This is a genomic window from Niallia yueguangensis (genome assembly GCF_052663115.1).
Genome location: NZ_JBQTCX010000003.1, coordinates 173015 through 230685, shown reverse-complemented (window position 1 = coordinate 230685; position 57671 = coordinate 173015). Strand labels below are relative to the sequence as shown.

At 35.2% G+C, this 57671-nt stretch carries 54 protein-coding genes, 1 pseudogene and 1 riboswitch (1 of these 56 cut by a window edge); of the genes and pseudogenes, 33 read left to right on the top strand and 22 right to left on the bottom strand.

The features are described 5' to 3' along the window. Window positions 1-1069, top strand: partial view of an MGDG synthase family glycosyltransferase gene (locus ACTYA4_RS04350; protein ID WP_445505528.1) — the 3' portion only. The gene continues 89 nt to the left of window position 1, outside the view; 1069 of the gene's 1158 nt are visible here — the last part of the coding sequence; its start codon lies beyond the left edge, outside the window; the stop codon is at window positions 1067-1069. A gap of 637 nt (window positions 1070-1706) precedes the next feature. Here the strand turns inward: ACTYA4_RS04350 and tatC are convergent. The 3 genes from tatC to ACTYA4_RS04335 all read right to left on the bottom strand — a co-directional run bounded on the left by tatC (window position 1707) and on the right by ACTYA4_RS04335 (window position 4351). Next, window positions 1707-2453 (bottom strand): twin-arginine translocase subunit TatC, encoded by a 747-nt coding sequence (gene tatC, locus ACTYA4_RS04345; RefSeq protein WP_443480378.1) that lies wholly within the window; start codon window positions 2451-2453, stop codon window positions 1707-1709. Window positions 2454-2518: 65 nt separating this feature from the next. Then, a complete protein-coding gene (locus tag ACTYA4_RS04340) occupies window positions 2519-2701 on the bottom strand; it encodes a twin-arginine translocase TatA/TatE family subunit (protein ID WP_443480377.1) in 183 nt (60 codons plus the stop codon). Window positions 2702-2713: 12 nt separating this feature from the next. Beyond that, window positions 2714-4351 carry a PhoX family protein gene (locus ACTYA4_RS04335; RefSeq protein ID WP_443480376.1) on the bottom strand — a complete coding sequence of 546 codons (1638 nt, stop codon included), beginning with the start codon at window positions 4349-4351 and terminating at the stop codon, window positions 2714-2716. A gap of 542 nt (window positions 4352-4893) precedes the next feature. On the opposite strand from ACTYA4_RS04335, the gene ACTYA4_RS04330 reads away from it, so the two are divergent. The 7 genes from ACTYA4_RS04330 (at window position 4894) to tenA (ending at window position 13373) form a co-directional block, all read left to right on the top strand. Further along, window positions 4894-5577 (top strand): response regulator transcription factor, encoded by a 684-nt coding sequence (locus ACTYA4_RS04330; protein ID WP_443480375.1) that lies wholly within the window; start codon window positions 4894-4896, stop codon window positions 5575-5577. Next, window positions 5574-6593: an ATP-binding protein gene (locus ACTYA4_RS04325; protein ID WP_445505527.1), complete on the top strand. Its 1020-nt coding sequence runs from the start codon at window positions 5574-5576 to the stop codon at window positions 6591-6593. The genes ACTYA4_RS04330 and ACTYA4_RS04325 overlap by 4 nt, the downstream gene beginning before the upstream one ends. 304 nt (window positions 6594-6897) lie before the next feature. Further along, on the top strand, window positions 6898-7662 hold the full coding sequence (locus ACTYA4_RS04320; RefSeq protein WP_443480373.1) for an ABC transporter ATP-binding protein: 765 nt from the start codon (window positions 6898-6900) through the stop codon (window positions 7660-7662). Further along, complete coding sequence (locus ACTYA4_RS04315; RefSeq protein WP_443480372.1) at window positions 7649-9574, top strand: FtsX-like permease family protein; 1926 nt, start codon at window positions 7649-7651, stop codon at window positions 9572-9574. The genes ACTYA4_RS04320 and ACTYA4_RS04315 overlap by 14 nt, the downstream gene beginning before the upstream one ends. 107 nt (window positions 9575-9681) lie before the next feature. Continuing rightward, window positions 9682-10869, top strand: a complete 1188-nt coding sequence (locus ACTYA4_RS04310) for an aminotransferase-like domain-containing protein (RefSeq protein ID WP_443480371.1) — start codon at window positions 9682-9684, stop codon at window positions 10867-10869. Between the two features lie 189 nt (window positions 10870-11058). Further along, a riboswitch (TPP riboswitch) is annotated at window positions 11059-11159 on the top strand. Between the two features lie 260 nt (window positions 11160-11419). Continuing rightward, window positions 11420-12709, top strand: a complete 1290-nt coding sequence (locus ACTYA4_RS04305) for an acetylornithine deacetylase (RefSeq protein ID WP_443480370.1) — start codon at window positions 11420-11422, stop codon at window positions 12707-12709. Continuing rightward, on the top strand, window positions 12699-13373 hold the full coding sequence (gene tenA / locus ACTYA4_RS04300) for a thiaminase II (RefSeq protein ID WP_443480369.1): 675 nt from the start codon (window positions 12699-12701) through the stop codon (window positions 13371-13373). The genes ACTYA4_RS04305 and tenA overlap by 11 nt, the downstream gene beginning before the upstream one ends. 200 nt (window positions 13374-13573) lie before the next feature. Here the strand turns inward: tenA and glnA are convergent, their stop codons facing one another. Then, complete coding sequence (gene glnA / locus ACTYA4_RS04295; protein ID WP_443480368.1) at window positions 13574-14908, bottom strand: type I glutamate--ammonia ligase; 1335 nt, start codon at window positions 14906-14908, stop codon at window positions 13574-13576. 159 nt (window positions 14909-15067) lie between these two features. Next, entirely contained in the window at window positions 15068-15250 is a 183-nt protein-coding gene (locus ACTYA4_RS04290) for a hypothetical protein (RefSeq protein ID WP_445505526.1), read from the bottom strand. Window positions 15251-15464: 214 nt separating this feature from the next. Here ACTYA4_RS04290 and ACTYA4_RS04285 point away from each other — a divergent pair, with 214 nt between their 5' ends. Then, window positions 15465-16325: a cation diffusion facilitator family transporter gene (locus tag ACTYA4_RS04285; protein ID WP_445505525.1), complete on the top strand. Its 861-nt coding sequence runs from the start codon at window positions 15465-15467 to the stop codon at window positions 16323-16325. Window positions 16326-16544: 219 nt separating this feature from the next. On the opposite strand, the gene ACTYA4_RS04280 is transcribed toward ACTYA4_RS04285, so the two are convergent. The 3 genes from ACTYA4_RS04280 to ACTYA4_RS04270 are packed head-to-tail and all read right to left on the bottom strand — an operon-like array spanning window position 16545 to window position 19049. Beyond that, a complete protein-coding gene (locus ACTYA4_RS04280; protein ID WP_443480365.1) occupies window positions 16545-17330 on the bottom strand; it encodes an ABC transporter permease in 786 nt (261 codons plus the stop codon). Then, complete coding sequence (locus tag ACTYA4_RS04275) at window positions 17330-18085, bottom strand: ABC transporter permease (protein WP_445505524.1); 756 nt, start codon at window positions 18083-18085, stop codon at window positions 17330-17332. The genes ACTYA4_RS04280 and ACTYA4_RS04275 overlap by 1 nt, the downstream gene beginning before the upstream one ends. Before the next feature lie 13 nt (window positions 18086-18098). Next, window positions 18099-19049 (bottom strand): ABC transporter ATP-binding protein, encoded by a 951-nt coding sequence (locus ACTYA4_RS04270; protein ID WP_443480363.1) that lies wholly within the window; start codon window positions 19047-19049, stop codon window positions 18099-18101. Window positions 19050-19404: 355 nt separating this feature from the next. Here ACTYA4_RS04270 and ACTYA4_RS04265 point away from each other — a divergent pair, with 355 nt between their 5' ends. The 14 genes and pseudogenes from ACTYA4_RS04265 to ACTYA4_RS04200 all read left to right on the top strand — a co-directional run bounded on the left by ACTYA4_RS04265 (window position 19405) and on the right by ACTYA4_RS04200 (window position 36237). Further along, window positions 19405-20220 (top strand): basic amino acid ABC transporter substrate-binding protein, encoded by an 816-nt coding sequence (locus tag ACTYA4_RS04265; RefSeq protein ID WP_443480362.1) that lies wholly within the window; start codon window positions 19405-19407, stop codon window positions 20218-20220. Between the two features lie 220 nt (window positions 20221-20440). Further along, window positions 20441-21265 (top strand): basic amino acid ABC transporter substrate-binding protein, encoded by an 825-nt coding sequence (locus ACTYA4_RS04260; protein WP_443480361.1) that lies wholly within the window; start codon window positions 20441-20443, stop codon window positions 21263-21265. A gap of 156 nt (window positions 21266-21421) precedes the next feature. Continuing rightward, entirely contained in the window at window positions 21422-22078 is a 657-nt protein-coding gene (locus ACTYA4_RS04255) for an amino acid ABC transporter permease (protein WP_443480360.1), read from the top strand. Then, a complete protein-coding gene (locus ACTYA4_RS04250; protein WP_443480359.1) occupies window positions 22075-22797 on the top strand; it encodes an amino acid ABC transporter ATP-binding protein in 723 nt (240 codons plus the stop codon). The genes ACTYA4_RS04255 and ACTYA4_RS04250 overlap by 4 nt, the downstream gene beginning before the upstream one ends. A 541-nt stretch (window positions 22798-23338) precedes the next feature. Continuing rightward, window positions 23339-24769 (top strand): NAD-dependent succinate-semialdehyde dehydrogenase, encoded by a 1431-nt coding sequence (locus ACTYA4_RS04245; RefSeq protein ID WP_443480358.1) that lies wholly within the window; start codon window positions 23339-23341, stop codon window positions 24767-24769. Window positions 24770-24774: 5 nt separating this feature from the next. Continuing rightward, entirely contained in the window at window positions 24775-26211 is a 1437-nt protein-coding gene (locus ACTYA4_RS04240; RefSeq protein ID WP_443480357.1) for an FAD-binding oxidoreductase, read from the top strand. Window positions 26212-26216: 5 nt separating this feature from the next. After that, on the top strand, window positions 26217-27500 hold the full coding sequence (locus ACTYA4_RS04235; RefSeq protein ID WP_443480356.1) for a (Fe-S)-binding protein: 1284 nt from the start codon (window positions 26217-26219) through the stop codon (window positions 27498-27500). Between the two features lie 289 nt (window positions 27501-27789). Further along, window positions 27790-28428, top strand: a complete 639-nt coding sequence (locus ACTYA4_RS04230; protein WP_445505523.1) for a GntR family transcriptional regulator — start codon at window positions 27790-27792, stop codon at window positions 28426-28428. 29 nt (window positions 28429-28457) lie between these two features. Next, window positions 28458-29414, top strand: a complete 957-nt coding sequence (locus ACTYA4_RS04225; RefSeq protein ID WP_443480354.1) for a D-2-hydroxyacid dehydrogenase — start codon at window positions 28458-28460, stop codon at window positions 29412-29414. Continuing rightward, window positions 29386-31098 (top strand): M20/M25/M40 family metallo-hydrolase, encoded by a 1713-nt coding sequence (locus ACTYA4_RS04220; RefSeq protein ID WP_443480353.1) that lies wholly within the window; start codon window positions 29386-29388, stop codon window positions 31096-31098. The genes ACTYA4_RS04225 and ACTYA4_RS04220 overlap by 29 nt, the downstream gene beginning before the upstream one ends. Before the next feature lie 21 nt (window positions 31099-31119). Further along, entirely contained in the window at window positions 31120-32400 is a 1281-nt protein-coding gene (locus tag ACTYA4_RS04215) for an aspartate aminotransferase family protein (RefSeq protein WP_443480352.1), read from the top strand. A gap of 232 nt (window positions 32401-32632) precedes the next feature. Further along, window positions 32633-33805, top strand: a complete 1173-nt coding sequence (locus tag ACTYA4_RS04210) for an aminotransferase A (protein ID WP_443480351.1) — start codon at window positions 32633-32635, stop codon at window positions 33803-33805. An 86-nt stretch (window positions 33806-33891) separates the two neighbouring features. Then, window positions 33892-34858: pseudogene (locus ACTYA4_RS04205) on the top strand (bile acid:sodium symporter family protein). A gap of 188 nt (window positions 34859-35046) precedes the next feature. Continuing rightward, complete coding sequence (locus ACTYA4_RS04200) at window positions 35047-36237, top strand: aminotransferase-like domain-containing protein (RefSeq protein ID WP_443480350.1); 1191 nt, start codon at window positions 35047-35049, stop codon at window positions 36235-36237. Between the two features lie 73 nt (window positions 36238-36310). Here the strand turns inward: ACTYA4_RS04200 and ACTYA4_RS04195 are convergent, their stop codons facing one another. Next, window positions 36311-37333 carry a dimethylarginine dimethylaminohydrolase family protein gene (locus ACTYA4_RS04195; protein WP_443480349.1) on the bottom strand — a complete coding sequence of 341 codons (1023 nt, stop codon included), beginning with the start codon at window positions 37331-37333 and terminating at the stop codon, window positions 36311-36313. Window positions 37334-37519: 186 nt separating this feature from the next. Between ACTYA4_RS04195 and ACTYA4_RS04190 the strand changes: the two genes are divergently transcribed. Then, the gene (locus ACTYA4_RS04190) at window positions 37520-38419 is read left to right on the top strand and encodes a LysR family transcriptional regulator (RefSeq protein ID WP_443480348.1); all 900 of its coding nucleotides are present in this window, start codon (window positions 37520-37522) and stop codon (window positions 38417-38419) included. Window positions 38420-38579: 160 nt separating this feature from the next. Further along, window positions 38580-40232, top strand: coding sequence for an alkaline phosphatase (locus ACTYA4_RS04185; protein ID WP_443480347.1), 1653 nt, complete (start codon window positions 38580-38582; stop codon window positions 40230-40232). A 68-nt stretch (window positions 40233-40300) separates the two neighbouring features. Here ACTYA4_RS04185 and ACTYA4_RS04180 read toward each other — a convergent pair whose 3' ends face one another. From ACTYA4_RS04180 to ACTYA4_RS04170, 3 genes are all read right to left on the bottom strand, one after another. Beyond that, the gene (locus ACTYA4_RS04180; RefSeq protein ID WP_443480346.1) at window positions 40301-41143 is read right to left on the bottom strand and encodes a TIGR03943 family putative permease subunit; all 843 of its coding nucleotides are present in this window, start codon (window positions 41141-41143) and stop codon (window positions 40301-40303) included. A gap of 13 nt (window positions 41144-41156) precedes the next feature. Beyond that, window positions 41157-42023, bottom strand: a complete 867-nt coding sequence (locus tag ACTYA4_RS04175) for a permease (RefSeq protein ID WP_443480345.1) — start codon at window positions 42021-42023, stop codon at window positions 41157-41159. 190 nt (window positions 42024-42213) lie between these two features. Continuing rightward, window positions 42214-42924: a DUF542 domain-containing protein gene (locus tag ACTYA4_RS04170; protein ID WP_443480344.1), complete on the bottom strand. Its 711-nt coding sequence runs from the start codon at window positions 42922-42924 to the stop codon at window positions 42214-42216. Window positions 42925-43181: 257 nt separating this feature from the next. Between ACTYA4_RS04170 and ACTYA4_RS04165 the strand changes: the two genes are divergently transcribed. Both ACTYA4_RS04165 and ACTYA4_RS04160 read left to right on the top strand, forming a co-directional pair. Beyond that, window positions 43182-43388: a TOBE domain-containing protein gene (locus ACTYA4_RS04165; protein WP_443480343.1), complete on the top strand. Its 207-nt coding sequence runs from the start codon at window positions 43182-43184 to the stop codon at window positions 43386-43388. A gap of 360 nt (window positions 43389-43748) precedes the next feature. Then, on the top strand, window positions 43749-44648 hold the full coding sequence (locus ACTYA4_RS04160; RefSeq protein ID WP_443480342.1) for an SDR family oxidoreductase: 900 nt from the start codon (window positions 43749-43751) through the stop codon (window positions 44646-44648). Between the two features lie 197 nt (window positions 44649-44845). Here ACTYA4_RS04160 and ACTYA4_RS04155 read toward each other — a convergent pair whose 3' ends face one another. From ACTYA4_RS04155 to ACTYA4_RS04130, 6 genes are all read right to left on the bottom strand, one after another. Next, window positions 44846-44983 carry a hypothetical protein gene (locus tag ACTYA4_RS04155; protein ID WP_443480341.1) on the bottom strand — a complete coding sequence of 46 codons (138 nt, stop codon included), beginning with the start codon at window positions 44981-44983 and terminating at the stop codon, window positions 44846-44848. Window positions 44984-45385: 402 nt separating this feature from the next. Then, window positions 45386-45610, bottom strand: coding sequence for a hypothetical protein (locus ACTYA4_RS04150; protein ID WP_443480340.1), 225 nt, complete (start codon window positions 45608-45610; stop codon window positions 45386-45388). A 342-nt stretch (window positions 45611-45952) separates the two neighbouring features. Further along, on the bottom strand, window positions 45953-46630 hold the full coding sequence (locus ACTYA4_RS04145; protein ID WP_443480339.1) for a hypothetical protein: 678 nt from the start codon (window positions 46628-46630) through the stop codon (window positions 45953-45955). Then, window positions 46630-47370 carry a hypothetical protein gene (locus ACTYA4_RS04140; RefSeq protein WP_443480338.1) on the bottom strand — a complete coding sequence of 247 codons (741 nt, stop codon included), beginning with the start codon at window positions 47368-47370 and terminating at the stop codon, window positions 46630-46632. The genes ACTYA4_RS04145 and ACTYA4_RS04140 overlap by 1 nt, the downstream gene beginning before the upstream one ends. After that, on the bottom strand, window positions 47351-48253 hold the full coding sequence (locus tag ACTYA4_RS04135; RefSeq protein ID WP_445505522.1) for an ABC transporter ATP-binding protein: 903 nt from the start codon (window positions 48251-48253) through the stop codon (window positions 47351-47353). Before ACTYA4_RS04135 ends, ACTYA4_RS04140 begins: the two co-directional genes overlap by 20 nt. Next, the gene (locus tag ACTYA4_RS04130; protein WP_443480335.1) at window positions 48250-48636 is read right to left on the bottom strand and encodes a GntR family transcriptional regulator; all 387 of its coding nucleotides are present in this window, start codon (window positions 48634-48636) and stop codon (window positions 48250-48252) included. The genes ACTYA4_RS04135 and ACTYA4_RS04130 overlap by 4 nt, the downstream gene beginning before the upstream one ends. A gap of 192 nt (window positions 48637-48828) precedes the next feature. Between ACTYA4_RS04130 and ACTYA4_RS04125 the strand changes: the two genes are divergently transcribed. Continuing rightward, window positions 48829-49593: a MerR family transcriptional regulator gene (locus ACTYA4_RS04125; protein WP_443480334.1), complete on the top strand. Its 765-nt coding sequence runs from the start codon at window positions 48829-48831 to the stop codon at window positions 49591-49593. A gap of 221 nt (window positions 49594-49814) precedes the next feature. Here the strand turns inward: ACTYA4_RS04125 and ACTYA4_RS04120 are convergent, their stop codons facing one another. From ACTYA4_RS04120 to ACTYA4_RS04110, 3 genes are all read right to left on the bottom strand, one after another. Beyond that, window positions 49815-50585 carry a TSUP family transporter gene (locus ACTYA4_RS04120; protein ID WP_443480333.1) on the bottom strand — a complete coding sequence of 257 codons (771 nt, stop codon included), beginning with the start codon at window positions 50583-50585 and terminating at the stop codon, window positions 49815-49817. A 181-nt stretch (window positions 50586-50766) separates the two neighbouring features. Then, the gene (locus tag ACTYA4_RS04115; RefSeq protein WP_443480332.1) at window positions 50767-51057 is read right to left on the bottom strand and encodes a TauD/TfdA family dioxygenase; all 291 of its coding nucleotides are present in this window, start codon (window positions 51055-51057) and stop codon (window positions 50767-50769) included. Next, entirely contained in the window at window positions 51045-51416 is a 372-nt protein-coding gene (locus ACTYA4_RS04110) for a hypothetical protein (RefSeq protein WP_443480331.1), read from the bottom strand. The genes ACTYA4_RS04115 and ACTYA4_RS04110 overlap by 13 nt, the downstream gene beginning before the upstream one ends. 175 nt (window positions 51417-51591) lie before the next feature. Here ACTYA4_RS04110 and ACTYA4_RS04105 point away from each other — a divergent pair, with 175 nt between their 5' ends. The 5 genes from ACTYA4_RS04105 to ACTYA4_RS04085 all read left to right on the top strand — a co-directional run bounded on the left by ACTYA4_RS04105 (window position 51592) and on the right by ACTYA4_RS04085 (window position 56086). After that, window positions 51592-52374: a TrmB family transcriptional regulator gene (locus ACTYA4_RS04105; protein ID WP_445505521.1), complete on the top strand. Its 783-nt coding sequence runs from the start codon at window positions 51592-51594 to the stop codon at window positions 52372-52374. Between the two features lie 344 nt (window positions 52375-52718). Next, window positions 52719-53057 carry a metal-sensitive transcriptional regulator gene (locus ACTYA4_RS04100; RefSeq protein ID WP_443480329.1) on the top strand — a complete coding sequence of 113 codons (339 nt, stop codon included), beginning with the start codon at window positions 52719-52721 and terminating at the stop codon, window positions 53055-53057. Between the two features lie 13 nt (window positions 53058-53070). After that, entirely contained in the window at window positions 53071-53277 is a 207-nt protein-coding gene (gene copZ / locus ACTYA4_RS04095) for a copper chaperone CopZ (RefSeq protein ID WP_443480328.1), read from the top strand. 126 nt (window positions 53278-53403) lie between these two features. Continuing rightward, complete coding sequence (locus ACTYA4_RS04090; protein ID WP_443480327.1) at window positions 53404-55848, top strand: heavy metal translocating P-type ATPase; 2445 nt, start codon at window positions 53404-53406, stop codon at window positions 55846-55848. 100 nt (window positions 55849-55948) lie between these two features. Next, window positions 55949-56086 (top strand): hypothetical protein, encoded by a 138-nt coding sequence (locus ACTYA4_RS04085; protein WP_443480326.1) that lies wholly within the window; start codon window positions 55949-55951, stop codon window positions 56084-56086. A gap of 102 nt (window positions 56087-56188) precedes the next feature. Here the strand turns inward: ACTYA4_RS04085 and katA are convergent, their stop codons facing one another. Then, window positions 56189-57643 (bottom strand): catalase KatA, encoded by a 1455-nt coding sequence (gene katA / locus ACTYA4_RS04080; protein WP_443480325.1) that lies wholly within the window; start codon window positions 57641-57643, stop codon window positions 56189-56191. Between the last annotated feature and the right edge of the window lie 28 nt (window positions 57644-57671).

The window sequence follows — 57671 nt, the reverse complement described above, 5'->3', positions numbered from 1 at the left end:
TGTCGATTATACACTTCCTGATGCAGAGCCGATTATTTTAGATATGAAGGATTGGGTTCACCCGTATCTTTACCCTGTCAGCAACTATGTTTACAAAAGCAGCATTAAAAAATTCCCTCAAGTTTATAGCTACTTATATAGAAAGACCCGTGTAAAGACTGTGTTTTCGACCAAGTTGAATTCACTCTTTTCTATTGGAATGCAATCTATGCTCGAAATAATACAAAGGGTTAAACCTATGGTTGTTGTCAGCACCTACCCATTTGCCGCTGGAATCATTTCAAAATTAAAAGAGCAGGGCTTAATCGATATTCCTGCAGTGACAATCATTACCGACTATACAGATCATTCTTCCTGGATTCACCCATTTACCGACCAATATTTAGTCGGCTCTAGCCAGGTGAAAGATAGATTAATTTCAGTAGGAGTAGAGGAGTTTAAAATTAAACATACAGGAATCCCAATTCGTCAAAGATTCATTGAGAAACAGTCGCGAGAATTTTTATTTAAAAAATACCGGATGAATGCTAATAAATTCACTATTCTAGTGATGGGAGGAGGAGATGGTTTTATCGGCAAAGGTTTATCGACCTTCCAAGCATTAGAATCTATATCATCTAATTTACAACTGATTATTGTTTGTGGACGAAATAAGAAATTGAAAGAACAGTTGAAGCACGAACTAAAGAATTCTAAACATGATATTTTATTGATGGGTTTCTCCGAGAATATACATGAATTAATGGCAATTTCAGATGTTATGATAACAAAGCCGGGTGGGGTAACTACTGCAGAAGCTTTAGCGATGGAATTACCGCTATTAATCTACAATCCTCTTCCTGGTCAAGAAGAAGACAACGCTAGTTTTTTAATACAATCAGGATTAGCATTGTTGGCTAAAACTAAAAATGACTTGATTTTCAACATTCAAAGTGTAGTACATGATTCAAAACCATTAATGTTGATGAAACAAAGGACTAAGCAGCATCAAAAGAAAACGTCATCCTTAGATGCTCTTGATGTTATTGTTCGGATGAGCAACCGGGAACAGAAGCAAGAGATATGTTAATTGTTAAATCTTATTAGAAGGACCCAAGTAAAAAAAGCTTATCTACTCAGGGGATAAGCTTTTTTAAATTTTAATCCAAACATTATTTCAAGTGGTGATAATTCACTTTCTGTTACTCATTGATGATTTTTCACTGTTTCTTCGCCGGTTGTTTGAGTGTAATCAACTATGTACATAGTTACACGGTTGCACCCTTTATACTTTTCATATGATCTGCCTCTTAAATAACTTCCTATCCAGGTTTTAAAGATTCATCGCCTGCATTTTTTAATAGCTTCTAAAAAAGAGAGCACGTTTTGAAAAAAGATTGCTCAAAACATGCTCTTATATTTTTTAAAATTAATTAACACAAAGCTCTTTTTGATCAAACTTTTTAATCAAGCTGCATCTATCTTCTCTATAAAAAGGCATGGAGTAAAAGATTTTTATGATAGCTTCTTGATGACAAAATGAACAGGTATATTTATAATGTTTGATTTTTTTTACATGAGGAACATTTGTATTTTTAAGACCATCTTTCACATGGTTGCTGCACACCATCAACATATTTGAACCTCACTTTCTTCATCATAATATAAATAGAATTTTCGACGCTAAGCAAATTTTTAACAAAAACGAACTTCTTATGAGTTTTTGCTTACGAAGTTTTCTTTATTTCAATGACGTTATCCTGTTCGTGTTTAAGTTTTTTTCGATAGACGATTTTTGATAATGTTACACTAAATTCGTATAAAATTAAAAGAGGCACGGTAACTAATATGTCTGAAATAAAATCAGGCGGTGTAATTAATATAGATACAACGATAAGCAAAAAGTAAGATATCTTTCTTGCTTTTGAAAGAATCATAGGATTAACAACACCAAGAGAGGTAAGAAACATGACAACAAGCGGAATTTCGAATAAAAATCCAAATGGCAGTGTCAAGTTAACCATAAATTTAAAATATTTTTCAGACGTAAACATCGTTTCAAACTGGCCTTCAGATAAAGACAATAAAAAGCTAAGGACAGTTGGATATACGACAAAATAACCGAATGATAAGCCAGCGATAAAAAGGATAAACAGTCCAGGAATATACGACAAGGTTGTTTTTTGTTCTTTTTTAGAAAGCGCTGGTTTTACAAATAGCCATGTTTGATAGGCGGCAATTGGTATGGTAAGAGCAATCGCGATCACGCCGGAAATCATAAAATATACCCAGAGGATTTCACTTGGCCCCAATACAGCTAATTGATGGTCAAGATCACGAATAAGCCATGTGTAAATGTCCTGCACATAAATGAAAGATCCAACTAAAAAAATCATAAAGGCAATCAACGTATAGATAATCCGCTTCCTGAGTTCCTCGAGGTGCTCCACAAAAAGCATTTCTTGTTTAGCCATATAACTGCTCCTTTCTTAAAAATAAGAGGAAGATGTAAGCTTACCCGCTTACATCTTCTTCTACATTACTTAGATTGTGACTTATCTTCTTTCTCGTCTGAAGAAATTAAATCTTTCGCAGAGTTTTTAAATTCTCTTAAAGTATTTCCAAAAGCACGTCCAATTTCAGGCAGTTTAGACGGACCAAAGATTATAAGGGCAATAACTAAAATCAATATTAGTCCAGGTACACCAATGTTTTGTAGCATCGTATTTCCTCCTTAAAATTTAAATCCCGTAATAGCAACAACTGCCGGGCGAGGCATTTTTTCGCCTTTTCGGTGCGGCCATGTACTTGTAGGATTTTTAATATCTTCTGTTTCTTCACCAGGATGTTGAACAGATAAGAACAAGGTCTGTTCATCCGGAGCAAAACAGGGACCAGTAAGTTCTGCTTCTACAGGAGCAGAGGCAAACTGCTTAGCAATTCCTTTATCCGGGCCAACAGTAGGAATGACAAACATTCCATTGTTTTTGAATTTTGTCCATGCACCAGTATTTAATTTACTTGATGAAATATCTGTTACAGTCCATAAATTCGCATTGCTGTCAAAAGTCAAATTGTCCGGTGCACTAAATCCGCTTTGACGTCCGCCTGCTGCAAAAATTTCGTATTCAAATTCAGTTGCACCGTGGTCACCATTTTTTTCAAAGATACGAGTAATGTGCCCGTGTAAGTTTCCGTGCTTGTCATTATTTGTATGTGCAATAAAAATCGTGTGATCAAATGGTGAAATTTCTACATCCTCTGGTCGATCGGTAGGTGTTCCCCCGAGAAGGATAGCCGCTTCTTGACAGTAGGTTAAAACATCAGCTTGCGTTTGGAATTTTTCCAGTAAATCTGGTTTGCCAGCAGCTGCTTTTTTTACGGCATCAATTGTCAGAGCGATCCATTTGCCATTTTGTAAGTCTGCTACATATAACGTTCCTTCTTCAAGAAGACGAGAATTCTTTTTCCCTAATGAAGGTACATATTTATGTTTACTTACGAATTTATAGACACAAGCATCTTTTTTATCGTCTCCCATGTAAACAACGACACGATGATCTTTAGAAAGTCCCATTGAAGCATTTTCATGGTTGAAACGTCCAAGAGCAGTATGTTTTCGGACAGTAAACTTTGGATTGAATGGATCAACCTCGATTACCCAACCGTAATGTGTTTGATTTAATCCTGCCTTCATAGCAGGTTCTTCAAAGTTTTCTTCACAAGATAAAACTGTATTCCATAATGTTTTTCCACCAGAACAGTTAGCGAATGTTCCTTGAACGCTTGTTGCACCATTTACTGCCTTGCTTCCTTTTGCCGGTCCAGTAAGTGTAAAAGTTGTTAATCCTGATACTCGACGAGCATAAGTAGAAGAAGGATCCATTTTCCATTTGTTTGCTTTTTTGTCATAATACACTTCAATAATGGAACCACCTAGGTTGTACAGCATTTTTTCAATTTGGGCAGGAGTATATTTATCGTCTGCATTTGCTCCTTCCACGTACAGAGGGTTTGAATATTCGTGATTTACCCACAATAATCCTCGTTTACTGGAATTATTAATAGGAAAGTAAAGGGTGAAGTCATTGTTAAAACCAAATGTGTCCCCCTTACGATTGATTACATCGCCATAAGCGGCTACAACGTCATATTTAAATCCTTTTGGAAGAACGAGCTCGTCTTTTGCAGTAGCTTTGATTGGCGTAAACTTAAAGCCGTTTTTCTTTGGTTTTACATTTAATAGGCTGTTGGATTTTGCATTGGCTGTCTCGCTTAAAATACCTAAACCAGAAGTGGCAACTGCAAGGGCAGCAGCTCCTGTTCCAATTTTTGTTAAAAAGGTGCGTCGATCTAATGATTTTTCTTCCATCAAAATATCCTCCTCTATTTTCAAGAATCTTTACTCATCGTCAGGTTTATTCGAAACCAAGTTCCTTCCACTTTTGTAGCTGCAGTCTTTTTCTTTGCAAAAAGAACTAGACTTTGTGCGTTTAATCTCTATTAATCTATTAATAAGATGTCCAATCTGCATTTTTAGTGTAGGAAACTAATGTAAAGAGGGTGTTAATATTATTTAAATGATTGGTTAAGATTAGTTATGATTATCGATCCATTTTAAAAAGGGAAGTGAAACGAAACGGCCAAGTCATTTCGTTAACCCGCCAGTGCCTATTGTTTATCATACTTCAGGACTTTTCCCTACGGTTAGTCAAAGTCCCTTCAGTCTATACTTTTTAAAAAGTAAATAGAATATTTATGTAATTACCACAGAAATATTAGATTAAAATCTGGAAGAAATTGAATAGATTTTATACTAAAACGAATCATTTGACGATACTATTATAAAAGGTTAATATTCCCTTTGGTATTTCTGTAATTTGGATAAAAATTTCACGAAAGAAGATGAGGAAATTGAATCATATTTATAAATTATTGATTATTGAAGATGATAAGGATTTGGCAAATGTTATAAAAAATATTCTGGTAAAATGGAGATTCGATACAATTATTTGTGAGGACTTTGACAATATTTTAAAAACATTTGAGGAAGAAAAGCCGCATATTATTCTCATGGATATTAATATTCCAGGCTTGGATGGTTTTTATTGGTGTAAGAAAATAAGAGAATATTCAAATGTCCCTATTATTTTTTGTTCCTCTAGAGACAGCAATTTAGATATTGTAATGGCTATTAGCAACGGGGGTGATGACTACATACAAAAACCTTTTGATAGTCATGTGCTCGTAGCTAAATTACAGGCTATTATGAGGCGAACTTATGAATATAAAACATTAGAAAACCAGCTTATTGAATGCCATGATGTTATTCTAAATTTACATGATACAACCATACATTATCAAAATGAACGTTTAGAGCTTACAAAGAATGAATTTAAAATCCTAAAAACGCTGATGGAAAATAAGGGGAAAGTGGTAACTAGAGATAGTCTAATGAAACAACTTTGGAATGATGATGTTTATGTGAATGAAAATACGCTGACAGTTAACTTGAATAGATTAAGAAACAGACTTGGAGAAATAGGGGTTCAGAATATTATTCAGACGAAAAAAGGAATGGGATATATTATTCAATGAAGATAGCAGATTATTTAAAGATTAATAAACTATGGATGATGAGTAATATAACCATTCTTATCATTATTAATGGGATATTATTTAGCAGTATATCGCTTGAAAAAAGCATGGCAGATATTTTATATATGGACTTGCTGATAGTGATTATACAGCTATTAATTATGTATTATGGATACATTAAACAGAAAAGAAAATATGAAAATGTTTTTACTAGTTCAATAGATGCTTTAGAAAAAAAAGCCTCTAATGACGGAGACTTTTATATAAATTTGTTATTAAAAGAATCTAGAAAACAGCATAATAAGTTTCTTGAAATGGAAGATGATTATAAGAAAAGAATTAATGAAATACAGGATTATATGACTCAATGGGTGCATGATATTAAAGTTAATATAGCTGTATGTGATTTGCTGCTTGAAGAATTAGAAGATGAGAGCAGTAAAGAATTTCAAAACCAAATAGAACAAATGAAATTTAGGATAAATCACATTCTTCATGTAACAAGAGCTAATCATTATGATCAGGATATTGCAGCAGAAGATGTCGACGTTTGTCATTTATTAAGGAGCGCCATTAAAGAAAATGCTCTTTTCTTTATTAATAAAAATATTGAGATAGAAACAAAGCTGAAACCATTTAGTGTTATTAATGATAAAAGGTGGATTTATTATATTTTTTGTCAAATCCTTAATAACAGCAGTAAATATACTCCTGAGGGAGGATTATTACACATATATACAAAAGAAGATGAACAAGCTTATTATGTGAACATTAAAGATAACGGAATTGGTATTCCAATAGAAGAAATGACGAGAATTTTCGATAAAGGCTTTACGGGGAAAAATGGAAAAGTAGGAACGAAATCCACCGGTATGGGACTTTACTATGCAAAAAAAATGGCAGGAACGCTTAGTATAGGAATAGACGTTAAAAGTGAAGAAGGAATATATACAGAATTTACGATCATTTTTTATAAACTATCAGATTATTATCATGTTTCATCTATGTCACATTAGCAAGGGGGCAATTATGCTCCCTGCAGATGCAGTAATTAATAATACTTCAAAAATCTTCATTAAATAAAATTCCCTCCCATGGACTAGTAATAAGTAAAAAGGATTTTTTTCACCACAATCCTCAGTTAAAGCTAAGCATCTGAACTCCGGACCTCCCCCACTTTGAACTTACACTATAAACAAATAAAACTCCAACCTAACAACAATGTCACTTTAGATTTTTAAAATGTAACCTAAGTCGATAGTAGCTGGCTTTTTTAATCCATTATAATTTAGATACAAACAAATATGGAGGTTGTATTAATTGAAAAAAATGGTGGAAGTTTCGAATGTAATTAAAGAGTATGGCGAGATTGGTAGTACGTTTAGAGCCTTAAAAGAGGTAAGCTTACATATTTATAAAGGTGAATTTGTTGGTATTATGGGGCCTTCCGGATCTGGCAAGACAACTTTACTGCATATTATGTCTACTATAGATAAAGCTACTTATGGAAAGGTTTTAATAGATGGGAAAAAAATTAACACTTTTAAAGACGATGAACTAGCTAGATTCAGAAGAGATTCGATTGGCTTTGTTTTTCAAGCTTTTAATCTACTAGATAATATGACAATAAGAGATAATATTGCTTTGCCTCTTACTTTAAATAATGTAAAGCTCCCTATCATTATAAAAAAGATAGATGAACTTACTAAATTATTAGGAATTTCTAACCAGTTAGATAAGTATCCTTATGAATTGTCAGGTGGGCAAAAGCAAAGAGCTGCTATATCCAGGGCGCTTATTACATCACCAAAGGTAATCTTTGCAGACGAGCCAACAGGTGCGCTCGATTCCAAAGCTTCTTCTGAAGTTCTCGAGTGTTTTAAAAATATTAATAAAAAATTAGGAACAACTATTATTATGGTAACTCATGATGCAAATGCTGCAAGCTATTGTGACCGAATTATGTTCTTAAAGGATGGAAAAATTCATGGAAGGCTCGATAGTGATGGCGACAAAAAAGAACTATTCAAGAAAGTCTTAAATATGCTTGCTGTAATGGGAGGATCGGAAAATGAACTCCTTTAAAATTGCATATAAGCTTCTAAAGAACAATTTGAAGATATACGGATTATATTTCGTAGTTCTAGTCGTAACAGTAGCTACTTATTACAATTTCATAGCAATAAAATACAATGAAATGTTTGTTCAATTGGCAGAACGAATTCAGTCAGCCGTAGTAGCAAGTGGGACTTCTGGGTTTGTTTTAATCTGTACAGTCGTGTTTTTTATGTGGCACGCAAATGGATTCTTTTTGAAACAAAGACAAAAAGAAACCGGGTTATATATGTTGATGGGAATAAGCACTGCTAAGATTGGAAGAGTGTTTGCAATAGAGAGCATGCTTATAGGCGGATTATCTTTATCAATAGGTTTAATTATTGGCATATTATTCTCAAAGCTTTTCTTCATGTTATTAAGCAAAGCAATGTTTTTAGAAGTTGAATTCCCATTTAGTGTTTCAATAGAAGCTATTTTGCATCTCGTTATCGTTTTCGGAATTATATTTGTAGTATTGGGAGTAAGAAATTACAAAATGATAAAAAAATCCCAGTTGATAAATATGTTAAATGCCGCAAAAGAGAAGCAAGCTGCACCAAAATTTAGTTATAAAAAAGGATTTCTTGGAGTTCTTCTAATTGCATCTGGATATGTATTGGCATTAAATTTTAAGCCTTGGAATTTGGATCTATTGATTGCCTCTATGGCAATACTGGTTTTGGTTAGTTTAGGAACGTATTTCTTCTTTGGGAGTTCCATGACAATCATATTCAGTAAACTAACAAAATCGAAAAAGATTATTTATAAAGGTGTAAGACTGGTAAGTATAAGCAATATTTTCTTCAGACTAAAGGCCAATTATAGAAGTCTAGCAATGACAGCGATATTGGCAGCAGCAACCGTTACTGCTTTTAGTGTAAGTATTTCCTTTAAGCAGTTTGCAGAGAATCATAAGATGACAGAATCCCCATATAGCTTGAGTTTTGAAAGTAATTCTAATGAAATTAAGGCTAAAGTAGAAGCAGCCATTCAACAATCAGACAACAAACTATTAGGGATAAATGAAACGAGGTTCTTTATTGGTAAGGTTGAATATGTAGGGATGGACAAAGAGGTTGATTCTAATAATGAAGCGATAATTACTAGTTATTCTGAGATAAAGAAAACACTTGATTTTTTAGCTTATAAAAGTAAAAAGAGCTTATTAAAGCAAATAAAGCCTAAACGCAATGAAGTCACTTTTATTCTAAATGCTAATACAATAGCTTCTCCTATTTATGTTAAAGGAGAAAAGATAAGCTTATATGGAAAAGATTTTAATATCGCTGAATATACGCAAGTTCCTTTTACAGGCAACACTGCAAAATACGGCAAAAAAAATGTGTATGTTCTAAATGATCGTGATTATAAAAATTTAAGCAGAAACTCACCAGAAGTTATATTGAATGGAATCAAAATCTCAAATGAAGAAAAGAGTACAGAGATTATAAAGAAAATCAGAGAAATTGTTCCAGGCGGGGCAGCTAATGTAAACGGCTTGCTCAATCAGTATATTTGGGAATATTACGCTTTAGGCATCTTTTTCTTTTTAGGGTTGATTGTGTCTATTGTATTTATGCTTGCTACATTCGGTACGATATATTTTAAAATTTTGAGCGATGCATTTACGGATAAAGAACAGTATTCTATACTGAAAAAGGTTGGAATGAATAAAAAAGAAGTTCAAAAATCAGTTTATTTACAAGTAGGGATAACATTTCTTTTACCCGTTATTATTGGAATCATTCATAGTATCGTGGCCATGAACATGTTAGAACAGATAATGAATGTCAAATTTACATTACCAACTTTATTTAGTATAGGAGTATTTGTAATTATAATGATCTTTTTTTATGCAGGTATAAGCAAAAATTATACGAAAATGGTGTATGAAGACTAGAATGCTTATCGATTTTTTACAATTCAATGTTTACTTCTCCCCCTCAAAATAATAACATGAGAGAATAGCAAACAACTAGGATGCAATAGGTCGAGGGGGAAAAGAACATGGGGTATCAATATGCAAAAAGAATGGACAAGGTACAACCTTCAGCAATTCGTGAGTTATTAAAATTAGGGGCAGACCCGGATGTTATTTCATTTGGCGGCGGCTATCCTGACCCAACTTTGTTTCCGATTGATAAATTACGCAATGTATTTGATATGGTGCTGCTGGAAGAAGGACAGCAAGCTTTGCAATATACTACTTCAGAGGGGCATTTGGAGCTTCGACGCAAGTTAGTGAAACGAATGGAGAAAGTTGGGGTATCATGCGATTTAGATAATTTGTTTATGATTAATGGAGGGCAGCAAGGATTGGATCTTGTTGCGAAAATGTTTATTGATAGAGGAGATATTATTATAACAGAAGAGCCAACGTTCTTAGGAGCATTGGTTGCTTTTAATCCATATGAACCAGAATACTTAGGTGTATCGATGGATGAAGAAGGAATGGATATGGATCACCTGGAACAATTATTAAAAGCAAATCCTTCTGCGAAAATGATATATACGGTACCAGAATTTCAAAATCCGACAGGCGTAACGATGAGTTTAAATCGGAGAAAACGATTAGTAGAGTTGGCAAACGAATACGATGTCATTATTATTGAAGACAGTCCTTACAGAGAAATTCGATTTGAAGGGGAAGATTTGCCTGCTATTAAGAGCCTCGATACGGAAGGACGTGTTATTCATCTCGGAAGCTTCTCTAAAATTCTTTGTCCAGGCATGCGTCTTGGCTGGGTTGTAGCAGAGAAAGAACTCGCGGAAAAGCTTTGCTTATTGAAAATGGCAGCAGACACACAAAGTTCTACTTTAAATATGCATGCAGTAAATCGTTTTATGGATCTGTATGATTTAGATGAACATATTGTTCAACTGAAAAAGATGTATAAACATAAAAAAGATATCATGTTAGAAATAATAGAAAATACTTTTCCAAAGAATGTTCACTATACGAAGCCTGAAGGTGGATTATTTACATGGTTGACCCTTCCAAAGCATATTGATACGGTTTGGCTGATGAAAGAGCATGTATTGCCAGAAGCAAAAGTAGCTTATGTACCTGGCAGTAGCTTTTTCCCAGGAGAACCCGAACATAACCATTGCCGCATCAGTTATTCATATATGTCGGAAGAAAAAATTATCGACGGAATGACACAATTAGGAAAAATATTAAAAGAACATTGTTAAAGCCGAAAGCTTCATAGACTTCATATATATTTATTGAACAAACTGCTTTAGTGTGATAAAAATAATAATATGTGTTCAAAAAGGTAACAAATTAGAAGCAAGCCAACGAAGAGATTCGCAGCTTATCATTTGGTGCCTTTTTGAACTTCCTCTGATAAAGATAATCAGTAAATTCATAATTAAATAGATAGATGCCACTAGGGGTGCTTTTAAGCTGAGAGAGACTGTTGTCTCAACCCTTATAACCTGAACTAGGTAATACTAGCGTAGGAAAGAGGTTTTGTAATGGATGATTATCAGCGTGCATACGCTGATGATTCGTAATTATTTGTTTATTCCAAACACTTCTTTTCGAAAAAAGAAGTGTTTTTTTTACGTAAAAATATTAGAATTTTTATCTGAAGTTAGATGAATGTCTAGCTCCGGCGCCTAGCCCCTATGAAAAATAACCCTTTGCCTCTAAAAGTAAAAAGCACTTTTCGAGTCAAATGAACATTTTTCTTCGGGGCTGAGCAAGGCGCCTGCGCTTTTCTTATAAGGAGAGGATTCGATGGCAGAGATAATACAGTCGCTTGTTCAGCAAGTGGATGAACGGAAAGAAGAATTAGTCGAGTTGTTGAAAACGCTTGTGTCTTATAAAACACCGGCGCCGCCTGCAAGAAATACAAAGGATGCACAGGACTATGTTGCTAGTTTACTAGAGAAATTCGGTTTTTCGATTGATATGTGGGATGTGTATCCGAATGACCCGAACGTTGTTGGCGTTTTAAAAGGAACGAATTCTTCCAGTTATAAGAGTTTAATTCTTAACGGCCATATTGATGTGGCAGAAGTAAACGAAGGAGAACAGTGGCAGGGTGATCCATTTACCCCGATTGTAAAAGATGATGTCATTATCGGGCGCGGAGTTGCTGACATGAAGGGCGGTTTAGCAGGGGCGCTGTTTGCGATGCAGCTTTTTACGGAAGCAGGTGTAAACTTTCCTGGGGACTTAATTTTTCAATCGGTTGTTGGGGAAGAAGTAGGAGAAGCGGGAACACTTCAATGCTGCATGCGCGGCTATTCAGCAGATTTTGCAGTAGTGATGGATACGAGTGACTTGCATATTAAAGGTCAAGGCGGCGTTATTACTGGCTGGATTACGATTAAAAGCAAAAACACGCACCATGATGGAAGACGCCGCAATATGATTCATGCTGGCGGGGGATTGTTCGCAGCGAGTGCGATTGAAAAAATGGCAAAGGTTATTCAAGGGCTGCAAGACTTAGAGCGTCATTGGGCTGTTACAAAAAGCTACCCAGGCTTTTTGCCAGGCACAAATACAATTAACCCAGCTGTTATTGAAGGCGGAAGACATGCTGCGTTTATCGCAGACGAGTGCCGTTTATGGATTACCGTTCATTATTATCCAAATGAATCGTATGAACAAGTGGCAAAGGAAATTGAAGAACATATTTTACACGTTGCCAAAGCGGATCCGTGGTTAAAAGAAAATCCGCCAACATTTGAATGGGGCGGCACGTCGATGATTGTAGATCGCGGTGAGATTTTTCCTTCATTAGAGGTGGATGAAAATCATGCAGCCGTGCAGCTGCTAGCACAGTCCCATGAACAAATTTTACAAAAACAAGCAATAATGGATGTATCAACGAGTGTGACAGACGGCGGCTGGTTGGCGGATGCCAACATTCCAGCTGCGATTTATGGACCAGGGGATTTGCAAAATGCTCATACAGTCAACGAACAATTATCGATTGAACAGCTCGTTAAATATACAAAAGTGATGATCCAATTTATTTATAATTGGCTACATACAAGGAGTGAGACGAATGAAGTTTAGTGAACGATTATATGAAAACATTCAGCCAGTTTGGCGCAAAAACCATGCCCATCCATTCGTGCAAGGAATGGGCGGTGGCTCATTAGATAAAGAAAAATTTCGTTTTTATATGATTCAAGATTATTTATATTTAATTGATTACGCAAAGTTATTCGCATTAGGTGCAGTAAAGGCAACAGATTTGGAAACGATGGGGAAATTTGCGGCGCTGCTTCATTCGACGTTAAATGAAGAAATGTCCCTTCACCGTCAGTATGCGAAAAAGTTCGGGATTAGTGAACAAGAATTGGAAAACGCCGAGCCGTCGCCAACGACATTAGCCTATACACATTACATGCTGCACGTTGCGCAAAATGGTACGCTAGCAGAGCTAGTTGCAGCCCTTTTACCGTGTATGTGGAGCTATTGGGAAATTGGCAAAGAGTTAAGTCAAAAGCCAGGAGCAATTGATGATGAATTTTACGGAGAATGGATTTCGATGTACAGCTCTGCTGAATTTGGCGAGCTTGCAACGTGGTGCATCAACTTATTCGATGACTTAACAGCTGGAAAACCAGAGTCGGAATTAGCGAAACTAGAAGAAATTTTCTTAAACACGACCCGCTTTGAGTATATGTTTTGGGATATGGCCTATAACCATTCGATGTGGCCTACTGACGAGTAAATTCGTTTAACTTTAAATATCGCTTTAATCAGAAGGCGTAATCAAAACCCTATAAAAATACAAAATATAGGAAACAGAGGTACAACGTAAAAATAATGTACCTCTGTTTATTATACATATATTTAAAAGGGGTTTGTCACAGTCTGATAGAAAGGGATTATCCCTTTCTATTCAAGTTGCTTTCTCTCATTATTTGCAAATTAGAACTTAAATTTGTAATTTTTAATTTCCCAAGCATGGATAGTTGTACGGTAGTTGTCCCACTCTTCTTTTTTCGCCGCTACATATTCATTAAATACATGATTTCCAAGTATTTTACGGCCGAATTCACCAGTCTCTAATTCAGCTATAGCTGCATCCAAGCCACCTGGTAAGCTGTCGATACCAAGCTCTTCACGACGTTCATCTGTCATATGGAAAATATCTTCGTTTATTGGTGCTGGCGCTTTTAATTCTCTTTCTATCCCATCTAAACCAGCAGATGCGATTACGGCAAAAGCTAAATATGGGTTAGCAGATGGATCTGGACAACGAAGTTCTACACGTGTACCCATTCCACGACTTGCAGGGATACGGATTAGTGCTGAACGGTTTGATGTAGACCAAGCAAGGTAAACAGGAGCTTCATAACCAGGAACTAAACGTTTATATGAGTTTACAAGTGGGTTTGTTACCGCAACAAAACTCTTTACGTTTTCTAATACTCCAGCAATAAATGAATATGCTGCCGTTGAAAGTTGTAAATCATTAGACGCATCATAGAATAGATTTTCTCCGTCTTTGAAGAAAGACATATTTACATGCATACCTGAACCATTGATTCCGAAAACTGGTTTTGGCATAAATGTAGCATGTAATCCATATTGTGCTGCAATGGTTTTTACTACCCATTTGTAGGTAGTAGCTAAATCTGCAACACCTAAAGCATCTGCATATTTAAAGCTAATTTCATGTTGACCTTCCGCAACTTCATGGTGTAGTGCTTCAATTGTAAAGCCCATTGCTTTTAATGTTTTATAAATTTCAACACGAACTTTTTCTCCTAAATCTTTCGGAGATGGCTCGAAGTATCCGCCTAAATCGCCTAGTTCATCTGTTGGATATCCTTTTCCATCTGTTTCGAATAAGAAAAATTCTAGTTCTGGACCAACTGAGATTGAATAACCTTTTTCAGCAGCACGTGCAACAGTTTTCTTAAGAACGTTACGAGTATCTCCTTCAAATAATGTTCCATCTGGATTTGCAACAGAACAAAGGAAACGTGCTTCTGCATAACCTTCTGTTTCAGTCCAGGGCATTACAACAAATGTATTTAAATCTGGTTGTAGGTAAGAATCTGATTTATTGATAGGTGAAAAACCTTTAATAGATGAACCATCAATCATGATTTTACCTTCTACAGCATCTTCTAATTGTGCTGCAGTAATAGTGATATTTTTTAAGATTCCTTCAATATCAACAAATTGTAGATGTAATAGTTCTACACTTTTCTCTTTAATTGTATTCTGTATTTGTTCTAATGTAATTTGCGTCAAGTTATGTTACCTCCCGATGGGTGTTCTGTTTTCTAACAAGGTTTATTATAACTATTTTTAATTTTTATTCAATATAATTTTAGTTTTTGGTATTTTTTAATATTTTTCTTTTTAGGGAGTTATCGGACAGCCCTTTGACAAAAATATTAGGAAGAGCGGTCAATAAATAAATAATAAATGTTCTACTTTTTGCATTTCAGGTTCCTTATCGTCTTCAAGTTTAGCTAGTGTGTTCATATGTTGAGCCTCTTTATAATATTCTTCTGTTACTATGGCGCTATTCACTTCCCAGTAATAAAATAATAGTGATCCTGTTTGTAAGAAGGACCATGTCCCATCCAAAAGGTAAAAATCCATGCCCGCCAAAACTTTCATTTCTACTTTATGACAGAATTATCAGATAAGCCCAATAAACATTTATTTAGCTTAGTGCAACTTTTTTTGTCCGTCGTCACTTATTAAGAAATAGGAAAAAACGTTGCTATAGACCCACACGATATGTGCTTGGTAAGATAATCAAGTATTATTTGCAATGTGGGGAAGGAGTCTGCTAGATGTGGAACAACAAAAATATGATAATTTAAAATTAGGCGAAAGAGGCGCCATTATCAGCATTATTGCATATATATGTTTATCTGCCCTTAAATTATTTATTGGTTATACAGCGAACTCCGAAGCCTTAAGGGCAGACGGATTAAATAATGCTACCGATATCGTAGCATCCATCGCTGTTTTGATTGGATTGCGATTATCGCGAAAGCCTGCAGATGAAGATCATCCTTATGGACACTGGAAGGCAGAAACGGTGTCTTCCTTAATTGCTTCCTTCATTATGATGGCGGTAGGTTTACAAGTGTTATATGAAGCTATATCTTCTGTTCTAGAAGGGAAACATGAATCGCCTGATTTAATTTCAGCATGGACTGGTATCTTTTGTGCGGTAGTTATGTACTTTGTTTACCGATATAACAAGAGGCTTGCGAATAAAATAAATAGCCAAGCCGTTATGGCAGCAGCAAAGGACAACATTTCAGATGCATGGGTAAGTATCGGTACAGTAGTAGGGATCGTTGGCGCCCAATTTAATCTGCCATGGCTGGATTCTCTTACAGCTGTAGTGGTAGGATTCTTAATTTGTAAAACAGCTTGGGATATCTTTCGTGAAGCATCTCACCATTTAACGGATGGATACGATGAAAATAAAATACAATCTTATAAAGAAACCGTCTTAACTGTTTATGGAGTGAAAGGTGTGAAAGATATACGTGCAAGGAGCTACGGAAATAATGCTGTAGTGGATATTGTTCTTCTTGTCAAATCTAATTTGGATATTCGAGATGCTCATGAAATTTCGACAAAAGTTGAAAATGAATTAAAGCAAGTACATGATGTACATGTTCATGTTGAACCTAATTAAAACCTTTTAAGTGATTTGAAACAGTATCTTCAAATGAATAATATCTATTTTACATAAAAAAGCTGATTCCTTTAGCGTAAGGCAATCAGCTTTTTTAAGCTGCTTTTTAATCGTGAACCACTACTTTCCGAAACTTGTTCTTTCGTAGTACAACAAACAGACTTATTCTACACCTTCCCTTTTTTGTGCTTAAAAGTAACATAGAAATAGTCATTTTCTTTATAGATTAAGAAACAAAGATCCATATTTTCTCGCTTGTTTTTCCATTACGTTGACAACCAATAAGGCAAGACAGAAATATAGAATTCCAATCATAAATTCTTTTCCTATTAGCGGATAGATAGAAAATGATTCCAGTTCATAAATGGATCGTATTGCTTCAATGCTATGGGTTAATGGTAAGAAGCTTGTACATGCTCGAATCCAATCTGGAAAAAGATGTACAGAAAAGTTTACACCACAAAATACTTGCAAGAGTGCCATTGAAATATTGGAAAATAAATTAACATTCGAAAATAGTAAGCTTGTACATGCAATCACTAAGGAAAAACTAATCATTGAGAATAGTGTGACTATTATTAATAGGAAAAGAGAAAATATTTGTTCAATAGGGAAGGGCAGCTGAAAAAGGATTATTCCGATCATAATGCCGTAAATAAAGACAAAGAAACCATCTAATAAGGGAACTAATGATTTAATAAAAAAATTTTTAAAGGTGGATAGAGGAGAAACGATATTTAATTCTAACGTGCCAAACCTTCTCTCCATTTGAAACATAGACATCAGCTGGAACATCATCGTTCTTCCTGCATAGTACACAATATTTCCAAGCACGGCATATTTAATATAGTCCGTTCCAGCGATAGCACTGACAATTACCGCAAAAAAGAGGTAGTGCATAAGTGAATCAAATAACCGAAATAAAATAAATGATTTAATAGATTGAAACGAATACAATGCTTTATACGATAAGTAAGGAAATAAAAACTTGTTCATAGCATTCATTAAATTTCTCCTATTCTTCCATTCTTTCTAAGAACTTTTTCTATTTTTTTTATCACGAAAAAAGAAATAACGAGGTAAGTGAAACTTATTATTAATGAAATATATATTGAATGGAATAGCGTTTTGGATACGTTTATTGAGTCATATACAGCATGTATTCCCCAAGTCATTGGCATCGCATAAGCAATCCATTGTAGGATAGTAGGCATGCTGTCGACTGGTACATATACTCCACAAATTAAAAGCATTGGAAGAACAATTAAGTTTTGATAATCAAATACATTTTTAAAAGCAACAAATACGAGGGCTAACAAAATGCCTACAACACTTAGCGAAAATAACAAAACAATAACAGCGATAAAAAACAGCGTATAATTTTGTATCCCAATGTTAAAATGAAAAATCAATGCTGCATAAATAAAGCTAATAATCATGGAGATGAAAGCGATAAATGAATTGCTGATTGTTTTCGTAAACAGAATCCGAAACAGGGATGTTGGAGAAGCTAATAAAAGCTGTAATGTATCACTCCATTTCTGCCCAATTAAAGCGGAACCAGAGGAATACAGAACATAGCTCCACATGCTAATTAAAGAAGATGCAACCACAAAATGGTCTGAAGCTGCAGTTTCTCTTACTTCTAATAAAAAGAAAGTGATCGATAAAAATAATAACGGCTGGAAAAAAAGGATAAATTGGTACATGCGATTATGTAAATTGGTAAAAAACTTGAGTTCTTTCCATAACAAAGACATAAAGTACATTTTTTTAACTTGCATCTTTCATATAATATATATACGCGTCTTCTAGTGAAATTTCTCTACGCTTTACATTCAGTATTTCCCCATACTTACTTAAATAAGACTTTAATTGATCGATCGTGAGATTGCTATTTTCGATTTCGAATTTTATGACATAATAAGAAGAATTGATTTCTTCCACCTCTATAGATTGAAAATAATCATCTTGTTGAAGAACTTGGACGTTTTGCGTTTGAATCGTGGCATCGTAAAGGTTTAAATGGTTGCATGTTTCTTTGATTTGCTCTGGTTTCCCTGCTAAATGAATTTTTCCTTCTTTAATAAAGGCAATTCGATCACATAGCTCGTCTGCTTCTTGCATATAATGAGTCGTTAAGAGGATCGTGATTCCTTTTGCTGCAAGCTCTTTTACAATTTTTCGCAGCAGTTTGGCACCGACAGGATCTAATCCAATTGTTGGTTCATCAAGGAAGATTAACTTTGGATTATTAATTAAGCTTCGGGCAAAATGCAATCTTTGGATCATCCCTTTCGAAAACGTAAAAATTTGTTGATCCGCTACATCGTTTAATCCGACTAATGTAAGTAGAGAATCTATTAATTCCTTTTGCTTTTTTTGTGGAATTTGATAGAGTGTACAGAAATAAGAGATGTATTCTTTTGCAGTCAACCTTCCATAAACGCCCCTTTCTCCCCCGAAAACAAAATTAATTTGATTTCGAATCAGTTTACTTTCCTTTACCACGTCATAACCTAGTACAGTAGCTTTTCCTAATGTAGGTAATAGCATAGTAGTTAATATTTTTATCATCGTCGTTTTACCTGCTCCATTTGGACCTAATAATCCAAAAACCTCTCCTTCATAAACATCAAAGGAAACTTGATCTAATGCTGTTTTTTTTCCTTTTTTCAGCTTATATGTCCTAGTCAGCTGTTCTACTTCAATAATTTTGTTCATCACACCACACCTTTCAGAAAATTTTGATAATAATGATTTTATTATAATATTTTCCAATTGTAAATGATTTGTAGATAGAATTCTTGTTAGGAAAAACACCTATTGTAGATTGTTAACTTAAAACTAGTTCAGAAAAATCTTTTTTATTTTTCTATGAAAAACATTGTCAGAAAATATGACAATATTCTAGACAATTTTCAAAGTATTCTTTACTATTAAAAACACGGTATCCTGTATACAGTATTTTGAAAAAGGGGGAACTAATGCTAAAACTGATCTCTCAATTGAAAATGGCTTTATGTTAGACATAAATGAATGAAAAACTATGAAAAGAATTTAGGAGTGTGTAATAAAAATGAAGAAATTTTCTATTTTAACACTAGTGCTTGTTTTTGCATTGATCCTTTCTGCATGCGGAACAAGCAAGAATGGTAGTGAAGACGCTAACGGCGGAACAGATTCAAAAAAGACATTAAGAGTGGTAACAGAAGCAACTTATGCACCATTTGAATACATGGACAAAGGGGAAATTGTTGGATTTGATGCTGACCTTATTAAAGCCGCAGCGAAAGAGGCAGGCTACAAATATGAGTTTGTACATGTTGGATTTGAACCAATGTTTGTAGAGGTAAAAGATAATACGGCTGATATCGGTGCTGCAGCGATTACCATGACTAATGAGAGAAAGCAAACGTATGATTTCTCCGTTCCATACTTTTTATCAACGCTGAAAATTTTAGTTCCAGAAGGAAGTAATATTAAAAGTGCGAAAGATTTAACAAATAAAGTCGTCGCTGTTCAAAATGGAACGACTGGACAAGCAGCAGTTGAAAAACTATTAGGCAAAAATAATAAAAAGATTAAAAAGTATGAAAACAACAACCTAGCAATCATGGATTTACTTAACGGCGGAGCAAATGCTGTTGTGGCTGATAATACGGTTGTGGATGAATATGTAAAAAATAATTCAGATAAAAAACTAACTGTAATTGAAGATAAAGGAAACTTTGTTTCAGAATATTATGGATTAATGTTTCCAAAAGGAAGCAAATTAAAAGCAGATTTTGATAAAGCCATCAACACACTTTATGAAAATGGGACATATGCAAAAATTTACACAAAATGGTTTAAAGCAGATGCTGATATAGAAAACCTTAAAGCGCAGCAATAAAAATACTTTTTGGATAAGGTTGAATTTTTTCTTCTAAATTGCCCTTAAAAAGAAAGGGAATTCCAATTTCACATTAAAAAGGCTTAAAAAGTATGTCAAAAAATATGACAATATTCGAGACATTTTTTAAACAGCGCTTTACTATTAAAGAGTGCTGTATCCTGTATACAGTATTTTAGAAATGAAATAATACTATTAACTATATAATTAGGAGGATATTATGAAAACAACAAAATTTTCTATCTTATCTCTAGTACTTATGCTGGCATTGATCCTTTCTGCTTGTGGAGCAAGCAAGGACAGTAATACAGGAGGAGCTAACAGCGGTACAGATTCCAAAAAGACGTTAAGAGTGGTAACCGATGCAGCGTATGCACCATTTGAATACATGGATAAAGGAGAAATTGTTGGATTTGATGCTGATTTATTTAAAGCTGTAGCGAAAGAAGCAGGCTACAAATATGAGCTTGTACATGTTGGATGGGACCCATTGTTTGTAGAGGTAAAAGATAAAACTGCTGATGCGGCTGTTGCATCGATTGTCATTACAGATGAGAGAAAAGAGACTTATGACTTTTCTACTCCGTACTTTACTTCAGCAAATAAAATTTTAGTTCGCGAAGGAAGCGATATTAAGAGTGCTAAAGATTTGAAAAATAAAGTTGTTGCTGTTCTAAATGGAACGACTGGACAAGTAGCAGCTGAAGGAATATTAGGGAAAAATAGTAAAAATGTAAAAAAGTTTGAGAACAATAATCTAGCAATCATGGAATTGCTTAACGGTGGAGCAGATGCAGTTGTTGCAGAAGATTTGGTTGTAGAAGAATATGCAAAAAATAATCCAGATAAAAAATTAACCGTTATTGAAGATAGCAGCTATTTTAAAACAAACTTTTTAGGATTAATGTTTCCAAAAAATAGTGAAATAAAGGAAGACTTTGATAAAGCCATCAAAACTATTTTGGAAAATGGGACATATGAAAAAATTTACACAAAATGGTTTAAAGAAAAACCTGAGGTAGAGCAGCTAAAAGCAGCGCAATAATCGTCAAACGATTGAATGAAACGCAGGAAGAAAAAGTTGTTTTCTTCCTGTGTTTCATAAAACGATTCAAAATGTAAGAGCAATAGAATGATAAAACAAGTTTTAATGAAGTAACAGTAATTTTGATAAAAAGGTATTGTTCTGAGGAGGAAATAAATGGATTTTCAAATAAGTATTATTGTTGAGTATGCTCAGTTTTTTTTAAAAGGAACCATGCTTACAATTGGTTTATCGTTGGCTGGGGTATTAATAGGAACAGGATTAGGACTGTTAATTGGCTTAGGGAAAATATCGAGTAATAAAATACTTGCTTTTCCTTTTATTTGTTATATTACTTTCTTTCGTGGAACCCCATTACTGGTGCAAATATTAATAGTACATTTTGGAGTGGTTCCATTCTTCACTGGTGAAACGAATGGAATTGCCGCTGGAATTATTGCTTTATCCCTAAATGCCGCAGCTTATATAGCAGAGATCTTTAGAGCCGGAATTCAATCCATCGATAGAGGACAAATGGAGGCAGCTCGTTCTCTTGGGATGAACCATATACAGGCAATGAGATATGTAATCTTGCCTCAAGCTTTCAAACGAATGATTCCTCCTCTTGGAAATGAATTTATTGTGTTATTAAAAGATTCTTCCCTTATCTCTATTGTAGCAGCTCCAGAGATTATGTATTGGGCAAGAGCAATGGGTGCACAATACTTCCGTGTATGGGAACCGTATCTTACTGCCGCGGTTATTTATCTAATTTTAACGCTTGTTATAAGCTTCCTGTTAAATCGACTTGAAAGAAGGTTGGCAACAGTATGATCAAAGTTGAAAATTTAAAGAAGTCCTTTGGAGAAAATCAAGTATTAAAAGATATTAATACAGAAATACAGGCGAAAGAGGTAGTCGTAGTACTAGGCCCTTCTGGTTCTGGAAAATCAACTTTTCTCAGGTGTATCAATCGATTAGAGGAAATTACAGCTGGGCGAATCCTTATTGAAGGGGTAGATATAACTGATAAAAAAACAGACATCAATCAAATTAGAACAGATGTCGGAATGGTTTTTCAGTCATTTAATCTTTTTCCCCATATGAAGGTGATTGATAATATTATACTGTCTCCTACAAAAATTAAAAAAATAGATAAAGAAGAAGCTAAGAAAAAGGGATTGGAGCTCCTTCGCAAGGTTGGATTAGAGGATAAGGCTAATGTATATCCTGATTCTTTATCTGGAGGACAAAAGCAAAGGGTGGCGATTGCAAGAGCCCTTGCGATGGAACCAAAAATCATGTTATTTGATGAGCCAACCTCAGCGTTGGATCCGGAAATGGTTGGAGAAGTGCTTGAGGTAATGAAACAGCTGGCTAAAGAAGGAATGACGATGGTCGTAGTAACCCATGAAATGGGGTTTGCACGAGAAGTAGGCGACCGTGTTATTTTTATGGACGGTGGATATATAGTAGAGGAGAATATTCCAAATGAATTATTTGGAAACCCGCGTGAATTTAGAACAAAATCTTTTTTAAGTAAAGTGCTTTAGAAAAGGTTGTTTTCTCAAAATTTGTTGTTTTTCACATGAAAAATGGGAGAAGCAGTACTCAGCAGACTGAATACACGTAGACTCCTGTGGGAATGCGAGAAAGACGAGACCCCACAGGAGCGTATGCGACGAGGAGGCTCGGCGCTCGCCCACGGAAAGCGAAGTGTATTCAGTCTGCGAGTTTATAAAAACTGTAAGTGTAGATAAGTCTCGTCTCGTTTAAGAGAGGGGATTTTTTCATTAAATAAAAAAAGAGATGAAATCGATTTACCTTTTTATTTTGTTTACCGCCACTGATTATAAAAAGGAAATATTAACAGTAAAAATGAATAGATAGAAAGGGGAATAATAGAAAAATATTTCTGAAAAAACATGTAAGAAATTCTCACAAAACTCTTTACAAAACTACAAGTTGTTCGTAATATTGAAATATAATGAATACTGTATACAGGATACAGAAGATAACCCGTTATACTTCTAAATATATATAATGAAAGTTTTATATTAAATAATTCATAGAAAAGAAAAGGTGGGAGTAATCATGCTTTATATTGATGGAATATGGCAAGAATCAGAAAGCAAGGAAACCTTTGATGTTTTAAATCCGGCGAATGAAGAAATAGTTGATCGTGTTGCAAAAGGTGGAAAAAAAGAAGCGTTACTAGCAATTGATGCAGCGCAAAAAGCGTTTTTATCTTGGTCGAAATTAACTGCAAAGGAAAGATATGCGTATTTAAAAAAAGCAGCAGATATTTTAAGAGGCAGAGTGGATAGTTTAGCGGAATTAATTACAAAAGAAATGGGAAAACCCGTGTCTGAAGCAAAAGGTGAAATTGGCTTAGCTATTGATTATTTAGACTGGTATGCAGAAGAAGGAAAACGCATTTATGGGGATACTATCCCTGCATCTTCCCCGACTAAACGTTTAATGGTAGTACGCCAACCAGTAGGCGTTGTTGGAGCTATTACTCCTTGGAATTTTCCAGTAGCCATGATCACTAGAAAAGTAGCGCCAGCTCTCGCTGCAGGATGTACAGTCGTTTTAAAACCTTCTGAGGAAAGCCCATTATCAGCAATCGAAGTAATAAAAGCACTGCATGAAGCAGGCATCCCTAATGGAGTAGTCAATCTAGTTCATGGATTACCGAAAGAAATTGGCGATGTGCTGATGAGCAGTCCAGTTGTGAAGAAAATCACCTTTACTGGATCTACAGCAGTTGGAAAAGAACTAGTGCGTAAATCAGCTGATACGATGAAAAAAGTATCGATGGAGTTAGGCGGACATGCACCATTTATCGTTTTTGAAGATGCAGATTTAGATAGAGCGGTAGAAGGAGCAATTGCAAGTAAATTCCGAAATGCTGGACAAACATGTGTATGTACAAACCGTATATATGTGCAAAAGTCTATTTCTGTGGCATTTGCTAATAGATTAAAAACGAAGATGGAGCAATTAGTTGTAGGAAATGGTTTAGACGAGGGAGTTAATATTGGACCATTAATTAATGAGCGAGCGATTGAAAAAACAGTAAGTCATGTACAGGATGCTGTATCTAAAGGAGCAAAGGTAATTTATGGAGGTTCGAAACCAGAAGGAGAAGCATTTAGCAATGGACATTTCTTTAATCCAACAGTCCTTTTACATGCTACGAATGAAATGAAAATAGCTTATGAAGAAACTTTTGGGCCAGTAGCGCCAATCTTTGTTTTTGAAACAGAAGAAGAAGTAATTCAAAAAGCAAATGACACCGTTTATGGTTTAGCATCGTATATTTTCACACAAAACGGAGCGAGAATGTTCCGTGTGTCAGAAGCATTAGACTACGGAATTGTCGGAGTAAATGATGCGATGCCGACAGTGGCACAAGCTCCATTTGGGGGAGTAAAGGAATCTGGAATTGGCCGTGAGGGCGGGAAATATGGAATCGACGACTACCTAGAGACGAAATTTGTCTCTTTCGATTTTGCGTGATCGCTATGGGAGTAAAAGTTGAGAATTATAAAAAAATAGATAAAGCAATCGAAAAAGAAATAAAGGCAATTTTTCAAGATGAATCACGCGTTTTAACGGAAGTGCAAGATTTAGCAAGCTATTCATTTGATGCTTCATTTGGAACGTATTTTCCTGAAATTGTTGTACAGCCGAAAACAACGAATGAAGTAGCGCGTATCGTCAAACTTGCTTATGAACATGTCATTCCTGTTTATCCGAGAGGGCAATCTACCTGTTTATCTGGTGGCCCTCTACCATTAGAAGGAGGCATTGTCATTGATTTAAGCAGAATGAATGATGTGCTTCAAGTAATACCAGAGGATTTAATTGCCATTGTTTCACCAGGAGTACTAACTGCAGCGATCCATAGTGAGGCTGAAAAGCATGGTTTAATGTATCCACCCGATCCAAGCAGCTCTGCTGTTTCCACGATTGGCGGGAATCTTGCAGAGAATTCTGGAGGGCCTAGAGGGTTGAAATATGGTGTTACAAAAGATTATGTACTTGGTTTAGAGGTAGTAACTCCTAAAGGAAAAATAGTCAGAATGGGCGGCAAGACGGTAAAAAATGTGACGGGATACGATTTAACCAAGCTTGTAGTTGGATCAGAAGGGACGCTAGGCATTATTACAGAAGCAACCTTACAGCTTATTCCGAAACCGTTAGCGATAGGAACAGTAATGGCTGTTTTTGATGATCTTGTGAAATCTGGAGAGGCTATTTCACGTATTTTAACATCAGGAATATTGCCATCTAAAATGGAAATGATGGATCAAGAATGTATTAAAGCGGTAGAAAGCTACCAGCCGAGTGGTTTACCTGTAGATGCAGAAGCAATTTTATTAATTGAATTAGATGGTTCAGAACAAGCAGTGGAAGAAGAATTAACGAAAACTAAACATATATGTAAAGAAATAGGTGCTAGGGATGTATTTGCAGCTCAAGATCCTAAAGAGCAAGCAGAGTTATGGAAGGCAAGAAAAATGGTGTCTCCAGCAATTACTCGCATTAAGCCAACAAAAATTTCTGAAGATGCGACCGTTCCTCGGAGCAAAATACCAGCGATGTTTCAAAGGCTGAAGGAAATAAGAGAAAAGTATAATCTCAACCTTGTTGTTTTTGGGCATGCAGGGGATGGGAATTTACATCCGAACATTGTTGCGGATAAACGAGATAAGGAAGAAATGAAGCGTGTAGAGTTGGCTGTTGCAGAAATTTTTGAAGCGGCGGTTACTTTAGGTGGAACGCTATCAGGCGAACATGGAATAGGAATAATGAAAGCACCTTTTATGAAAATGGAATTAGGTACAGATGGACTTGAACTAATGAAGGCTATTAAAGAAAGCTGGGATCCTAAAAATATTATGAATCCTAAAAAAATATTCGCAGATCCAGATGCTGAATTTGTATTAGAAGGGTGAAGAAAATGGACATTAAATCATTACTCGAACAAACGAATCAATGTGTTCAGTGTGGGTATTGTTTGCCAGCGTGTCCTACGTACTTAACCTTTGAAAAAGAAACACATTCCCCACGAGGAAGAATCAATTTAGTGAAGATGGCTGCTGAAGGACAAATTTCTATCACAGATGCAGAAGATGCGATCAATCTTTGCTTAGGCTGTCGAGCTTGTGAAACAGCCTGTCCTTCCGGAGTGGAGTATGGAAAAATTTTAGAGGCTGCAAAAGAAGCCCTTTATCAAGAAAAAAGAAAAAGTGCTTCAAAAATAAGTGGGAAGCTGGAAGATGCAATGTTTATAAAAGTATTCTCCAATTCCAAAAGGCTGCAGCAAGCAGCGGATTTGATTTGGCTGTATCAAAAAACCGGCATGCAAAATGTGGCTCACAAAGCAAAATTAACGAAGGTGCTGCCAGAAAACTTAGCAGTATTTGAATCCGTTTTACCGACAGTAACGTCGCCAAAAGCTAGAAAAAATCGACCGAATGTATTTTATCCAGGTGTAGATAAGGTTCCAGAGAAGTATAAAGTAGCATTTTTTACAGGATGTGTGATGGACGCTGTTTTTGAGAAAATCAACCGTCTTTCCATAGAGGTATTAGCGGCAGTTGGTTTTGAAGTACATGTCATTAGCAATCAAACTTGCTGCGGCGCTTTGCATGCACATGCAGGTCGAACAGATGATTCACGTATGCTGGCTAAACAAAATATTGCAGCTTTTGAAAAGATAGACGCTGATTTTATCGTGAACAACGCAGGTGGCTGCGGAGCGATGCTTGTTGAGTATGATCACTTATTAGGAGCAGATTGGTCAGATAGAGCAAAGGTATTTGTATCTAAAGTACGAGATATTAGTGAGTTGCTAAATACAGTTGAGTTGCCGTTCAAAAAATCTATCGGAGAAATTGTTACGTATCAGCATTCATGCCATATGACAAACGTTCAAAAAGTGGTCCATGAACCACTAGAACTAATAAAGAAAATTCCTGGTGTTATATATAAAGAGATGGAAAATCCCAAGATGTGTTGTGGATCAGCTGGTATATATAATGTAGTAAACTACAATGAATCCATGCAAATTTTAGATGACAAGATGAACAATGCAAAAAATACGAGGGCTAGCATTATTGTTACGACTAATCCAGGTTGCTTGTTACAAATGAAATTAGGAATTAAACGAGAAGGATTAGAGAAACAAACTCGTACGTTGCATCTAGTTGAATTGTTGGCAGAATCAATGGACATTCTTTAAGAATATAAATAAATAGATTCCAAAATATATTCAGATTCAAGATCTCAAGAATATATCTAAGTGCGTAAAGTGGGAATAATTGTATATAGAAGAAAAAGAGGATCAAAAAGGACTCATCTAAAGGAATGGTAAGCAGAGAAGAAATATTATAGGTGAAATAGAAAATATTGGTTGGGTAGTGTTAGATAATATAACAAGAACATTGCATTATTCTACAGTTTTTATATACTTATCACATAACACGCGTATTTTGGATACAGAATACAATAATGAAAGAAGGTTATGTTTGATGATGCAGAAAATTGTACAATCGGAAACGTTAGCAGATCGTGCTTATAATGAGATAAAAAAAGCAATTATTCGTGGAGATTTTAAGCCGGGTGATCCATTACCAGAAGAAGAAATTGCTTCTATGCTTGGAATTAGCAGAACACCAATACGCAAAGCAATTGCAGAACTTACATTTGATGGGCTGGTTACATCAGAGAGTGGGAAAAAGGCACGTATTTCCTTCATTTCTGACGAAGATTTTGAGCACTATATTAAATTAAGAAAAGTGCTGGAAGTATTATCAGCAGAAGAAGCTGCTCCTCTTGTAACAAATGGCATGATAAGTCATTTAGAGATGCTTATGACAAATCAGAAAAAAGCAATAGAGGAGAAAGATCTCTATACTTACATTGATTTAGATTCTCAATTCCATCTTAGTATAGCTGAAATTTCTCGTAATAGAAAATTACAAGACTTTATTGAACAAATTCATAATCAATTATCAAGATATTTAGTGCTTTCTGGTACACTTGCCGAAAGTGCTCGAGAAGCACATGAAGAGCATATAAAAATTATCGAAGCATTAAAAGAACGGAATGCAAAGAAAGCTGGAGAAGCCATCCGTTTTCATATAGAAAATGTAGAACGGCGTTCATAGTTTTAACATCATAAATGGAGGTATTTTGAATGATTGTTTCTATTTGTGAGGAAGTATTGCCTTCACATCAAGAGAAAATATTACGTGAAACAGGGGAAGAAATACTTCATTTTAATTCCTTAAAAGATGTTCCGGATCATATCAAGGAATCTCTTGAAGTTTTACTAGCATACGGACCAAGTTTTGATGGGCAAGAAGTAGCTACCTTTGAGCGGTTTCCAAACTTAAAATGGGTTCAGTGGTTTAGTGCAGGCATCGATGATTTAGACATTCGTGAATTAGATGAAAGAGGCATTATTTTGACAAATGCCTCTGGAATTCACGTTAAACCGATGAGTGAATATGTACTTATGTGCATGCTTCACTTTGAAAAAGACATGGATCGCTACCAAACATTAAAGAACAAAAAACAATTTGATCGAAGTAAGTTAGTTGGGGAGTTAACAGGTCTAAAAGTGCTGCTATACGGCACTGGTGTTATTGGGCAAGCCATCGCCAAGACACTTTCGTTGTTTGATATAACTGTTTATGGGGTAAATACATCCGGAAAGCCTGTACCTCATTTTCAAAAAACGTTCACATTAGAGGAAGCAGAAAAGGAAATTGGTCAAGTTGATTATGTCATTTCCCTTCTTCCGTCCACTACAAAAACGCGAAATTTCTTTACAAAAGAGTATTTACAGAAGATGAAGCCAGAATCTGTGTTTATTAGTATTGGCCGTGGAGATGTAGTGGAAGAGCAAGCGGTAGTAGAACTGATTCAAAGTAAGGCATTAAGAGGAGCAGCGATGGATGTGTTTCAACAAGAGCCGCTTACGGCGAGTAGTCCCTTATGGGAATGTGAGAATTTGATTTTGACACCACATATGTCAGCGAAATCGATTTATTATATTGATCGTTGTGTTGACATCTTTATCAAAAATACCAATGCAAGGCGAACAGACGGAGAAATGATAAATGTTATTAATACAAGCAGAGAATATTAAGGCGAGAGGTGATTTGATGTATGCAAAAATAAAAGATCTGCCATTATTTGATCAAGTAGAAGCAATTACAATCTCTCTTGTAAAAACATTGAGTGTAAATGGAACAAATGGAGAAGTACAGATTGCAGATAAGATTGAACAATTTTTACGTAGTTTTCCTTACTTTAAACAACGCCCCGATCAGGTGTGGACACAAGAGCTGCCAAATGATGCAATCGGCAGAAAGAATGTGTTTGCTCATATAAAAGGCAATGGAAAATCAAAGAAAACAGTTGTTTTTCATGGGCATATTGATACGGTTGGAATTGAAGATTTCGGTGCTTTGCAATCAAGCGCTAATGATCCGGAAGCACTATTAGAGTATTTTAAAACGTATTCAGATGAAGAGATTCGTTCGCAGGCTTTATCCGGAGACTGGATGTTTGGACGTGGAGCACTGGATATGAAGAGTGGGGTTGCCGTTCATTTAGCGAATGTTCTCTACTTTAGTGAACATCAGGATGAGTGGGATGGAGACATCATTTTTATGGCAAATCCAGTCGAGGAAAATCAGCATTCAGGTGCTATTGCATCTGTGGATGAATTGCTGCGTCTGCGCGCGGAAGAAGGCTTGGATTATGTAGTGGCAATTAATACGGACTATATTTCTGCTTTCTACCCTGGTGATACGAACAAGTACATTTACACTGGTGCAGGAGGAAAGCTTTTGCCATGTTTTTATGTATATGGGCGTGAAACCCATGTAGGACAAACGCTTAATGGACTTGACCCAACACTAGTGACAGCAGAATTAAATAAACGCATCAACAATAATATGGAATTAACCGAACAAATTGAAGGTGAACTGATTACTCCTCCTTCCGCACTTTATCATAGAGATACGAAAGAGTTTTACAATGTACAAACTGCGGTATCTAGTCACTTATATTTTAATTTTATGGTATTAGAAGCTTCACCGAAGGACATTATGGAAAAGTTAAAAGTGGTGGCACAAGAAGCTGCGGCAGAAGTGACAGAATATTATGAAAAAAATTACGATACTTTTGCGAAAGTGAATAATTTTCCATCTGATCGCCCTAATTGGGATATGGAAGTATATAGCTATGTAGAGTATTGTGAGAAGCTTTCTAAACAAGGAATAGATGTAAAGGCTGTCTCAGAGCAGGTGCTCAAAGAAAATCAAACACTTGAGTTGCGGGAGCTTTGTTTCAAAATAGTGGATAGACTACGAGAATTAGATCAAGCGGTAAAGCCATGTGTGATTATTTTCTATGCACCACCATATTGTCCACATAATTATTTGACTGGGAAAGGTGCAAGGGATCAAGTTATTTTACAAACGATTGAAGAGGCAACAGCAAGTATTTCTCAACGTACGAATGATACTTTTTCAGTAAAGAAATTCTTTCCTTATCTTTCCGATAGCAGCTATTTATCTCTTCATGATACAGATGAGGAAATTGACTATCTTGTCGATAACTTTCCTGAATGGAATAAGATTTACCCAGTGCCAATTAAAGATATTCGCAAATTAAATATCCCTTCTATTAATGTTGGCGTGTATGGGTTTGATGCTCATCGTTGGACGGAACGCGTATATAAACCGTATTCCTTCGATACTGTACCAAAACTTATTCGAGATATGACAAATTCTTGGTTAAAGGCTTCTGCCAAACAATTATAAGCAAAGGAAAAGGTGATAATCATGACATTAACATCAGAATCTTTAGCAACACGCGCAAATAAAGTATTTCCTCCAATTGCACAAAGAGCAACTACTGTTGGAATTGTGAAAGGAGAAGGTTCTTACGTTACAGGTGAAGATGGAAAACAATATTTAGATTTTGCCAGCGGAGTAGCAGTAACAAATGTTGGGCATAACCATCCACTTGTTGTAGAAAGAGCAAAAGCACAAATCGATGAGTTAATCCATGGCGGCCATAACGTACTATATTATCCGGTATATGTTGAACTTGCTGAAAAGCTAAATGAATTAAACGGTGGCAACTGCAAAGTATATTTTTCGAACAGTGGGGCAGAAGTGAATGAAGGGGCTATCAAACTAGCAAAACATGTAACGAAACGTCCTGGCATCATTTCATTTAAACGTAGTTTCCATGGACGTACATTGGCTACTACTACATTGACTGCTTCCAGCTCTTTATACCGAAAAGGATATGAAGGGCTTCTGCCAAGTGTTTATTATGCTGAATATCCTTATGCTTTCCGCACTGGATTGTCTGAAGAGGAAGAAGTACAACGTTGTTTAGATTCATTGGAAGAAATCTTTAAATTCTTAATTGCTCCAGATCAAGTAGCGGCAATTATCATGGAACCTGTTCAAGGAGAAGGCGGATATATCGTTCCACCGGCAAAATTCATTAACGAGATTAGAAGAATTTGCGATCAACATGGCATTCTATTAATTTTTGACGAAATTCAAACTGGTTTTGGACGTACAGGAAAAATGTTTGCATGGCAGCATTTTGGTGTGCAGCCAGATATATTGACGCTTGCAAAAGGAATTGCAAATGGATTCCCACTCAGTGCCTTAGTAGGAAAGGCGGAATTGATGGACCAATGGACAGCTGGCACTCATGGAGGAACGTACGGAGGAAATCCAGTTTCATGTGCTGCATCACTTGCAGTTATTGAAATATTGGAAAGTGGTTTGCTAGAGCAATCAGTCAAAATGGCAGAATATTTTACTGGGAAACTTTCTGGCCTAGCTTCTACTTTTACGAACATTCGTGATATTCGTGGACTAGGATTAATGATTGGAATGGAATTCGTTCAAGCTGATGGCCAACCGGATGCAAAAACGGTAGCTGCATTAAAAGAAAAAGCATTGGAAAAAGGATTAATTCTGCTTACTTGTGGAACAGAAAAAAATGTAATTCGTTTTATTCCTCCACTTACGGTTACAAAAGAAGAAATTGATGAAGCATTTAGCATCATCAAAGGTTCTTTAGAAGAAATACAATAAATTATTAAACTGTAAAATACAATTTAATAACGTTAAAATTTTCATATGAATTTAATAGAATAATTGAAATAGGGGCCCTTAGACAGTCGAACTAGCAATTGGGGCCTCATATTTTATGCAAATTAGCAGCTTCCTATTCAGTTGTTTTGGAGTATTAAACGAAGAATATACATCTTGTAGAATGATGAAAAAACAACAAATACTTAATACCTAAAAAAGGGAGAAATATTTTGTGAAACATTTAATCAACCCAAAAACGAATAATATTCAACCATCTATGATTAGAAAAGTATCGGACAAAGTTGCTCAATATAATAATGCGATCAATTTGACTGTAGGACAGCCAGATTTTAATACGCCTGATCATATTAAAATGGCTGGAATACAAGCGATTGAAAAGAATCATACAAACTATACTAGTAATGCTGGAATACTTGAATTAAGATATGCTGCAACTAAATTTATGGAGGAAAAATATCAGCTTTCCTATAATCCTGAAACGGAAGTGCTTGTTACTGCGGGAGCAACAGGAGCTCTGGATATTGCTTTTCGAACAATTCTTACAGAAGGATGTGAAGTTCTACTGCCAGCTCCTATCTATCCAGGATATGAACCTTTAATTAAGTTAGCTGGTGCAGTACCTGTTTATATAGACACTACTGTTAATAATTTTATTTTAACTGTTGATATGATAAAAGAAAAAATGACAGATAAAACTCGTTGTATTGTATTATCTTTTCCTTCCAATCCAGTTGGAAGCATACTAAATAAAGAACAATTAATAGAGATTGCTGAGTTGCTTAGAGAAAAAGACATTTTTATTCTATCTGATGAAATTTATAGTGAACTAACCTATGGAAAACAGCATACTTCCATTGCATCGTTAAAAGGAATGAAGGAAAAAACGATTATCGTCAACGGGCTTTCTAAATCCCATTCTATGACAGGCTGGAGAATAGGACTATTATTTGCACCAGAATATCTGACATCAGAAATATTTAAGGTTCACCAATACAGTACAACTTGTACTTGTTCAGTCAGTCAACATGCAGCAGCTGAAGCCTTAACTATTGGTATAAATGATGCAGGTGGGATGAAAAAAGAGTACGAAAAGAGAATAAACTTTGTTTATGAGCGACTGACTAAAATGGGACTTTCAGTACTGAAGCCTGAAGGTGCGTTTTACATTTTCCCTTCTATCAAAAGCTTAAATATAAGTTCACTGGAATTTGTTGATCAGCTGCTTGAAAAAATGAATGTGGCAGTTGTACCTGGCGTTGCCTTTTCAGAATATGGAGAAGGATATATTCGTATTTCTTGTGCTGCTTCTTTTGAGAACCTTCAAGAAGCAATGAATCGAATGGAAGCCTTTGTAAAAGAAATTACTACTCAAAAGATTGTTTAATATTAATCAACCTAAAGTTTATGCAATTATTACATCATAGATAAATTCATTTGTTATTTGTTGATAGCTAGAAAGTTGGGCTAAATATGTTAAAAAATTTTAACAAATTCATAATAAAAGCAATGCCTATTTTAACACCAGCAGGTTTATTAATCGGTGTTCTTTTTGGTGATAAAATTACCCATCTCTCCTTTTTAATTCCTTGGATATTTGCATATGTTACATTAATTGGGAATTTAGGTTCTAAATTTAAACAATTAGATTTTGTAAATACGGAGACCTTTTCCTTTTCTTGTTAGTTTAATGGTATTGCATATAGTGATGCCGTTTTTTGCATGGGGATTAGGTCATCTGATTTTTCATGGAGATTCATTTACGATTACAGGTTTTGTTTTGGCTGTTGTCATTCCGACAGGGGTTACAAGTTTTATATGGGCAACAATTCATAAAGGAAATCTTTCCTTTGCATTAGCAATTATTCTATTTGATACGCTGCTTTCTCCTCTTATCGTTCCAGCAAGTTTATCTTTTTTTGTTGGAGAGACAGTTGCGATGGATACGTGGGGATTAATAAAAAATTTATTTTTAATGATTGTTTTTCCTTCCGTATTAGGAATGCTGCTAAATCATTTAACAAAAGGAAAAGCAAATCTAGTATTAGCAGAAAAGCTTTCTCCTTTTTCTAAAATAGGTGTTGTTTTCATAGTTTGTATCAACGGAGGCATATTAGCTCCATATTTAAATAAATTGGATGTAAAGGTGCTTCTTATCATAAGTACTGTATTCGTCATCTCTTGCACAGGATATTTAATTAGTTTGGGGATAAGCTTGCTGTTAAAATGGGAACGAGATGTTGTGGTGTCGATGACATTTTGCAGCGGCATGAGAAATATAAGTGCAGGATCTGTATTAGCCATCACTTTCTTTCCTGCTGCTGTTGCATTGCCTGTTGTTCTTGGAATGCTTTTTCAACAAGTTTTAGCATCAGTCTTTGGACAAATGCTTTATAAATATTATTTAAAAAAATATAAATATACAGCTTTAAAAGAATGAGAAGTTTCAAGAAAAGATTATAATATCCATAGCGTAGAAAAACGAACGAGGTGATAAGTGCCTCGTTTTTATATAGATGTTATCATTATAGGAAAGCTAGGTTTTCCTTATGTAGTTATAATGCAGGAGAACAATAGAATATACAGACATTGTTTGAATAATATGGACAAGAAAGGAATAAGTTTAATATGAATTATCATGCTTTTTTTCCTAATTACATAAAAGAGGCGCTTAAAAATGATCCACCTGGAGCATGGATGCCTCAACTTCCAAAAGAGTGCATTTCCTTAAGCTCCGGCTATCCAGCACCTTCCCTAGTTCCTTCAGAAGAAATGAAGAAAGCAGTCGACAATTTAATCAAAGAAGAACGAGATCTTCCTTTTCATTATCAAGGAAGCCCTCGTTCAGCGAGTTTACAGGAGCTCATTCAAAAAAGGTTGGAAAAGCGTGGGATTAGCATTAGCGATGGTGAGCTATTAATTACATCAGGAGCATATCAGGCTCTGGATGTAATTGCACGAACTTTACTAGATCAAGAAGCGGCTGTCGCTGTTGAATCTCCAACTTATATGGAGGTGCTAGAAACTTTTCAAAACTATACGAAGGAAATAATTACAATACCGTTAGATGAAAATGGAATCCAAACAGATGAATTAGAAGTGGTATTGAAGGAAAGAAAACGTAATGGGTTTGCGCTTCCTCGATTTTTATATACGATTCCATCCTTTCATAATCCTTCAGGTACAACCTTGTCGCCTGAACGACGCAAACGGCTGCTTGAGCTTTCGAAAGAATTTAATTTTCTTATTGTTGAGGATGATGCGTATGGAGAATTATCCTTCTTTGAAACTCCGCTGCCTTGTAAAGCAATCGATTTAGATGGGAGAGTCTTGCATGTTGGTTCATTATCCAAGGTTGTTGCGCCCGGAATGAGAATTGGATGGATTGCAGGGCCTAAGGAGTTAATATCTACTTTCGCGTGGTTTAAAAAAGATTTAGACCATTCCTTTATTCAAGCAGCTATGGCGGTATACTTAGAAAGTGTTGATGTTGAAGAACGAAATAAAATGTTAACAGAAGTGTACCGGACTAAATGTGATGCGATGGTTAAGGCCGTGGAACAATTTTTCCCAAAATCGGCTACTTGGTATGTACCAAAAGGTGGATATTTTATGTGGATAAAAATTCCGGGTGTCGATACATCACGGTTGTTAGAAAAAGCTTTAGCAATCGGTGTTTCATATATACCGGGGAAATACTTTTACTTTAATCAAGAGGAAGGAACCGAGTTTCTCCGACTTTCGTTCAGTTATTCTGATAAAGAAGACATTGTTAAAGGAGTTCAAAAGCTTGGAGAGCTTCTTTCGAATTCTATATAAAATTTAATTATTTGTCGATAAAAGGGGTTCAGAATGGTATCATTCTGAACCCCTTTTAAAATTAATCTTCATCTTAAATATCTTCTCGAATTAATGGCAAGGTAGAACAGTGGATTCCTCCGCCCATTTTGCGAATTTCTGTTAATTCAATTGGAAATACTTCGATGCCATGATTTTTAAGATTTTCTATTGTCTTATGTGCATCTGCAGCAACCAGTACTTTTCCAGGAGAGACTGCTAAACAGTTTGCAGCACGTTCAGGATCAGATGGATCCGTATAGATTAGTTTTATCCCTCTTGATCGAAGCTCTTCTAAGAACCAATAAGGAAGACGACCTGGTTCAACAAGAGCTGTCTTATGATCGATCATAACATACATTTCATCTAAATGGATGCGATCATTTGGTACATCTATTACAATTAAGTCAATATTTTGCCATGATAAAATTTGTCTCAGCTGATCAATACCGGCTTGATTCACACGAATGGAGCGGCCAATTAGAGCTGTTTTTTCATCAAGCATTGCAAAGCTTCCACCTTCAATAAAACCTTCCCCTTGAATTGTAGCGAGAACAGGCATCCCTAATTTCGCAAATGTTTGATAGGCTGCTTTTTCTTCCCCTTGACGCATTGGCAATGCAAGGCGCGTAACAATAACTCCACTCGGTACAACAAGTCCAATATCCCTTGTGTACATTGTTTTTGTATGTTGTGGAGAAGCGAAATCAATATCTACCACTTCAGCTCCACATTTTTCTAAGGTTGCACGCAGTTGATCATGCTGATAGTGCAGAAGCTCTTCATTAATTGGTTCTTTTCCTTGCAAATAACTAATAATACGTCCATTTCCATCTCGAAGTACTTGTGCATCTACATTTTCTTCGTACTGCATTTTTCGAAATAATTCTAGCTCCTTGCCAGGTCGGTGGACCAATACTTTTTTGATTTGTCCAATATAATTAGAAGCACCCCATTTTTCTCCCCAAACTACCTTCATAGCATTAGGTTCTGAAAAAGATTCTTTTAATAAACTTGTTCCTAAATATTCTTGAGTAGGTACTAGCATCATATTGACTCCTTTTATAGTATTTTTCATTTATTTTTATCCCAAATCTTATACAGGTAATGTAACATCAATCTTAATTATTTAAAAATTCAAAGTTTTAATCATATTCATATGTGTTTTTGATGTTAGATTTTCTTACAAGGTTATTGAAATAGTATATATTTTTCTATAGAATTAATTAGTTATAAGTTAAATAATATAAAAGGGTGAAAAAGTGTGGAAATACGTCAATTAAAGACATTTGCTATTGCAGCAGAACATTTAAATTTTACAAGAGCTGCAGAAATATTAAATTTCACACAGCCAACTGTTAGCTCGCAAATTCAGGCGTTAGAGCAAGAGTTAGGTCAACCTTTATTTCTCCGTATCAACAAAAAGTTAAAACTTACACCTGCTGGGGAAATGTTGCAAAATTATACTAACGAGCTTTTACTTACTGTTCAAAAAATAGAACAGGGATTTGCTGCACTTTCTGAACCGAAGGGGAAACTTACAATTGCTGCAGCGGAAGTTTATTGTACGAACTATTTGCTTCCCATTACGACGGAATACATTAAAAATCATCCAAGTGTTAATATAGAGATATTATCAAGGCAAACAAGCAAGGTTATTAAAGGCGTCTTAAATAAACAGTATGATGTCGGGATTATTGCTGGAGAGTTTCAAGATAATGCCATATCCAGCACAGTTCTGGAGGAAGAAGAACTGTTGCTAGTAGTCAGCAAAGCACTGTATGAAAAATACTCAGTTGATCGCCTGCTGGCAGAGCTCCCATTTATGAGATTTAGAGCAGATGGTGAATTCCAAAAAATGATGGATATCTATATGAACAAACTTCCCTTTAAACCAAGCCAAACGATTCTTGTGGAAAGTGAAAAAGCAATCAAACAAGGAATCATTCATCAAAAAGGGATTGGTGTGATGTCCAGCAATTATGTGAAAAGGGAACTGGAAACAGGCAAACTGGCAGCTCTACGTTTATTTGAAGAAAAGGTAATGGTAAAAACATCACTGATTGCACTTCAGGAAAATTCACAGCTCCAAACACTTAAATCATTTTGTGAAATGATTCAGTTGGTTTGGGACAAAGTACATGAATTGCCATCGTTTACTTAGCTCAGGAAAACCTTCAATACCTTATTATTCATATAATGGAAATATGAAGACAACTTCACATATTTTTACATATTTTATACAAAGAATTAAAAAATGATTTACAACCATATGTTACCTTTGTATAGGTGAAATTGAATGCGAAGGGAGATCTTATAAGGTCATGAAAAAGAAATTATTAGGTGTTACGCTAGCAGGTGCAGTAGCGCTCGGATCATTTGGATTTGGAAATGGATTAGAAGCAGAAGCGAAAGCGTCAAAGAAAATGCCGAAAGAGCCAAAAAACGTTATTATGATGGTGATGGATGGGACAAGCTCTAGTGCGACAACGTTAGCTCGTTGGTATAAGGGCAAACCGCTACATATGGATAAATTAATGGCAGGTGGAGTACGTGCTTATTCAGCAGAATCAGCAATTACCGATTCAGCTCCAGCAGCAACAGCATTAGCAACTGGCAACAAATCAAACTCAGGGTATATCGGTGTATTACCATCTTTAGTCAACACACCAGGTGTGAAACCTGTATCTAAAAATAAACAATATAGCCCAGTAGCAAATGTTCTTGAAGGGGCGAAATTAACTGGTCGTGCAACAGGTATTATCGCTACATCTGAGATTCAGCACGCAACACCAGCTGGATTTTCTGCTCACCATTATGATCGCGGCAACTTTGAAGTGCTTGGTGAACAGCAAGTTTATCAAAATATTGACGTCGTGTTAGGTGGAGGAAAACAATCTCTTTTACCAGGTGAGGGAGAAAAGAGCCGCAAAGATGGCGAAGATCTTGTGAAAGTAATCAACAAAAAAGGTTATGACTTCGTTGAAACAAAAGATGAGTTAATGAAATCAAAATCAAGAAAAATTTGGGGTGCTTTCGCTGATCGTGATTTAGCAAATGATATGGATCGCAAACAAACAAAGCCAGAACAGCCAACATTATCTCAAATGACGGATAAAGCGATTAAAACATTATCAAAAGATAAAGATGGATTCTTCTTATTTGTCGAAGGAAGCAAGCCTGACTGGTCTGCACATGGAAATGAGCCTATAGGCATGCTAAGTGAAGTTTTAGCATTTGACGAAGCGGTTGGAAAAGCAGTTGAATTTGCGAAAAAAGATGGCAACACGATGGTTATTGCTGTATCAGACCACGGTAATAGCGGTCTTTCCATCGGAAACGCCAACACAACAAAAGGTTATGATACAACGCCTGTATCCGCTTATATCAATCCATTGAAAAAAGCGAAAATGACGATGGAAGGTGTTTTAGCTTCTTTAAATGAGGATTTATCTAATAAAGAAGAAGCAGCTGCTTTATATGGGTTAGATAACTTAACTGCTGATGAAAAAGCACAGTTAGATGCAGCCCAAGATAAAAAGGCAATTGGTGCTACATTACCTAAATTGTTAGCAAATCGTGCAAACCTTGGATTTACAACAGGCGGACATACTGGTGAAGATATGTTCCTATATTCTTATGGCGTTAAACGTCCAGTTGGTCACTTTGACAACACTGATATTGCAAAACATATGGCAAAATCAATGAACTTTGATTTAAACAAGTTAACAAATCAACTATTTATTCAAGCAGATAAAGCATTTAAAAACGCTAAAGTAACAGTTGATTCTAAAGACCAAAATAATCCAGTACTTGTTGTCAAAACAAACAAACGCACCGTTAAATTCCCAGTGAATAAAAACATTGCGATTGTAAATGGAAAACAAATTCAAATGAAGAGCGTCGTTGTACAAGATAAAAACGGTCGATTCTTTGTGTCAAAACAAGCGCAAGACATCGTGAAAAAAGGTAAATAAGATATTTTTTCAGCAGCAAAAGCCTTTCATCTCTCTGAAAGGCTTTTGCTATTTTAATAGAATAATATTTAATTTCGTCTATACACATAAGGATCTTCCGGCTGTGCAACTTTTTTCCATGTGGTTACTTTTAGAACGGGAATTGTTTTTTTGAAAGGTTGATAGTAGATGGTTTCCAACTTCCCTGATACTTCTAACCATTCATCATTTTTTGTTTTCAACTCATCAGGAAGATCCAATAGCATACCGTAAACACCTGAGTCCGCAATACAATGGATAATGCCGAATCGCAGCAAAAAGGCTTGATTTGCATCTAACTCTTTTTCGCGATAAGAAAATCCTGTGATGGTTACTTGCTTATCGATAAATTGGCCTGGATAGTTATAGATTGTCTCTAAATCATTTAAGAAATTTTGTTCGTTTAAAGTAATCGTGTCTTTGTTGTTAAGCTTTTTAAGCCCGGTATCCATCAATTCTCTATACCCTTCTTTTCCATAATATCCACTTGTATCTGGCTGGAGAAACTGATGCTGGCTATATTCATCTCCTTCCGCGTACACTGGGAAAGTCAGCCCTTTTTTAGCGACAATATTAGAATCTAATGTAGCAACAGGCAAAAAAAGACCTGTAATAACCGGTGTTAATAAAACTAAAAATGTAAAGCCTCTTTTCCACCATGTGTTTTCCTCTTTCGCATGATCATGGCCACAATGATCACTGCAATCTTCATGAGCAGAATTGTCCCGTTTTATATAAAAGTAAATACAGATTAAGGTGAAAAAGATACAAATATAAATAGCTGACTCTGAAATATAGGCATATTTCATATTTATATATTTTGATATATTGCCAGAAGCATGAAGGTGGAAAAATAAATAAGTGAATCCGATAAGGACAAATATACGAAACATAAACAAGCCCCCTTTATAAAAAGATGGTTAAAAGTAAAACAGTGATCGTTATACACGCTGTTAATAGCAAAACAAATTTACTTTTAAATGTACTTAATAACATGAACGTATTTTTGATGTCTAACATTGGTCCAAAAACTAAAAAGGCTACGATGGAACCAGTTGAAAAGCTGCTTCTAAAACTAGAAGCAACAAAAGCATCCGCTTGGGAACATAGACTCAACACGTATGCTAATCCCATCATGACTAGATGAGAAGATACAGGTCCATTTCCAATCGAAACAAGGGTGGATGTTTTAATAAAAGTTTGCACAGCCGCCGCGATAAAGGAACCAATTACCAAGTATTTGCCTACGGAAAAGAATTCATCAATAGAATGCTTAAGCATAGCGACCAGTCTGTCTTTAAAAGAATGATAATGCGTATGATGGGATTCTTTATTTTTTAACGGAGAGCTTTTTATCATCATTTTTAAAAGAAGTCCTACAATAATAGAAACTAGTAAAGCAAATCCTCCCCGATATAATACCATGGTCCAGCTGTTTCCAAAGGCAATATAGGTTGAAAACAGTACGATAGGATTAATAATTGGCCCCGTCATCATAAAAGCAATCGCAGCAGGCAAAGAAACTCCTTTTAAAATTAATCTTCTTGTAATGGGAACAATACCACATTCACATGCAGGTATAATACTGCCTAGCAGGGACGCAACAATTACGGCTAAAATAGTATTTTTCGGCATAATTTTTGCAATCAATTCTTCCGACACAAAAATTTGAATAATGCCGGATACAATGACGCCAATTAAGATAAATGGAAGTGCCTCAATGATAATGCTGATAAATATAGTATTCATTTGCAACAATGTCTGCGTATTCATAAACATCTCCTAATGTCAGTAAGTTTAAATAAACAGAATGATAACAAAGTATAGCATGTTTAAATGAAGATTAAATGAAAATTGGATAAGTAATTTCTGGTTAAAGTAGTTATTGGTATGCAAAAGGAAAAAGGAGTGTGTCCCAAAAGTATAACTTTTAGGACACACTCCTTTATTAGCTTACAATTTTCTATAATGCTTTTTCCAATGTCTTAGGAAATAAAACTGAGTTTTCTAAATCAAATAGTTGGAAAACCTCTGATTCTAAAGCCTCTAATCGTGTATTTACTACTCGTTGTGTTGCACATGAACCTTCCGGTGGTGTATATTGGTTTGTTACTTCTCGAAGTTCTTGGAAAAGGTTTCGAACAAAAGTATGTGATTGTTTTGCTTTTTCGATCGATTCTTGAAGCTGAACTGTCATATCGTTTGACTCTTCATTTTGAGATGCTAAAAGGAGCGGGAAATCGATAGTATCTTCTCGAATCATTTGCTGTTCTAATTCTATTCTGATTTCATGGAATAGTTTATGAAGTGAATAAATGTGAGGGTTTTTGGCTCCATGAGCTCGTAACATTTTCGTTAAGTATGGACTTAATTGTGGCAATTCATCATTTAAATAGCCGTGATGTTTTATCCGAATATAGTCAATTAATTCTTTACTAGAAGCAGTTTGGTCATCGATGCTTTTTTCTGCTAATGATTTCGTAACATAGTACAATGTATTTAGTTTTGTGATAATTTCATCGGCAGGAAGGTTGGCTTCAGTTATTGCTGCTTGCAGTTGCCTGTTGCCTCCACAACAGTAATTTATTTCGTATGATTTTAAAATATCTGTTGCTTTCGGCAACTGTGTGACAATATCACGAATGATTGAACTTCCTGTAAAAACAGCTTCCATTCTTATCCCTCCAAAAATTTATTTTACATACCTTTTTATCATAACGTTCATTCTGGAATAAGGCAGTGATAAAAATCACAATGCATCATTTTTCTGATTATTCAAAAATGTAAAAATGTTGAATTTTTTAGTAGAATTCCTCTAAATTTCACATAATTTGTAGAAACGTTCACTAAATTGTCATAATTTAATAGAAAATTCAGAAAAATATAATATATACTAAACTTGTAAATATATATTAATAGGGGGAATTCAAAATGAAAATTAGTGCAAGAAACCAATTAGAAGGAAAAGTATTATCAGTAACAGAAGGTGCGGTTAACGCAAAAGTAGATGTAGATTTAGGAGAAGGCAAAGTTATTACGTCTATTATTTCAATGGACGCTGTAAAAGAACTAGGATTAACAGAAGGTTCATCTGTAACAACATTAATTAAAGCTTCTAATGTGCTATTAATGGCATAGTGAAGAAAAATAGGTCCTTATTTACTAATAGGGACCTTTTTTTTGTTTAGGCTGTTTTCGTATAGATTGTTGCTTTTAAACGGGCAGCCTAAATACACTTCGTCCGTTTAGCGAGCGTCGAGCCTCCTCGTCGCATTCGCTCTGCTTAAGTCTCGTCTTTCTCGCATTCCCACAGGAGTCTACGTGTATTCAGTCTGCTGAGTACTTATTCTCCTATTTTTTACTTAAAAAATAACAAACTTTGAGAAAACAGCCTTTGTTTATCACTGCTTTTCCTTAATCATTTGATGTAGTTCTTTCACCCATTTCATGTTATTGAATATACTGATTTCAGTATTTATGAAGAGGGAGGAGACAAGGATGAACCCAAAGTATCCTTATATCGGATCGGAAAAAATATGTGAAGAAGTGCCAATTACTTTTCCGGCTCAGCAGCAGTATCATCAGCCAGGGTTGGAATATTTGATGGTTCCTCGTCCGATCTATGATAACCCAAACTATAAAGGAACAGGAAAGTTAAAAGATAGGGTAGCTGTTATAAGTGGTGGAGACAGCGGAATTGGCAGAGCTGTTGCAGTTGCCTTTGCGAAAGAAGGCGCCACGATCGTTATTGCTTATTTTGATGAGCATAAAGATGCGAAGGAAACAAAAGCTGCTGTAGAGAAGTTAGGGAGACCTTGTGTTTTAATACCAGGTGATTTAAGAAAAAAAGAACATTGTCAATATGTGGTGGAAACGACAGTTCATCTTTTCGGCAAAATAGATGTTTTAATCAATAATATAGGCGTTCAATTCGTCCAAAATAATTTGGAAGATATATCGGACGAACAATTAAAGAATACATTTGATACGAATATTATGTCTTTTTTTCATCTAACAAAAATAGCACTTCCTCATATGTCAAATGGAAGCAGCATTGTCAGTACGACATCGGTGAATGCGTATATTGGGCGGGACAATTTAATCGATTATTCCGCTACAAAAGGAGCGATTGTCAGCTTTACTAGAGCGTTGGCAAATAATGTGGTCGATAGAGGAATTCGCGTGAATGCAGTAGCTCCAGGCCCTATTTGGACACCATTGCAGCCTGCGACTCAGCCACCTGAAAGCATCAAGCATTTTGGCACAGACGTACCGATGAAACGAGGCGGTCAACCATATGAGCTTGCACCCGTTTATGTGCTTTTAGCATCAGACGATGGTTCTTATATAACCGGGCAAACGATTCATGTAAACGGAGGGCAAATGGTAACGACATAAACAAGTAGTGTTTCGGTAGTACAATAGTTATTGCTCATCTATAATCCATGCATAAAAACATATAGTATTTATCCTCTAAGATAGTCTATTGTGGCTGTCTTTTTTATCATTTGCAGCAGATAATCTTCTGTTGGCGCACTCGACTGCCTTCTCTAAACAAAAAAAGAAAGGAAAATAAATGATCTTTACAGATGCATTTAATTTTCCTTTACTTCATTTTCTTTCTTTTCCACTTCTTCTAGCAATTGTGATTGCCATCCATAAAGTTCATTAATTTCACTTACTACTTTATTTAAGAAATCATCTGTAATAACGTCTTCTCTTTCGATATTCATATAATCACCTCTTTCTTTATTTGTAGTGTTAGTATTAATCTGAAATGATGGGTTTATACAGTATCATAGTGAAAATACTATATTGGATTGGGAATGATGTGGGTAAAGCATAGGATATATTTTGAATATTTTTATAAACAAGAAGGGAAACGGTTATTTTTTATTCACTGTAATAGAACTTGCTGAAAGTTCTATTTGGGGTGTTTAAGTAAATGTAATGAAGTAATACCTTTTGTAAGAGGTTCAATTTAGATAACTCCTACTATTATTATACACTAAAATATCGAAAAATTCACAATTTTTTCGAAAAATAATAAAAATATTTGCTAATTATTTAGTGAAAAAAGCTTGCTCTAAATAGGACAGAGCAGCTGTCAGCTTAGCGTGTTATCAACCGAGTTTTTACCGGTATTTGTAAACATAAAGTTTTTCTGCAAAAAAACTGACGATTAGACCAATAATAAAAGGAAGAATTGACCCAGTTGAAACGAAGAAACCATTTGCGTTATCTGTATATTCCTGATGAAGCATTAACCAAGGAATAGTAAACACATATCCTACTAAAAAAAGCAGACCTGTCGTTAAAACAAACGTTGGGAAGGTAAAGATAAATCTTTTACATTTCATTTGAACACTTCCTCATCACATTTTATTGTATATATTTTCGATTATCTTTTTAGAAGGCGGTTTTCTCAAAGTTTGTTGTTTTTCACTTAAAAAAATGGGAGAAAAAGTACTCAGCAGACTGAATACACGTAGACTCCTGTGGGAATGCGAGAAAGACGAGACCCCACAGGAGCGTATGCGACGAAGAGGCTCGACGCTCGCCCACGGAAAGCGAAGTGTATTCAGGCTGCGAGTTTAAAAGCAACATTCTATACGAAAATAGCCTTTTAGAAACAAGCACAATCCCTAGTAAATAAACATTTTTTTTCAGGGCTGACCAAGGGAAGTGAGTCTTTCTTACTACTATTCGCCAACATAATTTACTGCGTCGTCCCCTGTTATTGTTAAATGACTCGGAACACGAAGATAAAGAATATCATTCCCATGAAAATTATTTATTAATTCATTAAAAGTCGCTTCATCTTCTTTAGAAAATTGTGTTAGGAGAAAATCCTTTTTAAAAGTAGATATGTTCAATTTCGTTTGTTCTGGTTCTTTTATATATAGTTTATTGTTTTTAAATGTCAAATGATAGGAAGGAACATTCTCCATTATATTTTTGTCCTTTAGGATCACTTTTGTACGATATAGCATACATTCGAGATCCGTAGCATTCCTATTTTTTTCCACAAAAACAGAATAATCTCCAACTTCTAATGAGCTTAAATCAATGCTTGTATCCGATAATGAAAAATTCCACTTTTCCTTTAAAAAGGCACCTTCGTATTTGTCTAGCGTTCCTTCTTGTGCAGACTCATAAAAATCGTCGAATGCAGCATTAGCATTTGTATTACTTATAGAAGGTGATGGTATAAATTTTTTTGCAGGAAGCAAGTAATAAGCAATGCCTGATAGGAGCAGCACGCCAAAATATCCAATGATGATCATTCGCATTGCACGATAATGAGAAAACTGAGGCATGGAGCCACGTAAGAAAAATAGACAGATAAAAATGATGAGTAAAATAGACAGCCACATCATTAATTTTTCACCTCAAGTCTTGATAAAATAAGTAATACAAAACACCAAATAATTCCTGATGCAGCAATTGTTTTTACTGTGAATATTATTAATGAATGTTCATGTATAAAATATTCTACAAAACTAGCAGTATTTACATTGCTTCCTTCTAAGATGAAGAGACCGATAACTAGTGCTGGGAGAATGACAACAAATGCTTTACTCAGCTGGACAAGGCTACCCATAAAAAACCCAATCGAACTTGCTAAAAAAACATATAAAAAAAGGATAAACATACTAAGCAGCAATTCAGAAAAAGAAATATAAAAATTATCCCATAATAAAAAGTCACTATTCTTGGTGAAAAAAATAAGAACATGGAATAAAAGCCCTGTACATAATGCACTAACACTGGCAATAATACTTTGAAAAAAAATAAAAAGAAGAGTAGAGAAATAACTCGCCAAACGATTGGAAACTAGCGTAAAATCATAGTTCCTGAATTTTCTTCCTCCATAAGAAATACAAGTAAACAATGCCCATAGTATTGTTAAAGTAATAATAAAAGCATTTGAGTATACTTTTGCTTCAACGGAAAGAAGGTTGTTGCCAGTTGCCCATGATGAAATATTAGTAAAACTAAAAAATAATGCCAAAAGTTGAATAGCAATTAACTGAAAAAAACTGCTGGTATTGCAGCGGAATTTATAAAAAAACTGCTTTTTTACAACAGAAAACATGCTAGATTCGTTTAAATACATTATCAATTCCTCCTTTATTTTCGGAAGTAAGATATACACAAAGCTCATTTGTTGAAATAGAAGACAGTTCAATACCTAAGCCTCTTAACTGATGGATCCTTGCTTCCGTAAAGTCATTTTTAATCGCAGCATAACAGCTGTTTACTCCAATTGTTTCAAAATAGAGGACGTCTTCGTTTTTTATGACCTCGTTTATAACTTTCTGCTCTCCTTTAAGTCCAATGCCATATTCCTTCAAATCTGTTACAGGCAAGTGAAGAATTTTCTCGCCATTATTTATAAGTAAAACGTCTTCTAACATATCATCGATCTCATTTAAGAGGTGACTAGAAAGAATAATCGACCGTGGATGCTGGATATAATCTTTTAATAAAGCACGGTAAAAGTCTTGACGGACTGCAGCATCCATCCCTGTTGTTGGCTCATCAAATATTGTTAAAGGACAACGAGCAGCTAAACCGATAATCATATTAAAGGTGCTTTTCATTCCTTTCGATAGCTTATGGTGCAGCGTTTTTGGATGAAAAGAAAAATAATCAAATAATCCTTTGGCTAGCGGGTCGTTCCAATTTGCATAGAAGCTTTTAGCGTATTGAAATATTTCCGAAAGAGTTAAGGATGGGGGAAAGACCATTTGATCGTCTACAAAGATCATATTAGTAGATACCTTTAAGCTAGCATAAGGATCTTCTGAAAAAACTTTTAAGTCTCCTGCAGATTTTTTGTAATGTCCTGCAATCATTTTTAATAGAGTAGTTTTTCCTGCTCCATTGCGCCCGATTAGGCCGGTGATTTTGTTTTCTTCTATTGTAAAAGAAAGATTGTTGACTGCTGTATGATGCTTATATCGTTTCTCCAAGTTTTTGCACTTGACTACTATCATTCTTGTCCCTCCTTATATTGCTTCTTTACAGTATGAATCATGGTAATTAATTCGTCTTCTTCGACACCAAGTCTTTCAGCTTCTATTACAAGTTCCAACACCAATTTGTTCATAATTTGCTCCTTCCTTTTATTTAAGATCCATTGTCTTGCATTAGGGGATACAAACATTCCAAGACCTCTTTTCTTATAAAGAAGCCCTTCATCAGCAAGAATATTTAATCCTTTTGCTGCCGTTGCAGGATTAATATGAAACATTTCTGCAAGCTGGTATTGAGAATAGATTTTTTCATCATCTTTTATGTGTTCATTTAAAATTTCCGTTTCCAGCCATTCGGCAATCTGAACATAGATTGGTTTCATCCCATCATGATTAAGAATCAAAGGAACACCTCCTTATTACGTGAATTAGTACATTAGTGATGTAATGTAGTATATGTTAAGTTGGTGGAAAAATCCATATTTTTTTTAAATAAATGTTAAAAGAAGGATGGTAAATAATAAATAATTATGATAAAACCTATTTACATTCACGTTACGTAAACCCTTATGATGTAATTGTCAGGAGGTTAAATGATGGAGTACACCGTACAAAAGTTAGGGAAATTAGCGGGAGTAAGCACTAGAACATTAAGGTATTATGATGAAATTGGCATTCTTAAGCCGGCGAGAATCAATTCATCAGGGTATCGGATTTATGGGGAAAAAGAGGTCGACCGCTTGCAGCAAATTCTTTTTTACCGAGAGTTGGGAGTAAGTTTAGAAACAATCAAAAATATTTTGATGTCCCCGTCTTTTAATAGAGAAGATGCACTAAAAGAGCATCGACAAAAACTCCTGGCGAAACGAAAGCAGATGGATGCATTAATAAAAAATGTAGAAAAAACAATCGCTGCATCAGAAGGGAGAATAACGATGAGCAATAAAGAAAAATTTGCAGGATTTAAACAGAAGATGATAAAAGAAAATGAAGAGAAATACGGGAAAGAGATTCGCGAAAAATATGGGGATGAAAAGGTAGATCAATCTAATAGCAAGCTTATGAATATGACGGAAGAGGAATACGAACAAGTGACAAAGCTTGCTGAAGACGTAATGAAAACGTTAAGTGAAGCTTTTAAAACTGGCAATCCAGCAAGTGAGTTGGCGCAAAAAGCAGCGGACCTTCACAAACAATGGCTTACCTTTTATTGGACAGAATACAGCAAAGAAGCACATGCTGGCCTTGCCCAAATGTATGTTGATGATGAAAGATATACCGCTTATTATGATAAAGAGCAGCCAGGAATGGCGGAGTTTTTGAGGGATGCTATTTATTTTTATACAGGTGTAAAGAAGTAGAAAAAAGGAAAATCATTAAAATGTTGTTGAAATTTGAACTTTCCCCTTTTTTGTAGACAGTAAAAATAACAAAAGGATCTAAGCGGCTTTAGCTCTATGTTAAATAGAGCTAAAGCCGTTTAGTTGTTTTGGAAGTAGAATAAACTAAGTTTAAAAAATAAGCTTAAGAATATAAATAGGTCTATGTAATTGAACATAATATGACCCCTTTTATACCACTATTACATTATTTTTAAATAATCAAAAATATTTTTTCCAATTAAGAAGAAAGTAACTAAAATAAATAAAGCTCTTACATAAGTTACTCCTTTTTTTAAAGCAAAATTTGAACCAACTAAAGCACCCAAAATCATAGAAATACCCATTGGTATACCATATGAAAAATTAACCATGTCAAGAGCAATAAAGGTGATAAGTGCAGCGATGTTGCTTCCGAAATTTAAAAATTTTGCATTTCCAGCAGATTGTAAAAAGTCAAATCCAATAATAAGGAAAGCAAACAAAATAAATGAACCTGTACCTGCTCCTAGAAATCCATCATAAAAACCAATAGAAAATATTATGAGAGAAAAAAGAAAAGCTTTTTTTAAAGTTAGTTTTTTATAAGTTGATTCTTTACCCCAATTTTTCTTTAAAATTGTATAAATAGCTACAGCTATTAAAAGTACTAATACTAATGGTTTTAAAAACTCTGAAGAAATAAAGTTTACTACTAAAGCCCCTAATAAAGATCCTATGAAAACGAGAGGAAACAATTTAGCTACTAACTTGAAGTTGACTTTTCCTGATTTAATAAACGCAATCGTACTTGTTAAGGACCCCATTGAACTAGCTAACTTATTTGTTGCAATAGCTGTCGAAGGTGAAAAACCAGAAAATAATAAAGCCGGTATAGAAATTAAACCTCCACCTCCTACTACTGCATCAATGAAAGAAGCTAAAAATCCAAAACATACTAACAACAAAAGTGTATACATATTAATATCATCCAACTAAGCAACCTCCTAAGCGATACGAATAAGAACGGCTTAACTCCCTTTTTAAAAGTAAGTTGAGTCGTTCTATTTATTATTATTTTTGCAACTCTAACTCTATTTTTAAAGGTATACAAACATGGCTTTCAGTAGATCGACTTGCACTTGATTTATTAAAATCAACAACTGTAAACATTCTCTACAACCATCTATCTTTTCCATCATATTTTGGTTTAAAAGCTGTTCTAGCATGAGCTGCTAAATGATTATCTATAATAATAAGGTCACCAGGTGTTAAAACTATGCCAGAAGATACTTTGGATAAAGCTTTTTTTAGTTCTTCTAAAGCCCATTCAGCTTTATCATTAATTCCCTTCATTAAAGAACCGTAAATACATAAATTGGGTTTGACAATATTGCCTGACAATACGGATGTTTTAATAGATAAATTTGGTGAATTGAATGATGAAGGTGGACTTAATACATACAAAGGTTTTCTCCTAGATGCAACATGAATAAATATGATAAAAGTTTACTTACATTACTTTCTTTCTTTTTAGATGGCTCGCCATTATTTGGAGTATTAGGTAAATTTTCATCAATTGGTAGATTTCTGAATAAAATAGTTCCATATTTATTTTTTTCCCGTTTAAAGCTGATAAGATGATCAATTATTTTTTCAGGAAGCTTAAAGGATTCTCTTTCCAATTGATTCAAAGTGTAATTATCAATTTGATTTAAATCAAGATTAATAGAATTAATTAATGCGTATAACTCATCTTTTTCCTTATCAGTTAGAGTATAAATATTTGAATTTTTAAGCTCAGACTTTTCTAGAATTGAAATCATTTTATCCTCCTAATATTTCCTTTTTAGTTATTACTATAATAGTAACTAAAAAATAATTTCCTGTAAATAGTAAATTGCTTTTTTTACAATATCTTCATTTTTTGAATTTAAGTAATCCGAAACAAAAGTTTGATATGATAGGTATATAAGTTACTAATTTTACTGGGAGGAAATGATGAACGACATTATTCAGCAAATTCAATCTTTAGGTTTTAGTCAATATGAGGCAAAAGCTTATGTTTCTTTAGTTAAACAAGGACCGACAAGTGCTTATCAAGTGAGCAAAGAATCAGGCATTCCTAGGGCGCGTATATATGAAATATTAAATGGTCTTGAAGAAAAAGGAATTGTAATGAAAGAAGAAATTAATGAGTCTGTACAATATTCTCCATTACCAGTGGATGTATTTTTAGAATCTGTTCAGTCACAGTGGAAAAATACTTATGAATCTATAAGTGAGAAATTAAGACATTTGGAAAAAACGGAGCTTATACCAGACAATCGAGTTTTAACACTTAAAGGAAAAAGGCAAATTCTAGCTTTTTGCTGTACTTTAATACAAAAAGCTAAAAGAAAAGTAGTTGTTTCTATATGGGGACCAATGTATGAGGAGATTGAAAACGAGTTAAAAGATGTAAGAAAGCATGCTAATTTGAAAGGAATTGTGTTTCAAGTTGAAAACCCTTTACCAGAACTGAATGTACATAGACAAACAAGCTATGTTGATAATATTGGGAAAAATAAATGGTTTATTTTATCAATTGACGGGAAAGAAATGATATATGGACCATCTGTAGAAGAAAGAGCCACTGCCTTTTTAACAGATGACCCAATTCATATATACCTTTTGGAAAATTATATTTGGCACGATATTTTAGTTAATCGGTTAGTTAAAGAAAGTAAAGGTAATCATGATAAATGGATATCGAAGGAAAGAGAAGATTTCTTTTGTATTTAAAATAAAAAAACTTAAAGAAAAGGAGCTTTAGTTTAATAAAAGATTAAAGGAGAACACGTAGTATACATAACAAAATATGTACTCTCCTTTATTTTTCGTAATTGTAATAGTTATACAAGGGCTGTTTTTGGAGGTAGGTTAGTTATTAAAATTGGTAAGAAGATAGTTGTTGTGACTTCGATTAAGTAATGCTTTTCTAGAGCGCTAATATTTTTGTTTTATGTTTAAGAGAAAAATTCATCACTGACATAAATTTGTCAAAAAATAAGTAAACAGACTAATTGACTTATATACCATACAGGGGTATGATATATGTAAATAAGTTATACAAAGGGGTGCTTTTATTGGAGATAGAATTAAAGGAGAATCATGAGGATGAAACATCTTGTCATGAAACTAGCGAACGAAAAAGTCATCATTCCGATAAAGTAAAAAAAAATCTAGTTACCAGGCTCAATCGTATCGAAGGTCAAATTAGGGGAATAAAGGGTTTAATTGAAAAAGATACGTATTGTGATGATGTCATCACCCAAATAGCGGCAACACAATCGGCTTTAAACAGTGTTGCTAAAATTTTATTGGAAGGCCATATGAAGAATTGTGTGGTCGATCGCATCCAAGAAGGAGATATGGAAGTGCTAGATGAAGTATTAGTAACGATTCAAAAATTAATGAAAAAATAAGGAGTGTACTAAGATGGAAAAAGTAACGTTAAAAGTAGAAGGCATGTCATGCGGTCATTGTGTAAAAGCTGTAGAGAGCAGTGTAGGAGAGCTTTCAGGAGTATCAGCAGTAACGGTGAAGCTTGAAGAAGGACTTGTTGACGTAGCATATAACGAAGCAGAAGTAAGTTTGGATGCAATCAAAGAAGCAATTGATGATCAAGGTTATGATGTGAAGTAATCACTTGGTGAAAGGGGTTTATTTAGAGTCCCTTTAAAGACAATTTGGGGCTTAAACTTATGTACTAAGAAAGCCTCTTTCTTTTTCTATAAAATATACCCCATATAGGTATAAGGAGGTTTCAAAATGAGCGAAGCATTGCAGAGAAGTGAAGATAGAGGGCAAATACTAAAAGAAAATCAGTTTCAAATAACTGGTATGACCTGTGCAGCTTGTGCTACAAGAATTGAAAAAGGATTAAATAAAATGGAAGGAGTAACGGAAGCAACCGTTAACTTAGCATTAGAAAAAGCAACTGTTAAATATAATGAGGATCAATTAACTGCTAAAGATATTCAAGCAAAAGTGGAAGGACTTGGGTATGGTGTTGTGCAGGATAAGGCAGAACTTGCCATTACAGGCATGACGTGTGCAGCATGTGCCACCCGAATTGAAAAAGGTTTAAAAAAGTTGGAAGGCGTTAACGAGGCAAATGTAAATCTGGCATTGGAAAAAGCGACAGTTGAATATAATCCTTCTATTATATCCACAAAAGAAATTATCGGAAAAGTAGATAAACTAGGGTATGGAGCTAGCATAAAAAATGAAAAAAATGAGGAGGAAGTAAATGATTATCGGCAAAATGAATTAAAAAAACAGCAAAGAAAATTTATTGTCTCCCTTATTTTATCTTTGCCGCTATTATGGACAATGGTTGGTCATTTTCGTTTTACTTCTTTTCTATACGTTCCTGAAATTTTGATGAATCCATGGGTGCAATTGTTATTAGCAACACCTGTTCAGTTTATTATTGGAAAACAATTTTATATAGGTGCGTATAAAGCGATTAAAAATTATAGTGCAAATATGGATGTGCTTGTCGTATTAGGAACTTCCGCCGCTTATTTTTACAGCGTGTATTTAGCCTTTCAATCAATTGGTCATTATGGTCATACAGAAGGACTTTATTTCGAAACAAGTGCCGTTCTTATTACATTAATTATTTTAGGAAAAGTAATGGAAGCAAAGGCAAAAGGAAGATCATCTGATGCAATTAAAAAATTAATGGGATTGCAGGCAAAAACAGCTACTGTATGGCGAGATGGAGCAGAGAAGATCATTCCTCTTGAAGAAGTGACAGCAGGGGATATTGTGTTTGTCAAACCAGGTGAAAAAATTCCAGTCGATGGGGAAATAATAGAAGGAATATCAGCAGTTGATGAATCGATGATTACAGGGGAAAGCATTCCTGTAGATAAACAAACAGGAGACAGTGTAATTGGTGCATCGATTAATAAAAATGGTTTTATAAAAATAAAAGCAATAAAAGTCGGAAAAGAAACAGCCCTTTCTCAAATAATAAAAGTAGTCGAAGAAGCGCAAGGATCAAAGGCGCCGATTCAACGCCTTGCCGATACGATTTCAGGCGTTTTTGTACCAGTTGTTGTCGGAATAGCGGTACTTACGTTTTTCATTTGGTTTTTTGCAGTCGATCCTGGCAACTTTTCTGAAGCATTAGAAAAGCTAATTGCTGTTCTTGTGATTGCCTGTCCTTGTGCCCTTGGTCTCGCTACGCCAACGTCTATTATGGCTGGTTCAGGACGTGCAGCAGAATTCGGCATTCTTTTTAAAGGTGGAGAGCATCTAGAAATGACCCACAAGATTGATACAGTCTTGTTAGATAAAACAGGTACGGTGACAAATGGTGCTCCTGTATTAACGGATGTGCAAACAGTTTTAGATGAAGATTATTTTTTATCTCTAGTTGCGTCCGCAGAAAGTCAATCAGAACATCCATTGGCACAGGCAATTGTCAGCGGAGTAAAGGAAAAAAATATTCCACTAAAAATGGTATCTGCTTTTGAAGCTATACCTGGTTATGGCATAAAAGCAACAGTAGAGTCAGAAGAAGTCTTGGTCGGTACTCGCCGTTTAATGTGTAAAAATAATATTCCAATTGATTCCATTGTATTAGAAATGGATGCTTTAGAATCACAAGGAAAAACGGCAATGCTTGCTGCTGTAAATGGAAAGTTCGCAGGAATGGTGGCAGTGGCTGATACGATAAAAGAATCTTCAAAAGAAGCGGTGGAAAGAATAAAGCAACTCGGTGTAGATGTAATCATGATTACAGGGGATAATCAAAAAACAGCACAAGCAATTGCGGCACAAGCAGGCATTGAGCAAGTAATTGCCGAAGTGCTCCCAGAAGGAAAAGCAGAAGAAGTGAAAAAATTGCAAAAGCAAGGGAAAAAGGTAGCGATGGTTGGAGATGGAATCAACGATGCACCGGCACTAGCATTAGCAGATATAGGCATGGCGATTGGAACTGGAACAGATATAGCAATGGAAGCAGCTGATATTACATTAATCAGAGGAGATTTAAACAGCATTGCCGACAGCATTATGATGAGCAAAAAAACGATTCGCAATATTAAACAAAATCTGTTTTGGGCTTTCGCATACAATGTAATTGGCATCCCGATTGCCGCATTAGGCTTTTTAGCGCCATGGCTTGCTGGAGCTGCAATGGCTTTCAGTTCGATATCTGTTGTTTTAAATGCCCTTCGTCTGCAGCGGGTGAAATTGTAAAAGCAATTAGGTTTTATAAAAAAGTTCATAATTTAATACTCTTCTATCCATACTAATTTTGTACGTCTTAAAAATCTTATTATAGATGGAGGGAATAGCTATGGAGAAAGATAAAAAATCAGAATATGATAATCAATGGGCTACTGCTAATGTAGAGGTTACAGAAAGTTCAAAAGAAAATAAAAAAAGTGCAACAAATAATCAATGGGCGAATACAAATAAAAAATCAATGGAATAATGGTGTTTAAAGATGTCTTTGTGTACAAAATAGCAAACTTTTTAAGCTGATGAATCAAAGATAAAAAGCTTCCTGTTTGAAGGAAGCTTTTTATCTTTGAACTTATTTTACAGCTTTAGGTACGGTTAAACCTAGTCCTTCTGCAATGCGAGTTCCGTATTCAGGATCTGCTTTGTAGAAGTGGCCGATTTGGCGAAGTTTAATTTCATCTAATTCTACTGGTTTCATTGCGGCAACAATGTTTTCCACTAATCTTGTGCGTTCTTCTTTAGACATTAGACGGTATAAATCACCAGCTTGTGTGTAATGGTCATGATGATCGTATGCGACACTATCTGCCACACCGGATACTGCAAATGCTGTTGTTCTATCTTCAGCAGATTCAGTTGGTCCACCAAAACTGTTTGGTTCATAATAGACTGAACCGCCTCCGTTGCCATCAAAACGCATTTGTCCATCACGTTGGTAATGGTTTACAGGGCATTTTGGACGATTGATTGGCAATGCTTGATGGTTAGCTCCGACTCTGTAGCGATGTGCATCACTGTATGCAAATAAGCGACCTTGCAGCATTTTATCTGGAGATGCCTCAACGCCAGGCACGAATGTTCCAGGTGAGAATGTAGCTTGTTCTACTTCTGCAAAATAGTTTTCAGGATTGCGGTCAAGAACCATGCGGCCAACTTCGATTAATGGATAGTCTTTTTGTGACCATACTTTTGTTACATCAAATGGGTCGAAACGATATGTGTTTGCATCTTCTAATGGCATGATTTGTACATATAGCGTCCAAGCAGGGAAATCTCCTTTTTCAATCGCATTAAATAAATCTTCTGTGTGGTAATCAGGATTTTCACCAGCAATTTTAGCAGCTGCATCTACCGCTAAGTTTTTAATGCCTTGGTCTGTTTTAAAATGATATTTAATCCAGACAGCGTCTCCTTCTTTGTTCACCCACTTAAATGTATGGCTGCCAAATCCATGCATATGTCTTAATGTTGCTGGAATACCGCGGTCAGACATAAGAATTGATACTTGATGTAAAGATTCTGGAGAATGAGACCAGAAATCCCATACGGCAGTTGGATTTTTTAAATGTGTTTTTGGATCTCTTTTTTGTGTATGGATGAAATCAGGGAATTTAATCGCATCGCGAATAAAGAATACAGGTGTATTATTTCCAACAATATCGTAGTTCCCTTCTTCTGTATAAAATTTCACCGCGAATCCTCGAGGATCACGAACCGTATCTGCAGATCCAAGTTCACCAGCAACTGTAGAAAAACGAATAAACAACGGTGTTCTTTTACCAACTTCTGATAAAAAGTTGGCTTTCGTATACTTTGTTAAATCATTTGTTACTTCAAAATAACCATGTGCACCAGCACCTTTAGCATGAACGACACGTTCTGGAACACGTTCTCTATTAAAATGAGCTAATTTTTCGAGTAAATGAACATCTTGAATTAATGTTGGTCCACGATGCCCTGCCGTCATGGAGTTTTGATTATCACCAACAGGAGCTCCCCAACTTGTTGTTAGTTTATTATTTGTCATTTAAAATCACCTCATAATTTTTAATAAT

Excerpts from the sequence above, each read along its gene's own strand:
- ACTYA4_RS04255 (WP_443480360.1), top strand. The coding sequence starts at position 21,422 with ATGGATTTTCAAATAAGTATTATTGTTGAGTATGCTCAGTTTTTTTTA.
- ACTYA4_RS04125 (WP_443480334.1), top strand. The coding sequence starts at position 48,829 with ATGGAGTACACCGTACAAAAGTTAGGGAAATTAGCGGGAGTAAGCACT.
- ACTYA4_RS04090 (WP_443480327.1), top strand. The coding sequence starts at position 53,404 with ATGAGCGAAGCATTGCAGAGAAGTGAAGATAGAGGGCAAATACTAAAA.
- copZ (WP_443480328.1), top strand. The coding sequence starts at position 53,071 with ATGGAAAAAGTAACGTTAAAAGTAGAAGGCATGTCATGCGGTCATTGT.
- ACTYA4_RS04175 (WP_443480345.1), bottom strand. The coding sequence starts at position 42,023 with ATGAATACGCAGACATTGTTGCAAATGAATACTATATTTATCAGCATT.
- ACTYA4_RS04195 (WP_443480349.1), bottom strand. The coding sequence starts at position 37,333 with ATGAAAAATACTATAAAAGGAGTCAATATGATGCTAGTACCTACTCAA.
- ACTYA4_RS04235 (WP_443480356.1), top strand. The coding sequence starts at position 26,217 with ATGGACATTAAATCATTACTCGAACAAACGAATCAATGTGTTCAGTGT.
- ACTYA4_RS04160 (WP_443480342.1), top strand. The coding sequence starts at position 43,749 with ATGAACCCAAAGTATCCTTATATCGGATCGGAAAAAATATGTGAAGAA.
- ACTYA4_RS04220 (WP_443480353.1), top strand. The coding sequence starts at position 29,386 with ATGTTATTAATACAAGCAGAGAATATTAAGGCGAGAGGTGATTTGATG.
- ACTYA4_RS04140 (WP_443480338.1), bottom strand. The coding sequence starts at position 47,370 with ATGTATTTAAACGAATCTAGCATGTTTTCTGTTGTAAAAAAGCAGTTT.
- ACTYA4_RS04155 (WP_443480341.1), bottom strand. The coding sequence starts at position 44,983 with ATGAATATCGAAAGAGAAGACGTTATTACAGATGATTTCTTAAATAAA.
- ACTYA4_RS04165 (WP_443480343.1), top strand. The coding sequence starts at position 43,182 with ATGAAAATTAGTGCAAGAAACCAATTAGAAGGAAAAGTATTATCAGTA.
- ACTYA4_RS04245 (WP_443480358.1), top strand. The coding sequence starts at position 23,339 with ATGCTTTATATTGATGGAATATGGCAAGAATCAGAAAGCAAGGAAACC.
- ACTYA4_RS04310 (WP_443480371.1), top strand. The coding sequence starts at position 9,682 with ATGGGGTATCAATATGCAAAAAGAATGGACAAGGTACAACCTTCAGCA.
- ACTYA4_RS04265 (WP_443480362.1), top strand. The coding sequence starts at position 19,405 with ATGAAGAAATTTTCTATTTTAACACTAGTGCTTGTTTTTGCATTGATC.
- ACTYA4_RS04110 (WP_443480331.1), bottom strand. The coding sequence starts at position 51,416 with ATGATTTCAATTCTAGAAAAGTCTGAGCTTAAAAATTCAAATATTTAT.
- tenA (WP_443480369.1), top strand. The coding sequence starts at position 12,699 with ATGAAGTTTAGTGAACGATTATATGAAAACATTCAGCCAGTTTGGCGC.
- ACTYA4_RS04325 (WP_445505527.1), top strand. The coding sequence starts at position 5,574 with ATGAAGATAGCAGATTATTTAAAGATTAATAAACTATGGATGATGAGT.
- tatC (WP_443480378.1), bottom strand. The coding sequence starts at position 2,453 with ATGGCTAAACAAGAAATGCTTTTTGTGGAGCACCTCGAGGAACTCAGG.
- ACTYA4_RS04145 (WP_443480339.1), bottom strand. The coding sequence starts at position 46,630 with ATGATGTGGCTGTCTATTTTACTCATCATTTTTATCTGTCTATTTTTC.
- ACTYA4_RS04340 (WP_443480377.1), bottom strand. The coding sequence starts at position 2,701 with ATGCTACAAAACATTGGTGTACCTGGACTAATATTGATTTTAGTTATT.
- ACTYA4_RS04085 (WP_443480326.1), top strand. The coding sequence starts at position 55,949 with ATGGAGAAAGATAAAAAATCAGAATATGATAATCAATGGGCTACTGCT.
- katA (WP_443480325.1), bottom strand. The coding sequence starts at position 57,643 with ATGACAAATAATAAACTAACAACAAGTTGGGGAGCTCCTGTTGGTGAT.
- ACTYA4_RS04150 (WP_443480340.1), bottom strand. The coding sequence starts at position 45,610 with ATGAAATGTAAAAGATTTATCTTTACCTTCCCAACGTTTGTTTTAACG.
- ACTYA4_RS04260 (WP_443480361.1), top strand. The coding sequence starts at position 20,441 with ATGAAAACAACAAAATTTTCTATCTTATCTCTAGTACTTATGCTGGCA.
- ACTYA4_RS04225 (WP_443480354.1), top strand. The coding sequence starts at position 28,458 with ATGATTGTTTCTATTTGTGAGGAAGTATTGCCTTCACATCAAGAGAAA.
- ACTYA4_RS04275 (WP_445505524.1), bottom strand. The coding sequence starts at position 18,085 with ATGTCTTTGTTATGGAAAGAACTCAAGTTTTTTACCAATTTACATAAT.
- ACTYA4_RS04105 (WP_445505521.1), top strand. The coding sequence starts at position 51,592 with ATGAACGACATTATTCAGCAAATTCAATCTTTAGGTTTTAGTCAATAT.
- ACTYA4_RS04280 (WP_443480365.1), bottom strand. The coding sequence starts at position 17,330 with ATGAATGCTATGAACAAGTTTTTATTTCCTTACTTATCGTATAAAGCA.
- ACTYA4_RS04315 (WP_443480372.1), top strand. The coding sequence starts at position 7,649 with ATGAACTCCTTTAAAATTGCATATAAGCTTCTAAAGAACAATTTGAAG.
- ACTYA4_RS04180 (WP_443480346.1), bottom strand. The coding sequence starts at position 41,143 with ATGTTTCGTATATTTGTCCTTATCGGATTCACTTATTTATTTTTCCAC.
- ACTYA4_RS04305 (WP_443480370.1), top strand. The coding sequence starts at position 11,420 with ATGGCAGAGATAATACAGTCGCTTGTTCAGCAAGTGGATGAACGGAAA.
- ACTYA4_RS04215 (WP_443480352.1), top strand. The coding sequence starts at position 31,120 with ATGACATTAACATCAGAATCTTTAGCAACACGCGCAAATAAAGTATTT.
- ACTYA4_RS04135 (WP_445505522.1), bottom strand. The coding sequence starts at position 48,253 with ATGATAGTAGTCAAGTGCAAAAACTTGGAGAAACGATATAAGCATCAT.
- ACTYA4_RS04335 (WP_443480376.1), bottom strand. The coding sequence starts at position 4,351 with ATGGAAGAAAAATCATTAGATCGACGCACCTTTTTAACAAAAATTGGA.
- ACTYA4_RS04240 (WP_443480357.1), top strand. The coding sequence starts at position 24,775 with ATGGGAGTAAAAGTTGAGAATTATAAAAAAATAGATAAAGCAATCGAA.
- ACTYA4_RS04250 (WP_443480359.1), top strand. The coding sequence starts at position 22,075 with ATGATCAAAGTTGAAAATTTAAAGAAGTCCTTTGGAGAAAATCAAGTA.
- ACTYA4_RS04185 (WP_443480347.1), top strand. The coding sequence starts at position 38,580 with ATGAAAAAGAAATTATTAGGTGTTACGCTAGCAGGTGCAGTAGCGCTC.
- ACTYA4_RS04230 (WP_445505523.1), top strand. The coding sequence starts at position 27,790 with ATGATGCAGAAAATTGTACAATCGGAAACGTTAGCAGATCGTGCTTAT.
- ACTYA4_RS04270 (WP_443480363.1), bottom strand. The coding sequence starts at position 19,049 with ATGAACAAAATTATTGAAGTAGAACAGCTGACTAGGACATATAAGCTG.
- ACTYA4_RS04200 (WP_443480350.1), top strand. The coding sequence starts at position 35,047 with ATGAATTATCATGCTTTTTTTCCTAATTACATAAAAGAGGCGCTTAAA.
- ACTYA4_RS04170 (WP_443480344.1), bottom strand. The coding sequence starts at position 42,924 with ATGGAAGCTGTTTTTACAGGAAGTTCAATCATTCGTGATATTGTCACA.